Here is a 57,671-nt window from a genome sequence, read left to right on the forward strand (position 1 = left end):
CTATATCGGAAAAGGGTACGCCGGCATAGGGAATATAGGATACTTCCCCCGATTCCAGCGCGCCGCTGCGAGCGGCCGCGTCCGGGATAAACCGGTAAATGACCCGATCCAGATAAGGTTTGCCCTTATCCCAATAATCGGGATTTTTCTCCAATACCACATATTGCCCCCGTTTCCATTCTTTAAAGCGAAAAGGACCGGTGCCGATGGGCCGCGCATTTTCAGGGTTCTTGCGAATATCGCTGCCGTCGAAAATATGTTTCGGCACCACTTGCGATTCCGCGCCGTCCAGCGCGCTTAATATTACCTGCGAGGGTGAGCTGAGGCGGAATATGGCCGTATAGTTGTCCGGGGTCTCCACATCTTTTAATGCCGAGAAGGTCGATCGCCCGCGCGAATGCACTTTTTTCCAGACTTCCAGCGCCGAGTATTTTACATCCGCCGCGGTAAAGGGCTGCCCGTCGTGCCATTTAACGCCCTGGCGCAGGTGAAAAGTGATGCTCAATCCGTCCGGCGCCACTTCCCAGGAAGTCGCCAGGCGGGGCTGGGGCTGAAACCTGTCGTCGTAATACACCAGGCCGTCAAATATATTGGCTGAAATCACGCGATTGGCATATTGGTTGTTATAGGTCGCCGTCAGCGTGACCGGCTCGGGATAAATAGCGGCAATCAGGGTTCCTCCCCTGACGGGCGCCGGTTCCACCGCCCCGGCCGCGCCCAGAAAACTGGATGCCAGCAGGAGCGCTCCCACGGATAAGGCGGACAGGCATGATCTTAACATCTGTTTAAACCTTTTATTATAAATAATGGTTCCGGATCTGTGCAGGCGATGTTTTTCAACAGCGGAGAAAGTCTATCCCGGCGAAGATAACTTAATTAAATATCAATAATTGCTGTTTATAGACAACTTTGTGCTATCGAATTTATTACTGAGCTGGTTCTAAGTTAATTCAAAAAAAGCATTGGCTAAAAGCAGCCTTAATTTATATTTTAGGGTGTTTCCAAATTGTTAATGAAAGAAAGTTTTTTTATTACCACATGCCGGACCAGATAATTACCGAGGATGTAAGGTCATCATTTATGCCTATTTTTCAGCTGCCTTTGCCAAAAATCATTTTTGCCGCTATCGGCATCAGTTTTACCCTGACCGTCTGGCCCGCCCTGGCCGCCGGCGGTAATCTGGTCGCCCTGGTGCAACCCGAGCCCGTTGCGCTGAACACCGCCTTTAATACTAATTTTCCTAACGGCGTGGTTTCCAATAATATCTATGAAGGCCTGGTGTCCTATAACCAGGAGATGCAGCCGCAGCCCAGCCTGGCGACCTCCTGGGAAGTGGCGCCGGACGGATTGAGCATCACTTTTCACCTGCGCCAGGGCGTTAAATGGCACGACGGGCAGCCCTTTACCGCGGCGGATGTAAAATACTCGGCGCTGGAATTATGGAAAAAAGTCCATCCGCGCGGACGCACCACGTTTGCCGCGCTCAAGGACGTGGAAACGCCGGATGACCATACCGCGGTGTTTCGCCTCGAACATCCCTCTCTGGTGATCTTAAGTTCGCTGAACGCCAACGAGGCGCAGATTTTACCGGCGCATCTGTTTGCCGGCACCGACGTGCGCACCAGCCCTTATAATGCCAAACCGGTGGGCACCGGCCCCTTCAGGTTTGTGCAATGGCAGCGGGGACAATATATTGCGCTGGAACGCAACCCCGACTATTGGGACAGCGGCAAGCCCAAGGTCGATAAGGTTATCTTTAGCATTATCCCCGACGCGGGATCGCGCGCCGCCGCGTTGGAAACCGGCGACGTGCTGTATGCTCCCTATGATTCGGTGCCCCTTTCCGATGTAAAGCGCCTTAGCCAGAACCCGCAGTTGGTGGTGACCAAGCAGGGCTACGATTCGTCGGCGGCCTATACGTTTTTGGAATTCAACCTGCGCAACCCCATTTTGGCCAACCTGAAGGTGCGCCAGGCCATCGACCGGGCAATCGATAAACAGGCGCTGGTGGACGTGGTCTGGTACGGACTGGGTAAACCCGCCACCGGTCCCGTTCCCTCGTCGCTGAAGCGTTTTTATACCACCGACGGCGTGCCGCAGTATGCCTTCGATCCCGCCGCCGCCGAGAAGCTGCTGGACGAAGCGGGCTACCCGCGCAAGGCCGGCGGCGTACGTTTCCGCCTCGCCATCGACTATTTCCCGGTCAACGACGGTTTCAAGAATCAGGCGGAATTTATCCGCCAGAGCCTGAGCAAGATAGGCATTGAGCTGACGGTACGTAACCAGGACCTGGCGACGTTTATCAAGCGCATCTACAGCGATTACGATTTTGATATCGAGACCGGCCGCTGGGTGCCCATGATGGACCCGCAGATCGGCGGCCTGCGCCACTACTGGAGCAAAAATATCGCCCAAGGCACGCCCTGGTCCAATGCCTCGAATTACACCAATCCCAACATGGACCGGATTATCGAGCGGCTGCAGGTGGAAATAGACCCCGGCAAGCGCGCGGGCGAATTCCATGAATTCCAGCGTCTGGCCCAGACCGACCTGCCGGTTATTCCCCTGGTGGAACAGCAGAATTTCACCGTCTACAGCACCCGGCTTCACGGCGTGAGCACCGCGTCGGACGGCGCCTTATCGTCGCTGAAAGATGTCTCTTTGCAACCTGAAGGAAAATAATATGAGTTTGTTCTCCGCCAACGATCCCGGCGCGACGGCCCGGCACGAGGCGCGGTTGGATCTCGCCGCCGCGCACCGTCTCGCGGTCTGGCACGATTTCAGTGAAGGCATTTATAATCATTTCACCCTGGCGGTGCCGGGCAGCGACGATCGCTTCCTGCTGCCGCCTTTCGGCCTGCATTGGTCGGAAGTGCGGGCCAGCGAGCTGATGACCATCGGTTTTGACGGCACGCAGCTGGACGGGGAAGGCATCATCCAGCGTTCCGCTTACTGTATACATGCGCCGATCCATGCCGCCCATGCCAAACACCAGGCGGTGTTCCATACCCATATGCCCTATGCCGGCGCGCTGACCCGGCTGGAAAGCCAGCATCTGCTGGCGCTCGGCCAGACCGAGGCGCTGCTGCTCGACCAAATCGCCTACGACGAGGGTTACGACGGCCTGGCCCGCGATCCGCGGGAAGGCGAACGGCTGGCGGCGATCCTGGGCGAAAAGACCATTCTGTTTATGGGCAATCACGGCGTACTGGTGACCGGGCGCTCCACCGCCGAAGCCTACGATCGGCTGTATACCCTGGAGCGCGCGGCGCGGGTGCAGCTGTTTGCCCTGTGGACCGGCCAGCGACTGCGGGGATTGAGCGCGGAGCAGGTGGATAAGGTACAGGACCAGATTCATAACACCCCACTGCACGATGCGCCGGGCGCGCAGTACAAACCCGGCTATCAGCTGCATTTCGACGCGCTGCGGCGTCTGCTTGACCGGCGCGAGCCCGACTATCGTGACTGACCTGGCCTCAGGGGATGATGCCCCGCTAACTTTTTCCCGGCTACTGGCGGCGGCCGGGCAATTCAGCGCCCAGTTCAGCGCCGGCGCCGCCCGCCGCGACCAGGAGCGGCTGTTGCCCAAGGCGGAAATCGCCGCGCTGGCCTCCTCGGGCCTGCTGGCGGCACGGGTCGCGCGCGCATACGGCGGCGGCGAGGTCAGCCTGACCCAATGGGTGCGCCTGATGCTGCCCCTGGCCAAAGGCGATCCGAATATCGCCCAGGCCATCCAGCCCCACGCCTGCGGCATCGAAAAGCTGCGCATTTACGGCACCCCGGCGCAGCAGCGGCGCTACCTCGGCGCCATCGGCGACGGCGCCCTGATCACCAATGCCTCCGCCGAACGCCATACCGGCGCGGTCGGACAAATCGCCACGCGCCTGGTCCGGGAAGGCGCCGGCTGGCGTTTGGACGGCACCAAGCACTATGCCACCGGCAGCCTGTTCGCCCACTATTTTTATGTCCTGGCCAATGATGACCAGGGCGGCCGGGCGCTGGCGCTGCTGCCGGCGGACAGGGCCGGCGTCCATATCCAGGATGACTGGAACGGCATGGGGCAGCGGACCACCGCCAGCGGCAGCGTGACTTTTACGCATGTCGTGCTGGCCGACGACGAAATCCTGCCGCTGCCGGAATGGAAAACCCGCCGCACGTATGAAGGCGCCTTTGCCCAACTGCTGCACGCGGTAATCGATACCGGCATCGCGCTGGCCGCGCTGGAGGATGCCGCCGATTACGGCCGCAACCGCGCCCGGCCCGTCAGCGACGCCGGGGTTGACCGGGCCGGCGATGACCCGTATGTCCAGCAGGCGGTGGGAGAAATGTCGGTGCTGGCTCATGGCGCCGAAGCCATGGTTGGGCGCGCCGCCGGCGTGCTTGAGCAGGCCATGGCGTTATTCTGGCGCGGCGCGGACGCCGAACGCGCCCTGGGCGAGGCCTCGGTCGCCGTCGCCGAAGCCAAGGTGGCGGCCGAACAGGCAGCCCTGCGCGTGAGCGAAATGCTCTACCGCGTCGGCGGCGCCGGCGCGACGATACAGCCGCTGAACCTGGACCGGCACTGGCGCAATGCGCGCACGCATACCACCCATGATCCCATCGCCTACAAAACCAAGTTCATCGGCGATTTCGTGCTAAACGACCGTTTGCCCCCGATCGGCACTAAAATTTGAGGTTACCTATGCATTATCCCGTTTTGCCGCCGCTCCCGCCGGACAGCCCCCTGGGCATAGCCATGAAACAGCCGCTGATGCTCGGGCTGTTTTTACCCATCCATAACGGCGGCTGGACCATGTCGTCCTATCCCCGGGGCACCGACTGGACCTTCGATTACAATGCCGCGCTAACGCGCCAGGCCGAGGCGCTGGGATTTGAACTGGTGTTCGGACCGGCGCACTGGTTGCCAAAGGGCGGGTTCGGCGGAGAAATCCGCTATCGCGAAACGGCGCTCGACACCCTGATGACCGCGGCGGGCCTGGCGGCCATTACCGAACGCATCCTGCTGATTTCCACGGTGCATATTTTTTATGGCCCCTGGCATCCCCTGCATTTGGCCAAGTTCGGCGCGACGCTTGATCATATGTCGGGGGGCCGCTGGGGCCTGAACGTCGTCACCGGTTTCCGTAAAGACGAATGGGCCATGTTCGGCCAGGAGCAGCCTGGCCACGACCAGCGCTATACCCTTGCCGACGAATATGTTTCGCTGCTGCAGCAGCTTTGGGCCGGCACGGAAAACCTGGATTACCACAGCGACCGGTGGCGGTTGAACCAGGCGTTTGTCACGCCCAAACCCCGTTATGGCCGGCCCGTGATAGTCAGCGCCACCAGTTCGGCCGCCGGCATCGCCCATGCGGTACGTCAGGCTGACCTGATTTTCGTGACCAGCCCCGCCGGCGCGTCGTTCGAGGCGGCCATCGATGCGCTGCCGGATATTACCCGCCAGGTCAGGACGGCGGCACAGGCAATCAACCGCGACGTGCGGATCCTGGTCAATCCGATGATTATCGCGCGCGATACCGAAGCCGAAGCGCAGGCGGTATATCAGGCGATCATCGCCCAGGCCGACCATGGCGCGGTGGACGGATTTTTCCATACCCACGCTACCGGCGATAGCCGGTCCTGGCGCGGCCACCAGCGGGATGAGCGTATTGTCGGCGGCAATATCCAACTGGTGGGCACGCCGGAGCAGATCACCGAACAAATCCTCCGGCTCAAGGCTATCGGCTGCGACGGACTGCAACTGTGTTTTGTCGACTATCAACCCGAGCTGGCTTATTTCGGCCAACGGATCCTGCCGCTGCTAAAACAGGCGGGCCTGCGTTATTAACGCATTATTTCTTCATACAGGCATTTTATGACACGACAACATGACGCCGGGCGGCCCGTTACGCTGGCCGCCCTGCTGGACTGGCTCGACGACGGCGAAGAGCTGGCGTTTATCGATATCCGCGAAGAAGGCCCCTATGGCGAGGGCCATCCGCTGCTGGCGGTTAACGTTCCCTACAGTCTGCTCGAAACCGCCCTGCCCCCGCTGGTGCCCCGCGCCGGCACGCGTTTGGTGCTGCTGGGCGACGACGAGGATGTGACGGCGCGGGCCATAACGCGCTTATCCGCCCTGGGATATGACCGGCTTTATTTTCTGGCCGGTGGGGTACAGGCCTGGGAGCGCGGCGGTTACCCGTTATTCAAGGGCGTCAACGTGCCCTATAAAGCCTTTGCCGAGTTTGTCGAACACCTGCTGCATACGCCGGATATCGCCCCGGACGAACTGGCGCGCCTGATCGAACGCCAGGAGGATTACGTCCTGCTGGACAGCCGCACGGTAGAGGAATACGACCGCTTCCATGTGCCCAGCGCCATCGCCGTACCCAGCGCCGAACTGCTCTATCGCTTCGAGGACCTGGTGCCTTCGCCCGAGACGCTGGTGGTGATCTCCTGCGCGGGCCGCACGCGCGGCATCATCGGCGCGCAGACCCTGATTAATGCCGGCGTGCCTAATAAAGTGGTGGCGTTGTCCGGCGGCACCCAGGGCTGGCGGCTGGCCGATCTGGCGACGGTACGGGACGATGCCCGCTACTTCCCGCCGCTGAGCAAACGGGCGCAGCAATCATCCCGCGCACGGGCGGACGCGCTGGCACAACGCTACGGTGTAAACGTTATCGACGCGGCCACGCTCGGGCAATGGCAATCGGACCCGGAGCGCACCACCTATCTGTTCGATGTCCGTAATCATGACGAATATCAGCGCGGCCACCGGGCCGGCGCCCGCTGGGCGCCGGGCGGACAGCTGGTACAGTCGCTGGACAAATGGGCGGGCACGCGCAATGCGCGCATCGTGCTTAATGATAATGATGGGGTGCGCGCCACTACCACCGCCCATTGGCTGCTGCAGCTCGGCTGGGACGCGGTGGTGCTGCCCGGGTTCGATGGGGCGAACACCGCATCTCACCCCACGGCGCCCTTGCCCTTGGCGTTGCCGCCCGTCCCGGTTATCGACGCGGCGGCGGCCAGGCAACGGCTGGACGCCGGCGCCCTGGGCCTGAGCGCCGATCGCAGTTGGGAATACCGCCGGGCGCATCCCGCCGGTACGCGCTGGGTAAACCGATCGCGGATCGCGGCCGACTTGCCGCCGGCCGGCGAGATCCTGGTGTTTGCCGGGCAAGGACCGCTGGCCGAGGGCGTGGTGCGCGATTTAATCGATGCCGGATTCGATGCCAAACGCGTGTCCGGAAAGCCGCAGGATTGGCAGGCCGCCGGCTTAACGGTGCAAAGCAGCCCGCAGGATCCCCCTGCCGGCCAACAGATTGATTATTTGTTCTGGCTGCACGATCGCCATGAGGGCAATGCCGCCGCCAGCGCCGCCTACCTGGCCTGGGAGGCCGATCTGCCGCGTCAGGTGGCCGACCCCTTAGCGGCGCATTTTGCCATCCGCCGCTGAGGGACCGGCCTGTCGCGCCGCACGCCGGCGCGACAGGCATTTTACCCGCACAGCTGCCGATTAACGGCGCCGGACCCCACGGCTTATTTCCGCCGTCGCGCAGGCCTTTCAGCGCGTGGCCACGCGGTTCCTCCCCCCAAGCGCTTCTCTCCCTGCAATAGCGTTCAAGACGGCGGCGACGGGCCGCCGCATTATAGAGCGGTATTTTTATTTCATGGAGTCCCAGGCATGTCCGAAGCAACCAAAATACCCGAACGCTGCGTTATCGTGGTCGATAGCGAACTGCCCGTGGGCAGGGCGGCAAACGCCGCCGCCGTCATCGCCCTTACCGTTGGCCAGCGCCATCCGGCGCTGGTCGGCTTGCCCCTGGTCGACGCCAGCGGGTGCGAACATCCCGGCCTTATCCCCATCGGCATTACCGTTCTGGCGGCCGATCGCGCCACGCTGTCCGCCCTGAGAGCCAAAGGCGCCGGGTCGGGTTGCGACATTATTGATTTTCCCGTCCAGGGCCAGCAGACCACCGACTACGCCGCTTTTCGCGAGGCGGTAGCCCGCGTGGCCACCGAAGAACTACAGTATGTTGGCCTTGCCCTGGTCGGCGAGCGTAAGCCCATAAGCAAAATCGTGGCCAAACTCGGGCTGCTAAAATAGCCGCAGGCATAAACGCCGGGGCGGCGCGGACCCTGCGTGCCGGCGTTGCCTGGGTTCTTCAAAGTGATGTACCCTAACAGAGGAGTGTTTGCGCCCCTTGCCCCAGAGGATGTCCCCATGCCGTTCAACCCTTCCGACGTCAATGTCTGGCGGTCGCCCGACCTGAAGGCCGAGCTGCTGCGCGGCACATTTGTTGATTTTTCCTATGATGTGCATACCCATGATACGGCCTGTTTCGCCCTGCTCACTGAAGGTAATATCCGCATCCGCACGCGGGGCAATGAATTTATCGCCCGGCGCGGCGATCTGTATGCCATTGACGCGGACGAACCCCATGCGGGCTGGCCCATCACCGCGCAGGGGTGGAGCCTGCGTACCCTGTATGTGGATATCGCTTATCTGCATCAGCTGGTTGACGAGCGCGGCGCCAGGCATGCCTTGACGATTTCCGGCCCCATTATCAGGGATCCCCAGATTAACGCTATTTTGTATGCGCTACACCGCAGCTCGGAGACCCAGGGATCGCTGTTATTTCGCGATCAGGCTTATCTGGCGTTTTCCGACACGCTGATGAAGCGTTACGTTAAAGACGCCGCCAAATCGCCGGGCGGCGGGCCGGAGCTTGGCGCGGTGCGGCGGGCGCGGGCGTTTTTGGATGAACATTTGGGGGATCGCGTCAGCCTGATGGATATCGCCGCCCAAACCGGCATACCGCCGTTTCGCCTGCTGCGCGCGTTTGAGCGCGAATACGGCATGACGCCCCACGCCTACCAGCGCCAGGCCCGGGTGCGCTATGCCATGCATCTTATCCGCGACAGATGCCCCCTCAGCCAGGCGGGTATTTTATCCGGTTTTGCCGACCAGGCCCATTTTACCCGCTGGTTTCGGCGCTTTATGGGGGTAACGCCCGGTCAATATCAAAAGGCCCTGCACGGCGTTTAGCGGTGAGAATGGCCTGGCTGTCAAAAGGACCGCGCGCTTGCCGATGACATCTTTCGCCGGCCGGGCATGAAATACCGCTTTCACCATCGGATCGTTCGCTTAAATAAGTCTGGGCGAGTGATCTTTAATACCAAAGCGATCGGGTAAATGATCGTGAAAATTGATGGTTGCTTTATTTAATGGTATTTCTGGAATTAACTCATTACCGGCCCTTATGGCTGGATTTGCCAGGCTGATTTCCTGGCGGATTAAAACGGCGTTAGCGCCAGCAGGATAACATTCTGCTATTGCGGCCATAAAAAAACCCCAGCAGGGTGGGGTTTCGTCTTAGCGCGATGTTATGCGTCAGTGTTGGATTTCCATCATTTCCTTAACGTCACTGCGATTGATCTGCTGCTTGGTTCCATTAGCATCTTTGTAGCTTATCATACCGGTCTGGTCATCTACCTTCGGTTTGCCTTCACTGACAATGGTGCGTCCGTCGTTGGTATGCATGGCATAATTATTATCGGCGCAACCCGCCAGCAGGATGCTGAACATACATGCGGATAAAACATATAAGCTTTTTTTCATAACGAACTCCTTTTGTTAGGCCTACTAAAGGTTTAGCACAGACAAACCAAGCCGCAAGTCGGAACGCATCTTTCGTCCTGTTTATACCCTGCCCCGGCGCGGCCGGCACCACGGTCGAATCCGTGCCTACGCGCCGCGGGGCGCGGCCTGCGCGTCTTTTATGATGTCGCTCACGTTATGTTATCTGGAACATTGTCCTTTTTTACAGCGCTACTATGCTTTCTGATTTCTGAGGGCGCCAATGCCTTTTTATCTACCGGCGGATCCGGCCTATGTCGAAAAAAAAGCTTTTTTTCTCTTCCACCGCTGAAATGACCTGTCTGTTTCGGGCCAAATCTTTCGGCGAAACACGTCAACACTTTAAAGGCGACGATTTTATTGCGGTAATGATCTGTTATGCATTGAACTCATTTTTATCGCTGATGCATAAATCTTTTTTACTTAACGACGAGATGTTCAATACCTCGGTACCGCCCGGCGCTTATGAATATATTTTAGGCCGGACAAACTTCCTGGATAACATTTTCATGACCCTGCCCGCGGACTGTAAACAGGTCTTTATTCTTGGCGCCGGTTTTGATTCCAGGTGCTGCCGCTTCCAGCAACAACTCAGGCACTGTCAGGTGTATGAAGTCGATCATCCTGATATGCAGCAACAGAAACGCGCTATTTTCAAAAAAATAGATATTGATTTTCCGGCCAACGTTCATTTTATCGCCATTGATTTTTCCCGGCAACGCATAAACGAAATATTGACACAGCGTGCAATTCCACGCGGCGAAAAATGTTTTTTTGTGCTGGAAGGGCTGACCTATTATCTGGAAGCGGAACAGGTCGAGGCTATTTTTACCGCCATTAGCCGGCACGGCGGTCCGGGGAGCCAGGTATTTTTTGATTATGTGGATACCGCAGCGATTGCCGGAGAAAATAGCCAATATGGTTTGCAAGAATGCGTGACGGCAGTCAGGAAACTCGGTGAAGCCTGGACGTTCGGTATAGAGGCTGATAAAGCCGCCCAATTCCTGGCGCCGTTTCATTTTGACATCATCGAACAATTGACGTCGCGTGAAATGGAGGAACAATATTTTACCGATGAACACCATAACCGGCTGGCAAAGACCATGAGTTCGCTGACGCTGGTACGCGCCCAACGGGTGTGAACGCGTCTATCGCCCCGGCTCCTCCTCCCTCACCCGGCGGGGTGGTCAAAGACGCCGTCGGTTAAAAACGCCAGCGCAGCCAGGCAAAAACGACATTGCCGTTATTGCGCGTACCAGGAATATAGGTGCCCTGGAAGGTAATAGTGTGATAGCTGACCGACGCCAGCGGCAATAGGGCCGGGATGGGATAATAACGCCAATTATGCCGGGCCGTGACCCCAAGCGTGAAGCCCGCTCCCAGCCTGAAATCGTTATCGGCAAGGGGCCGCCATTGCGATTCCCAGGCATAACCGGCGAAAGGTTCCCAGCGGTTAAAGGAGTCCTTAAAAGCCATGGCATAGAGTGCGTGCCAATTATCCCGTTCGTCCAGTCGTGAAATGCCGTATCCCAAACCCCAGGGACGCTCATTATAACGCCGGATATGCTCGTCATCATAAAAATAGCGATTATGCCAGGTTATTACCGGCACATAAATATCCTGGTCGGGTGAGGCGTTCCATGTTTTAGCGATATTGGCGGTAAAATTCCGCCATAAACCCTTATTCTTATCCAGCGTAGGATCATGACAGACATTTACTGCCAGCGCCTCAGGTATTATACCCAAAGCCAGTAGGGGAATTGCCGCCCATTTAAATAACCACATCAGGTTACTGCTCCCTGAAAGCAATACACCACATCATCATTTATCATCATTACCGCACACTATTACACGTAGGACTTATACCGGTTGCCGGGAGGATCCGGTGTTATACATTTCGGAATCGCAGGTTATGCCACACTTTGTGTAAATCAAATATAAACAAAAATAAAAAATGCGGATGGCCATGCGGACGTTATTACCCGGCGTGGACTGCCGGTAGGGATGAACCCGATAACAACCTGCGCCTCTTGCGCAATGCCATTGCGGTAACATCTGAATGTTCGGCACGCGGCATGGTTTTGCCGGGGCGGTGATGCTGCTATTATTTAGCCAGCTCGCCTTTTGCCGCTAACCCCGGGGTTGCCGGGGCCGACACTACGCCGCAAGCCCGGGCGCAATCCCGGCATGCACATTCACACCTGAAGGAAACCAAGATGACCACCGTTAATGAAAGATTGGCATGGCGCTATGCCACCAAGAAGTACGATGCGACGAAAAGCGTGCCCGCCGAAAAGCTTGAACGTATCATTGAAGCTGTGCGGCTGGCGCCTACCTCAAGCGGGCTGCAACCCTTTGAGCTGTTCGTGGTCAGCAACGCGGATATCCGCGCAAAGATTCGCACCGTGGCTTGGGATCAGGCGCAGATTACCGACTGTTCGCACCTGCTGGTTTTCGCCGCCTGGGACGACATCACGCCCGATCGCGTTAATATGATGTTCGACCTTACCAACGACGTGCGGGGTTTTAAAAACGAAGGTTGGGAAAATTATCGCCAGATGTTGCTGGGTATCGTCGCCGGTCGGGGCACGGAGGCTAACTATCAGGCGGCCGCGCGGCAAGCTTATATCGGCCTGGGCGCGGCCTTGATTGCCGCGGCGTTCGAAGAGGTTGACGCCACGCCGATGGAAGGATTCGATCCGGCGGCGGTCGATGACATCCTCGGTTTGCCGGCGAAGAACCTGCGTAGCGTGGTTATGCTGCCCCTCGGTTACCGGGCGGCCGAAGGTGACTGGCTGGTGAACCTGAAAAAAGTCCGGCGCAGCCGCGATAGCTTCGTCACTGAAATAAAATGAACCGGACATTATTGGTTTCAGCGGCGAGGTGATCGCCACTGCTGCTCATGGCCGGCGGCGATAAGCGACGGTCAGGCAGAATCCTGGCATTAGTCAGGCACGGCCGCCCTTAGAGCCTATGGGCGGCGGTATAGGCGGCGATGGCATTTTGCACCGGCTGTGCGCGGCGGCTGTTTACCGGACTGACCACGGCGTAGCTGTATTTATTGTCGCTCCAGTACTGCGCCAGCAGGTTGCCGGCCTCGCGTTTGCCGCTCTTCAGGCCGTTGCTCCCCGATGGCCGGATATAATAGGTCACCCGCACCCCCTGGCTATCCTGATAAACGATTAACGCCGACGGACCGGTATCCGTCGCCATCAGGCGCCCCCCGACCAGGGTGAAGCCATATTCCTCCAGGTTGGGCGGCATGGCGCCATTGATAAAATAGCGGCTGACCCAATTGTCCATGTCACCGCGGTTATCGGCCACCACGTCCAGCACCGGCAGTTTATCCTGGCTGAACAGCTGGTAGGCATGTACCGCGTCCTCCATCGGCAAGGCATGGCGCTGCATCTCCAGGTCCCGGAACTGCCAGCCGGCAATACCGCCCACACCCAGGGAAAAAAGCAGCGTAAAGGCCAGCGCCAAGCGCGTCTGTCGCCGGGACTGGATGCGGCGGCGGATTGCCTGCGCCTGCACAAGACGGGTCTGGAGGTCCGGCGCCTGCGTCAGGGATTCGTCATGGGTCAAGGCGACCCGCAGCCGCTGGGTTTCAGTTTGCCAGCCGGCGACCATTTTCGCCGCCTCGGGATGCCGGGAGAGGTAGTGCTGGACCCACCGGCGCTGCGGCTCATCGAGCTGGTTGTCCACATAGGCGTGTAAATCGTTTTCAGTGGGCGTCCGGGTCATCATTTTAATCTCCTTAACGACGGATTAACGGGCGCGGCGGTGCCTTCCGCCAAATCGTGCAATTGCCTGCGCGCGCGCGACAGCCGCGACATCACGGTACCCAGGGGGATGTCCAGGGCCTCGGCCACTTCCTTATAACGCAAACCCTCGACGGCGACGAGCAGCAGGATGGCCCGCTGATCGGAGGGAAGCGAGGCGAACCCCGCCAGCACGCCATCCGTCAGCGCCAGATCCTCCGGCGAGGCGGCGTATTCCTCCTCGCTCTTGAACAGCGATAACAGCCGTAAATAGCGTTTTTTGCGGCGCTCCCCGTCGATAAACTGCCGGTACAGAATGGAGAACAACCATACCCGCAGGTTGTCCTCATGTTGCAGGGCCGCGTAGGCGGTTAACGCTTTTTCCAGGCCGGACTGGACCAAATCGTCAGCCCCGGCGGGATTGCGCGTCAGCCACAGGGCAAAGCGCCGCAGCTGCGGCAGCACTTCCTTTATCTGGCGATCGGTAAGCCCGGACATGGTCATCAGCTTCCTTTTATGACATGGCGCGTTACAACGCCTGGATTTGCACCGGCGCGCCATAGTTTTCGGCGGTCCCTTTCACCACCACCAGATAGCGGCGTTCCGCCTTGCGGTCCTGGCGGACGACCTGGCGAATCGGTCCGATGGCGTTAACAATCGCCGCGCCCGCGGGATTGGTCATAAACGCGCTTAACGGCTGTACCCCGCCGCTGCCGTCGGGGCGCGTGGCCAATGCCAGCAGATAAGCCTGTTTGGGCTCCAAACCGGTCACCGCCGCCTGCAACACCTGCGTCAGGCCCTGGTCAAACAGCGATACCGTGGTCGGGGCCGGCCCCCCCGCCGCGCCGACGCGCCGCAGCGCCAGGTGCGTGGCCTTCCCGGCCACGCCCAGGGTTTGTAAACCGGCCTTGCCGTCCCCCTCCGGCACCGCGTTGGGCACATAAGCCAATGCCTGCGGCGCCTGGCCGATGGGAATGGTGGCGGTGACTTTATTGCTTAACGTATCAATAACCGCCAGCGCATCGTCATTTTCCAGGCCGACATAAACCCGGCTGCCGTCGGCGGACGGCCAGACGCCATGGGGTAAATTGCCTACGGCGATGGTGGCCGCCTGGGTGAAATCATCGGTGCGGAACACTTTTACCTGGTTAAGTCCGCCAACGCTAATATACGCGAAGGTGCCTTTGGCATTATGCGCGATATTGACATGATTGGTAATAGGTCCGGTATCCAGCGTTTTCAGCAGCTGAAAAGGCGGCTGCGCGGCAAACACCTGGGTTTTCCCCGAGTCCTTAAGGGTAAACCATACCTGTTTGCCGTCGGGCGTGGCCGCAATATTCGGGCAGAACGGGCTGGCCTGTTTCACCCGCCCGACAATGGCGTGATCGGCTACGGAAACCACCACTGTTTCAGGATTAAAGGATGAACAGATATAGCCGTATTTGCCGTCCGGCGAAAAAATCTGCATGCCCGGCCCGGCCGGCACCTTGATACGCAGCTTTTCCTCATAACTGGCGGCATCCAGTACGGCAATATAATCTTCGCCGCGCACCGTAACCCACACCTCCCGGCCGTCGGGGGTAAAAAACGCCTCATGGGGCGCCCGCCCCAGATAGGTGGTGTGTTTCACCTGGTTGGTGGCGGTAGCGATAAAGGTCACGGAATTGGTGCCGATGGCGACCACCGCCAGGGTTTTACCGTCCGGAGAGAAGCCCAGCCCGTGCACCAGCACCTGGCCGCGATACAGCGGGCTGAGGTTGCCCGGCTGCGGATCGCCCAGGCGAATGACCCCCAGCAGGGTATTGTCCGCCGGGTCGGTGACCGAAAGGGTATTGGAAAACTGTTCGGCGGCGTAGACCCGGTCGTGATGGCTGACGGGGATATCGGCGCTTGCGGCGGCGCGCGGCGCCTGCCCTGCCCAGCCGGACAGCGGTGCGGTAAGCAGGGTCAGCGATAGGGCCATAAAGGATGATTTCATGATGGTTGTCCTTTCAGTGGGAACTATAACGTTAATGTCCGGCGCGCGCGCTGCCTGCCGGGATGAGATCGGGCGCCGGCGCGCTTGCCGGCAACGGGTCCCCCAGCGCCTGGCGCATGGCGGTGATTTCCTCCTGTTGGGTTATGATAATTTCCTGCGCCATGCGGCGCAGCCGCTCGTTACGGCCATAACGCAGCTCCGCCTGCGCCATGGCGATAGCGCCCTGGTGATGGGGCGTCATCATGGCGACAAAATCGCGATCGACATCGCCGCTGGGCGTCAGCGTCATGGCGGTCATCATTTGCGTCATCGCGGCATCATTCTCGCGCAGGAAAGGCGCTTCAGTGGCCGCCCCAGCCGTATCGGCGTCCGCCGCCGCGGCATGACTATCACCATGGGCATGGGCGGCGGTCATTAGCAGGGCCGCAAGTATGCCGGCGGCGGACCACCGGCAGCGTGGGGTGAAAGGCATCTTATCTCCGTCAAAGCGGTGCATAGGTACGGATAAGACGCGCGCGGATACGGATTATTCCCGGATGCGATTTTTTTTTTGCCGCCCGGCGGAATGACGGCGGCTACGCGCAAGCTTGCCCGCGGGCCGGCCATTAACCCCATTTTGCTTATTACATAAGCAAAGTGGTTGTTCAGTCACACTCGTTTCCTCCTGTTAAGGCCACAATGATGACAGGTGAAAGGGAGGTGACTTATGCAAACCAACGACATTACTTTTCTCGCAGCGCTCGCCGTGATTATTATTGGTTTTGTTTCGTTTATGTATGCATGATCGGAGAGGATGACTGGACGATAGAGACAGAGAAGCGCACCGACAACCTTTGCTGTACTCCCTCTTGCGAGGAGGTAAGTGGCCGATGCGCTTTTCTGAGGAAAAAAGCCCCGTCACCGGGGCCGTCAAAAAATGACGTTATCCTTTCCGGCGCTTATCTCCGGCGCTCATGACCCGGGGCCAAGGCGTTAGCTCTGTAAAGGATGATGTGTATATTAAGATTATTCTTAAGACCCTGCAGTGATAAACATCACAGTTCCATAGCATTGCTGGTTATTATGGTTTTTTCCTCAGCCCAGCGCCGACAGCACGGTCATGACACTGACCGACAGCACGGTCAGCATGGTCAGCGCCATCATCCAGCGGCCTTGCCAGGCCGAACGCGTCAGACGGCCATATCCCCACAGCCACATCATGCCCGCCAGGATTAACAATAGCGTTCCGCCGGCCAGCAATAGCCGGTTGCCGCCCGTCGCCGCCGCGCGCAGCAGCAGCAAGGCGTTAACGGCGGCGACGAAAGCGGTGCGCGACCAGGCCAGGCAGGTACGCTCAGGCTGCAGGCCGGGGTCCGGCGGCGGTGCGCCGCCGGCGCCGGGCAAGAGAGGTCCGCTCATGGCATCAGGATTAGCACGGTCAACGCCAGGGCCACGGCCGCCACAAACAGCGCCATCATCAGCAGCAGAGGGGTCTGCGGCAGGGAAGCGCCGGTGCGCATGGCCAGCTCGCTGGCCGCCCAGCGACGGTACGCCATGATGCCAAGGCTTGCCGCCATGACGGACAGCAGCACCGCCAGGGCCGCGCGCACCTCATGCGTTCCCAGGCCCAGCGCGAACTGATCGATGCCCACCGCGCCCGCCAGAAAAGCCAGCGCCGTGCGAATCCATGCCAGGAAGGTGCGCTCGTTGGCCAGCGAAAAACGGTAGTCAGGCGGTTTACCCTGCTGCCACCAGCGGCCGCCGCCCTGGGAAGGGAGGGTTTGCGAAGGCGCTTGCTTATCGGTTTGATTGTCCATAACGGCCTGTTAACGGCGCGCGGCGCCGACGGTAAAAAAGTGGTGGAATCTCCCGGGAACAAGATAGCCCAAACCGGCCGGAACCTGAAGCGACACTTTATCCGCGCATGGGTTTTTCCCCGGCGTTTTGCCGGTCAATAAGACATTCACCGCCGCCGTCCTTGCGCAAACGGCGTCATTAGGCCGTTATTTAAGTCATGTGTTCCATTATCATCATTTTCATCTTTCCCTTTTTCCGCGGGATTTCCACAGTGTTCCCCCATGACAGGAGTACCATCGGTAATGAATAATGCTTATTTAAACACACGCTATACCCGTTACGATCATTCGCCGGCGTTTTATCAGGGGAATATCGACCGCTCGTCAATCAACGCACGCTACAACTTCGCCCCCCCCTCCATTCCTTATGGTCCTTATGGACGCACGTCCATCAACTCCACCACGTTTCCCCTTCCTGAAACGGTGAGCAACACGCCGCTGGCCCTCTCTTCCCCCGCGCCCGTGAAGAACGGCATCGCCGGGGCCACGCAGACCGGCACCGGCGTGAGCGCGGGCAAAGCGTCCGCCGCCCGGATCGTGCCGGCCGGCAATCCGACGAAAACCTATCCGCGCTATAAAGCGCCGGTCAATACCAGAAATGCGTCCATGTCCGGCCCGGCGTCATTCACTGAGTATGGCCGCGGCCCCGTACGCGGGGCGGTTGCTCCCCTCTCCCCGCATGACGAACCGCCGCCGCCCTACGCAAAAAAACCGCCGCGGGATAATGCCCTGTCAGGCTGCCTGCCCTGGAGACGAAGTGATAAAAAATAGCAACGTCCCGGCCGGACTGCGGCGCGGGACGTCATCTTTCGCTACAGGGACGTAGGTCCGTCCCGGCATAGTGATTGTCGTTATACCGCTAGACCACAGGCGTTGGCTGCAGCGCCGTTTTATCGGGACGCCCTTTTACCACGGTCCAGACGATAATCATCGCCGTAATTTCGAATATCGACAGCATCAGGAACAGCGGCGAGAAGCCGATAATGCCCACCAGCGCGCCGACCACCAGGGTAAACAAGGTCGAACCGCCCCAGCCTATCATGCCGGTCAGGCCGTTGGCGGTGGCGACTTCATTGCGGCCGAAGAGATCCGAGGACAGCGTAATCAGCGCGCCGGAAAGCGTCTGATGGGCAAAACCGCCGAAGCACAGCATGGCGATGGCGAAATACGGGCTGTGATATAAACCGATAAGCCCGGGGCCAATCATGCACAGCGCGCCGACGGTCACCACCAGCTTGCGCGACACGATAAGCGTAACGCCGAAATGTTTCTGGAAAAAGCCCGGCATATAGCCGCCGAGGATACAGCCCACATCGGCAAACAGCAGCGGCATCCAGGCAAACATGGCGATATGCTTTAAATCAAAGCCATAGACTTTCCATAAAAATAACGGTACCCAGGCATTAATCGTACCCCAGGCCGGCTCGGCTAAAAAGCGCGGAATAGCGATACCCCAGAATTGGCTATCCTTGAGTAATTGGCTTACCGGTACTTTTTGTGTATTGCTGCTGTGATGGCGGGATTCCTGTCCAGCATAAATATATTCCCGTTCTTCAGAGGAGATATTTTTATGTTTATCCGGGGTATTATATAATTTGTACCAACCCACCGCCCAGATTAAACTCACCCCGCCGGTTAACAAAAACGCGAAGTTCCAGCTGTGCACCATAATCGCCCAGGCCACCAGCGGCGGCGCCAGTACGCCGCCGACGGCGGCGCCGGCGTTGAACCAGCCCACGGCGACAGGACGTTCCCTGGCCGGAAACCATTCGGACGAGGCTTTAAGGCCCGCCGGGATCACCGCGGCTTCCGCCATGCCCAGCGCGCCGCGCAGGATACCCAGCGCCACCCAGCTGCCGGCGAAGGCGTGGGCCATATTCAGCACCGCCCAGGCAATGGCGAACAGCAGATAGCCCAACTTGGTGCCCAGCAGGTCCAGGATGTAGCCCGCCACGGGTTGCGTCAGGGTGTAGCAACCTTTGAATATGGCGTCGATATAGGAATATTGCTGCACGGTAAAATGCATCTCTTGCATGATGGTCGGCGCCGCCACTGCCAGCGAATTGCGCGCCAGATAGTTAAGCACGGTGGCCAGCATCACCATTCCGATCATATACCAACGTAAGTTTTTTATTATCCTCATCTTTTACCATCCCAGAGAAATGAAGTGAATATTGAGAGCGCAACTTTGATGATCACAAAAAGAAACAAAAATTCATTTAAATTGAAATACCGTTTCTATTTGACGCGGAGTATATTATCGCCTTTTAGCATTTGGCGTGATTAACCTCACAGAAACTTGAGATTAGGTTTTTTTTCAGCACTTTTTTTTAGTTTTAAAAAAATATTTTACCGGGATATGGATAAATTTTATTAGCGAATTTCCGGTGGGAAAACAAGGCTAAATAATGAAAGGGCCGATAAATGATAGCTGCATTACATTATTCCGCCATGATTTAGCGGATGTTGCTTTATTGATTAACAGCACCATTACAAATCCGTCATTATCCGGTAATGACATGGACTGAACGGTTATTTATGGCGCCGACGCGGCATGGCGGGGCGCCGTTTCCCCCCGGTCAGCATCATCCGTCGGTTGCAACCCGGGCCGGGGTATTACACTATGCTAACCAGCCGCTTTGCCGCCTGCGTGTAACGAGGCTCTTATCCTGAACAATCTGGAGAATAATGATGACGCAACACGAAAAACCAGTATGGTTTATTACCGGCTGCTCCACGGGTTTCGGCCGGGAACTGGCCGGCCATACCCTGTCTTTGGGTTATCCGACGGTCGTTACCGCGCGTAATCCGGACCAGGTCAACGATCTGATCGCCGGCCATGAGGATCATGCGCTGGTCTTAACCCTGGACGTCACGCGCCAGGAACAGGTGGACGCCGCCGTGAGCGCCGCGCTGGAAAAGTTCGGCCGTATCGATGTGCTGGTGAACAACGCCGGCATCGGTTATTTCGGTTCGTTCGAAGAGAGTGATATGGACGATGTGCGCCGCATGTTCGATATCAACGTCTGGGGCCTGACCGCCATGACCCGGGCCGTGCTGCCGGCCATGCGCAAGCAGCGCAGCGGCACCGTGGTCAATATCTCCTCCATCGGCGGCATTACCACCTTCCCCTCGCTGAGTTTTTACCACGCCACGAAATTCGCGGTGGAAGCCTTGTCCGAGTCGCTGGCGCAGGAAGTGGAACCCTTGGGCATTAAGGTGCTGATCGTCGAGCCGGGGCCGTTTCGCACCGACTGGGCCGGCCGTTCGGCCAATGAGGCGCCGCAGACCATCGCCGACTATGCCGAAACCGCGCATGCGCGCGCCCGCGTCAGTCGCGATAACAGCGGCAAGCAGCCGGGCGATCCGGTGCGCGCCGTCAAGGCCATCGTCAAGGCGGTGGAAGCCAAGCAGCCGCCGTTGCGTTTACTGCTGGGCAACCCCGCGCTCGAAAACGCCCATAAAAAAATCAAACTCCTGCAGCGGGATTTTGATGGCTGGGCAGACGTCACCCGCGGCGCGGATTTCCCTAAAGACGAGTAACGCCCGGCTCAGCATGCAGAATAAAGGCGGCGGCGGCGGCCCCCTTCCTGCCATCAGACCCGATGGCTATGTAATATAACCGAACAGTATTTACTGCAATTTAACATTAACCGCTAAGATAATTTTTTATCCGATATTCATTATCTCACAAAAGGGTCATACCCTATGTCTGGCAATATTGCTGAAAAATTGATTAGCTGTCGACGCGAACTGCACGCCTATCCCGAATTGTCCAACCAGGAATTCGCCACAACGGAAAGGATCACCCGTTGGCTGACGGAGGCCGGCATCCGGATTTTACCGTTAGCGCTGAAGACCGGCGTGGTGGCCGAAATCGGCAAACAACCCTTTCCCCTGATCGCCCTGCGCGCGGACATCGACGCGCTGCCTATCGATGAAGTTTCCGGCGTACCGTTCAGTTCGCGCCACGAAGGCGTTATGCACGCCTGCGGCCATGACGTCCATACTTCGGTGATGCTGGGGGCGGCGTTGTTATTAAAAGCGCGCGAAGCCACCCTGCCGGGCACGGTGCGGATATTGTTCCAGCCCGCGGAAGAAAATTTCAACGGCGCCTGCCATTTGATTGACGCCGGCGCGCTGGAGAACGTGTCGGCGGTATTCGGCATGCATAACGCGCCCGAGCTGCCGGTGGGCACCTTTGCCACCCGGCGCGGCGCGTTTTATGCCCATATCGACCGTTTCCAGATTACGGTGACCGGCAAGGGCGCCCATGCGGCCAAACCCGAGCAGGGTATTGATACCATCGTGACCGCCAGCCAGATTGTGAACGCGCTGCAAACCCTGCCGAGCCGGAATTTCAGCTCGCTGGAATCGCTGGTGGTGAGCGTGACGCGTATTCAGGGCGGCAATACCTGGAACGTGCTGCCGCAAACGGTGGAGCTGGAAGGCACAGTGCGTACGCATAATGTGAAGGTGCGTGAGAAAGTGCCGGATATTCTGACCCGGGTGATTGACGGGGTGGCCAGCGCCATGGGCGCGGAGGCGTCGCTGTCGTGGTATCCGGGGCCGCCGGCGGTGGTGAATACGCCTTTCTGGGCGGATTTCAGCCAGCGGGTGGCTGCCGACGCCGGTTATCAGGTCCAGGAAGCGGAGCTGCAAATGGGCGGCGAGGATTTTTCCCTGTATCTGCAGCAGGTGCCGGGGACCTTTGTCAGCATCGGTTCGGCCAGCGAATTCGGTCTGCACCATCCGCGGTTTAATCCCGACGAGCAGGTGATTTATCCGGCGGCGGCCTATTTCGCGCGTTTGGCCGATGAGGCGCTGTCCGCCCTGCTGTTGACGCAAACCAGCGCGCAAGCGGCTTCGGTGGATTAACGCCGGGCTGGCGGCACGTTCCCTCTTTAACACGTCTGCTTTGAACCCGGCGAGGGAGGGCATGCCATGGGCCCCCGGCCGGGTGGGAAAGCCGCGACTGATTTAACCTTATAGATAGACGTGCATTCCCTATAACTTGTCGTGGGTAGATGCGGCGATCGCAGTTCTGGCGCGCTTATGCGGCCGTGGATGGGTTAGGTCGCGGCGGTGAGGTTTATGTTGCCGCGGCGGTGAGGTTTATGTTGCCGCGGCGGTGAGGTTTATGTTGTTGCGGCGGTGAGGTTTATGTTGCCGCGGTGGTGAGGTTTATGTTGCCGCGGTGGTGAGGTTTATGTTGCCGCGGCGGTAAGGTTTATGTTGTTGCGGCGGTGAGATTTATGTTGTTGCGGCGGTGAGGTTTATGTTACCTCGGCGGGGGTTTCGCTTGCCGTGCGTTCGGCGGTTATATGGAATGCCGAGCCTGTTTAGGAATCTGTGTAAACGCCTTTTTATAAATGACCACTTAAACGATCTCCAAATTCTATACTAAAACGATTCAATGCCATCTTCCACTCCCTCACCGGCATCGACCATTTTTTTGACGCCGCCTGGATGGCCAGCCACACCACTTTTTTTACCGATTCGTCTGACGGGAATACCTTGCGTTTTTTAATAGCGTGTCGGATCACGCTGTTTAGCGACTCGATGGCGTTTGTGGTGTAGATCGCTTTGCGAATGTCTTCCGGATAGGCGAAGAATGTCGCAAGGTTAGTCCAGTTAGCCTGCCAGCTCCGGCTTACTTGCGGATAACGGGAGTTCCATACGCTGGCGAACGTCTCCAGCGCCCGCTGTCCCGCTTCCTCCGTCGGTGCCTGGTACACTGCCTTCAAGTCTCGCATGACGGCCCTGGCGTCTTTCCAGGAGACAAAGCGCAGGCTGTTACGCACCATGTGTACGATACAAAGCTGAATGCAGGTCCTCGGGTAGACCGTATTAATAGCGTCAGGAAAGCCTTTCAGGCCATCGACGCAGGCGATAAAAATATCCTGTAATCCCCGGTTTTTAAGCTCGGTCAACACGTTTAGCCAGAACTTCGCGCCTTCGTTCTCTGCCATCCACATGCCCAGCAGTTCCTTTTGGCCTTCAATGTTAATTCCCAACGCCAGATACACGGATTTATTGATGACGCGACCGTCGTGGCGAACTTTTACCACGATGCAGTCCAGGTAAATGATGGGATAGAGCGTATCGAGTGGGCGATTCTGCCATTCAGTGACCTGCTCCAGAACCGCCTCAGTGACTTTCGATATCAGTGCTGGTGAGACATCCGCATCGTACATTTCCTTAAACATCGCCGATATCTCACGGGTGGTCATGCCTTTGGCATAAAGCGCCAGGATCTGGTCATCCATTCCGGTAATACGGGTCTGATTTTTCTTCACTAGTTGGGGCTCGAAGGTCCCTTCGCGATCACGAGGTGTCCTCAGCTCTAGCGGGCCATCACCTGTGGTAACCGTTTTAGAGGAATAACCGTTACGGGCGTTGGAACCCGATTTGAGCTGATTTTTCTCATAACCCAAATGGTGAGTCAGTTCAGCTTTAAGGGCAGCCTCAACACTTAATTTTTTTAAAAACCGATCAAATTGGCTCAGATCCTCAGGGGTTTTGAGACTTTTAGCCAGCTCAGTTGCGAGAGCCTGTAGCAATTTTTCGTCCATAAATTCACCTAATTCTAATGATGGATTGAACATATCAAAATCAGGCGATTACACAATCTTATGTACAGGCTCGGAATGCCGGGCGCCGGCAAGCGACAAAGAGGCCGTACCGCGACGGCCTCCTTGACCTCCGCGCGCCCGGCAGGTCGCGCGTCGCTGCGCGATGCCTTCCGTCGCCCATGCCCCCGTGATGCACCGGCCCGGTATGCGCTCCCGGCGCAACCGGGCCTTTCGCCGCTCCCGGCGGCTCATGCCGGGGGCACTGGCGCCGTCAGCGCGCTTTATGCCGGTCCACATGTCGCTTTCGCACTGCATATTATGAAGCAACAGCGGCGCTGTTGCTTGGGACAGGGTCTGGCATCGGCATATGAGTGACCGTTAGGGAATACAACGGGTATGGAGTGCGGCTGGCACAGCGAAAAGCAAGTCATACAGGCATACAGGTATGCAGTCACGCAGTAAGGCATACATCATTTAGCGTTAAGTTTTAACAGTAAGCATGACGCTTTTAGCTTTTGGCTTTTGGCTTTTGGCTTTTGGCTTTTAGCCATCAGACTGCAGACGTTAGCCCAAAATGGATGCTGATATTTTTCCCGGTAAGTACATGCCGCAAGAAACCCAAAAACGCTATTTTACTCACAGGCGATGGTGTTGACCTGGTGCCGGCATAGAGTGCGCCGGCGGCGCGCATCGCGGCTGGATGAGCCGCCGGGAGCGGCGAAAGCCCGGATTGCGCCGGGAGCGCATATCGGGCGGTCCAAAAGCCGGGATGGGTGATGTCGGGCACCGCGCAGCGGCGCACGATCTGCCGGACGCGCGGAGGTCAAGGAGGCCGTCGCGGTACGGCCTCTTTGTCGCTTGCCGGCGCCCGGCATTCCGAGCCTGTACATAAGATTGTGTAATCGCCTGATTTTGATATGTTCAATCCATCATTAGAATTAGGTGAATTTATGGACGAAAAATTGCTACAGGCTCTCGCAACTGAGCTGGCTAAAAGTCTCAAAACCCCTGAGGATCTGAGCCAATTTGATCGGTTTTTAAAAAAATTAAGTGTTGAGGCTGCCCTTAAAGCTGAACTGACTCACCATTTGGGTTATGAGAAAAATCAGCTCAAATCGGGTTCCAACGCCCGTAACGGTTATTCCTCTAAAACGGTTACCACAGGTGATGGCCCGCTAGAGCTGAGGACACCTCGTGATCGCGAAGGGACCTTCGAGCCCCAACTAGTGAAGAAAAATCAGACCCGTATTACCGGAATGGATGACCAGATCCTGGCGCTTTATGCCAAAGGCATGACCACCCGTGAGATATCGGCGATGTTTAAGGAAATGTACGATGCGGATGTCTCACCAGCACTGATATCGAAAGTCACTGAGGCGGTTCTGGAGCAGGTCACTGAATGGCAGAATCGCCCACTCGATACGCTCTATCCCATCATTTACCTGGACTGCATCGTGGTAAAAGTTCGCCACGACGGTCGCGTCATCAATAAATCCGTGTATCTGGCGTTGGGAATTAACATTGAAGGCCAAAAGGAACTGCTGGGCATGTGGATGGCAGAGAACGAAGGCGCGAAGTTCTGGCTAAACGTGTTGACCGAGCTTAAAAACCGGGGATTACAGGATATTTTTATCGCCTGCGTCGATGGCCTGAAAGGCTTTCCTGACGCTATTAATACGGTCTACCCGAGGACCTGCATTCAGCTTTGTATCGTACACATGGTGCGTAACAGCCTGCGCTTTGTCTCCTGGAAAGACGCCAGGGCCGTCATGCGAGACTTGAAGGCAGTGTACCAGGCACCGACGGAGGAAGCGGGACAGCGGGCGCTGGAGACGTTCGCCAGCGTATGGAACTCCCGTTATCCGCAAGTAAGCCGGAGCTGGCAGGCTAACTGGACTAACCTTGCGACATTCTTCGCCTATCCGGAAGACATTCGCAAAGCGATCTACACCACAAACGCCATCGAGTCGCTAAACAGCGTGATCCGACACGCTATTAAAAAACGCAAGGTATTCCCGTCAGACGAATCGGTAAAAAAAGTGGTGTGGCTGGCCATCCAGGCGGCGTCAAAAAAATGGTCGATGCCGGTGAGGGAGTGGAAGATGGCATTGAATCGTTTTAGTATAGAATTTGGAGATCGTTTAAGTGGTCATTTATAAAAAGGCGTTTACACAGATTCCTAAACAGGCTCGGCATTCCATATAACCGCCGAACGCACGGCAAGCGAAACCCTCACCGCGGCAACATAAACCTCGCCACACGCCCCTTCGCCGCAGCAGCATAAACACGCAAGCGCAACTCGCAAGCGCCCCCCCGGCCAAGGCTGGCCGCTGCAGATTTACATTCAGAAAAAAGGTTTATCTCTCTATGTCATTGCGTGCTACACACAGCAGCCAGGTGACAAGATCACCAGATCATTACCGGCCGAAACACTGAACTTGCGCGACGGTGACTCGGGCGGGCGGGAAAACCATGCCCCATAGGCACGCACTTCCCTCAACACCTTTGCGCGACGTTGACGGGCCGGGCGGTGCGCCCGGGGTTAGATTTGATAATCCAGCGCGGTCTCGAGAGCGTGAGGCGAAAGCACCTGTTCCTCGATTTCGGTCAGGGACAGCTGGGGGTTGCAAAGCTGGATAAAGCGCCAGGCATATTTGCGCTGCAGTTGGCCGCGTTTTACCCCCAACCATACGGTGCTGGCTTCGAACAGATGCTCGGCGTTGAGGCTGACCAGTCCGGTATCGCGCTCGCGATTGTAGGACATGTCCGCCAGCAGGCCGACGCCGAGTCCCAGCTCGACATAAGTTTTGATAACATCGGAATCCTGGGCGCTGAGCACCACCTCCGGCTTCAGCCCCGCGGCCTGAAAAGCCACGTCCAGCCTGGAGCGGCCGGTGATGCCGCGCCGGTAGGTAACCAGCGGATATTCGCTGAGGGTTTCCAGCGTTATGTCACCCGCCTGCGTCAGCGGGTGGCCTTCCGGTACCAGTACCGTATGGTGCCAGCTGTAATAAGGAAACGCCGCCAGTTGATCTTCGCCCATCAGCTTTTCACTGGCGATGCCCACGTCCGCTTCGCCGGATTGCAGCATGGAAACAATCTCCTCCGGGCTGCCCTGGTTCAGCACCAGGCGCACGCGCGGATACAGCGCGCGAAACTCCTTGATCACCGCCGGCAGGCTGTAGCGCGCCTGGGTATGGGTGGTAACAATGGAAAGTTCGCCTGAATCATTATTGGCAAAAACATCGGCGATGCGCCGAATATTATTGGCGTCGCTTAATATACGTTCCGCCACTACCAGCAGGGCTTTACCCGGTTCCGTCATGCCGATTAAACGTTTACCGCGGCGGATAAAAATTTCCACGCCCAGCTCTTCTTCCAGTTCACGAATATGGCGGCTGACGCCGGACTGGGAGGTAAATAACATACTGGCCACGTCAGTCAGGTTATAATTGCAACGGGCGGATTCCCGAATAATACGTAGTTGCTGAAAGTTCACGCGACGCCCCTCCTTTATCTTTAATATGGCTATATTCATACCGAGTAATAGCTAAAGGGACAAATAAGAAAAAACGGTAACTTATAGTTTTTTATACTAAGGAAAAACGCGGTAACAGATTAACGCGGGAAAATAATAAAAAGACAGGATTAACAGTAGGTTAAATTTTATCTTTTTTGGCCGGACATTATCAGCCGGCGACGGCGCTGCGCATGCGGCGGCTAAAGCAAAAATTTTTCTAAGCTTTTGCCTTTAGCCGCTAAGTCAATCAGGCGCCGTCGCGGTACGCCAGCCAATGCCGGACGGCGGCCCGGGCCAGCGCCCGGGTCGGGTCAACGCTTACCGACCGCCAGGGTGAGTCGATGGCCGCAAAGGCCGGCGGCACCTCGGTGCAGGCCAGGATCAGGCGTGCGGCGCCACGCGCCGCCAGCGCCTGCGCAAGACGAGACAATAGCTCGCCGCCGCCGCGCAGATCGCCGCGTTTTACCGCATAGCAGCCGGGCACAAACCATTCCCGCATCTCCTGCGGCAGCGGCGTCAGCGTTTCGCCGCCCAGCGCGGCGATGCGCTGCTGGAACCAGCCGGCGTCCAGCGTGCCCTGCGTGGCGATGAGCCCTATCCGTTCGCCCCGCTCCGGACGCAGGCTGTCCAGCGTGGCGTCGGCAATATGCAGCAGCGGCGCACGGCTGGCCGCCGCCAGCTCGCCATACCAGTGGTGGGCGGTATTGCAGGCGATAAGGATATGGCTGGCGCCGGCGCCGTTGAGCCGGCGCACGCCGTGCAGTAGCTGCGGCAGCGGCGACGGACCGGTGCCGGCCAGCGCCTGCTGCCGGTCGGCGACTTGCGGTACGTTCCAGGCCACCACCGGCGCATGCTGCTGATCGCTGTGCGCGGGGGTTTCCTCGATGATTTTCTGCATCAGGTCGACGGTGGCCAGCGGCCCCATCCCCCCCAGGATCCCCAGCAGGAAACGGCTCATTGCTGCGACTGCTCCAGCAATTGGCGATAGCCGAACAGTCCCGCCGAGCCGCCGGTATGGATAAAGACCACATTCTCACCCGGCTTGAACTGCCCCTGGCGAATCAGGTCGATCAACCCCGCCATACCCTTGCCGGTATAGACCGGGTCGAGCAAGATGCCCTCGAGCTGCGCCAGCAGGCGCAGGGCTTCCAGGGTACCGTCGGTGGGCAGGCCGTACCCTTCCCCCACATAATCGCTGTTGACCTTGATGCGATCGCGGGGCAGTTCGCCGCGCGCGCCAAGCAATTGCCAGGTGCGGGAGGCCAGCGCATAGACATTTTCTTCCTGTTTGGCCTTGGGGGCGCGCACGCTGATGCCCAGCACCGGAATGCCGCTGTTGCTGGCTTCCAGCCCGCTGACCAGGCCCGCCTGGGTGCCGGTGCTGCCGGTGGCGTGGACGATATGATCAATGCGCAGCCGCTGTTGGCTTGACTGGTAAAGCAGTTCCTCGGCGCAGGCCGCATAGCCCAGCGCGCCGATGGGATTGGAGCCGCCGCCCGGGATGACGTACGGCCGGTGGCCCTGGGCGCGCAGGGTGTCGGCTAGCCGTTCCATGGCCGCCTGCATATCGCTGCCGGCCGGCAGATGTTCTACGATGGCGCCGCCAAGCAGGTTATCCAGCAGGATATTGCCGGAGCGTTGGTAATCTTCGCCGAACCGGTCCACCCGCGTTTCCAGCAGAACCTGCGTTTTCAGGCCAAGTTTGGCGGCGCCGGCAATGGTCTGGCGGACATGATTGGATTGGGTCGCCCCCTGGGTTATCACCACGTCGGCCTCCTGGCGTACCGCGTCGGCCAGCAGGAATTCCAGTTTACGCGTTTTGTTGCCGCCGCTCGCCAGGCCGGTGTTATCGTCGCGCTTGATATACAGGGTCGGACCGCCGAGGTAGCGGCTTAAATTGGGCAAGGCTTCCAAGGGAGTGGGGAACTGTCCAAGGGTCAGACGGGGAAAACGGGCCAGATGCATAATGTTTTTCCTGGATTGAGAGCGAGAATGAACAATCAGAGTGTCGCGACGCCGGGGGTTGCCAGCGCCGCCAGTTGCCGCCAGCTGGTCTCATCGATAAATAGGCCCTGGCTGAGGCGTTGTTGATATTTTTCCTGCTCGGCGTCGCCGGGCAATAATAAGGCGTTGTCGTCGCGGGAGCTGCGCACCCAATCGAGCAAGCCGGCGATTTCCCGGCGATAGCTGTCGGCGCCGCCCAGTTTTTCCGGGTCGATAACGATCGACAGCATGCTGTTGAGGATGCGCTGCTTATCCCGGTTGTCATGGCGCTCGGTCATGCCGCCGGTCAGCGCCGCGCCGAGGAGCGAGCAAACCACCGACAGGCCCGACCCTTTATGCTGGCCGAACGGCAGCAGCGCGCCGAAGGGTTCGGTCATCAGCCAGCGCGGGTCGACGGCGGGCTGCCCTTTATCATCGACGATGCATCCCGGCGCCAATGGCTGGCCGGCGTTCCAGGCCAGCCGCACCTTATTGCCGGCGATAATGCTGGTGGCGAAATCCAGGATCAGCGGATGCCCCCCCGCCACCGGAATGCCGACGCAAAACGGGTTGGTGCCCAGGCGCGGCTGCACCCCCTGCCAGGGCATCACCGGCGAACGGCTGTTGACATTGGCAAAGTGGATGGAGACCAGCCCGGCCTGCGCCGCCTGTTCCGCCCAGGCGCCGATGCGTCCCAGATGGTGGGCGTCGGCCAGGCCGATAACCGCGACACCGTATTCCCCGGCGCGCCGTATGCCGGCATCCATGGCCTGGCGCCCCACCACCTGGCCGAACCCCTGGCCGCCGTTGAAAGACAGCACGGCGCCCGCGTCAAGGGTGACGGTGGCGCGGGCATCGGGATGCAGTCCGCCTTCGGCGATGGCGGCGATATAGCGCGGCAACATGGTCACGCCGTGGGAGTCATGCCCTTTCAGGCAGGCGTCCACCAGATTATCCGCCACCATGGCGGCCACGTCAGGCGCGACCTTGATATCCGTCAGCCGGGCGGCGACATAGTCGCGCAAAAAGGAATGCTGGAAAAGCGGCACGTTATATTCTCCTGGCGTTGCACGGCGCCCTGTTTATTGCCATGAACATCATGCTTAATCGTTGCCGCCACTATATCGCCGAAGAACTTTCCACCCAAAGACAACAATTAACTATCGATAGACGTAAAATGACTTTAGGTTATTATCGTTTATTGCCATTAATGCACTAAGCAAAGTTAAATAATGCATAAACATCTGCTTCTAATTTATTCCAAAAAACGATTTAACAATTATCACCGCATCACTTTATGATGGCGGGAATCATTTTCTTCTCTATTCTGGGATAACATTAATGAATGTTTTGTTCAAAGGTATCGGCATCATTGCCGCCTGCGGTATTTTCCTGGGCAGCGTCCCGGCGCGGGCGGAAGGCACCATCAGCATCGCGCAGCAGTTCGGCATCGGCTATCTGATCCTTGATGTGGTGCGCGACCAGCAGTTGATTGAAAAGCACGGCAAAGAGCAGGGCCTGGATATCAAAGTGGACTGGCACAGCATTTCCGGCGCCACGGCGATGAACGAAGCGTTGCTGACCGGCGCGCTGGACGTGGCCTCCGCCGGGGTGCCGCCGGCGCTGACCGTTTGGGACCGCACCCGCGGCAAACAGAATGTCAAGGCGGTGGCCGCTCTCGGCTCCATGCCCAATTACCTGCTGAGCAATAATCCAGCGGTGAAAAGCGTCAGCGACCTGAGCGATAAAGACCGGATCGCCGTCCCCGCCGCCGGGGTAGGGTTTCAATCCCGCACCCTGCAAATTGAAACCGCGCGCCTGTTCGGCAACGCGGAATATAAAAAATACGACAGCATTACCCTGAGCCTGCCGCATCCCGACGCGACCAGCGCGCTTATCTCGGGCGGCGCGGAAATTACCGCGCATTTTTCCAGCCCGCCGTTTCAGTACCAGGCGCTGGAACATGCCAATATCCACAAGATACTGAGCTCCTACGATGTGCTGGGCGGCAAAGGCACGTTTAACCTGCTGTACGCCACCGAGAAATTCCATGACGAAAACCCGAAAACCTATAAGGCGTTTTTTGACGCCCTGGCCGAGGCGGAGCAGATCATCAAAGCCGATAAAAACGCGGCGGCCAAGACCTATATTCGCGTAGAGCAATCCCATCTGCCGCTGGAGCTTATCGAGAAAATTGTCAACGATCCGGAAAATGACTTTACCATCGCGCCGCAGAAAACCTTTGTCTACGCTGAAAAACTGCATGAACTCGGCATCCTGAAAAACAGCGCCGGCTCGTGGAAGGATTACTTCTTCCCCGAAGCCTACGCCCTGCCCGGCAGTTGAATCCGGGCTTCCGGTTAAAAGGAAAACGCACCATGACATTACATATCCAGCAGGCTCCGGATAACGCGCCGCTGTTGCGGGTAGGCGCTTTGAACCTGGAATACCGCACGCGCCAGCGCGTGGTGCGGGCCACCCATGATGTCAGTTTTGATGTCTTCCCGGCCGATCGTTTTGTGTTGCTGGGGCCGTCGGGCTGCGGCAAATCGAGCCTGCTGAAAGCCGTGGGGGGGTTTTTGCCCGCGGTCGGCGGCAGCATTCTGCTGGACGGCGAACGCGTCACGCAGCCCGGGCCGGACCGGCTAATGGTGTTTCAGGAGTTCGATCAGCTGCCGCCCTGGAAAACCGTGCTGGAAAACGTCATGTTCCCGCTGCTGGCGAGCGGCAAGGCCCGGCGGCCCGAAGCCCGTGAACGCGCCGGGTATTTTCTCGACAAGGTGGGGCTGACGGCGTTTGCCGATGCTTATCCCCATACCCTGTCGGGCGGCATGAAACAACGGGTCGCCATCGCCCGGGCGCTGGCGATGGAGCCGAAGGTACTGCTGATGGACGAACCTTTCGCCGCCCTCGACGCCCTGACCAGGCGCAAAATGCAGGAGGAATTGCTGGCGCTATGGGAAGAGGTGCGCTTTACCCTGCTGTTTGTTACCCATTCCATTGAGGAAGCGCTGGTGGTCGGCAGCCGCATCCTGCTGCTGTCGCCCCATCCAGGACGGGTGCGCGCGGAGATGAACAGCCATCAGTTCGGCATCAACGACTTCGGCGGCAGCGATTTCCAGCAGGCCGCGCGCCGCATCCACGACCTGTTATTCAGCGATCCGGCGGCGTCCCAGACCGATCGCGCGGTCGCGGACAAACCACGGTTTAAAGTGGTCGGCGGCGCGCGATGATCATTTTTAGCCCTAAGCCATACCGTCAGGAAGCGTTGCCATGACCAAAAATCCTCCGATACGCCCCGAATATCAGCGGGATCTGCCGCCGATAGCCGAACTGAGCCTGGCTACGCCGCTGCCCTGGTCGACACGGCTGTGGAATCTTACCTGGCTGCGCAAAACGGCCATCCTGCTGGTGCTGATAGCGCTGTGGGAAATCGCCGCCCGGTGGCAAAACAACGATCTGCTGCTGCCCGGCTTTATCCAGACCTTTACCGCCTTTACCCAGGATATGGCCAGCGGCGAACTGCCGGCCAAGATCGGCCTGTCGCTGGGCACCCTGATCAAGGGCTACGCCATCGGCACCCTGCTTGCGCTGGCGTTAAGCTCCCTGGCGGTATCAACCCGTCTCGGCCGGGATATATTAAGCACCCTGACCTCGATGTTTAATCCTTTGCCCGCCATCGCGCTGCTGCCGCTGGCGCTGCTGTGGTTCGGCCTGGGGGAAAACAGCCTGATTTTCGTGCTGGTGCATTCAGTGATGTGGCCGATGGCGGTGAATACCTATACCGGTTTCCTCGGGGTCTCCGATACGCTGCGCATGACCGGCCGCAATTACGGACTGCGCGGTCTGCGCTACGTCTGGCATATCCTGATTCCCGCCGCCCTGCCCTCGATTCTGTCCGGCCTGAAAATCGGCTGGGCTTTTGCCTGGCGCACCCTGATTGCCGCCGAGCTGGTGTTCGGCGCGTCGAGCGGCAAGGGCGGGCTGGGCTGGTATATTTTCCAGAACCGCAACGAACTCTTTACCGATCGGGTTTTTGCCGGGCTGATTTCGGTGATCATTATCGGCTTACTGGTGGAAGGCCTGATTTTCACCACCCTCGAGCGCGTCACCGTCAAGCGCTGGGGCATGCAGAAATAGCGCGGGGCATCCGCCCTATAAACCCAGGCCGGCCGGGCCGGCTGGCAAGGAGAGACATATCGTGATTGTGGTTAAAGCACCCCAGAATTACCTTAACGAAGCCGGACTGATTAACCGCATCGGCGACTACGTCGCGCCAATAACGCGCGAACGGGTGATGATCATTACCAGCCCGCGCGCCTGGCAGGCAACGCAGCCGGCGCTGGAAGCCAGCTTCAGCGCCCACGGCATCGGTTTCCAGCGCTATTTTTTACAGGGCGAATGTACCCGCGCCACTATCGCCGCCTTCAGCGCCCAGGCGCAGGCGCAGGACATCAGGCTGGTTATCGGCGTCGGCGGCGGTAAAGTGCTGGACACAGCCAAGGGTATCGCCGAATCCTGCGGACAACTGCCGCTTATCACCGTGCCCACCATTGCCGCCACATGCGCCGCCTGGTCGCCGATTTCGGTGCTATACACCGAGGCCGGCGGCCATCTGAACTCCATGCCGTTGCAGCGCACCCCGGAATGGGTGCTGGTGGACAGCGCGATTATCGCCGCCACGCCGGTGCGCTACCTGAAGGCCGGTATTGTGGACGCGCTGGCCAAATGGTATGAGTTCGAGCCTTACCTGCGTCGGGACGACAGCAGCCTGTCGCTGGTGCTCAAGGCGCAGGCGGCAAAACTGGCGCTGGATATATTTGAGCAGTCGGGCGCGCAGGCGCTGGCCGATAATGAGGCCGGCCTGGCCACGCCGGTGCTGGCCAGGGTATTGGACGGGGTGATTGCCCTGGCCGGCATGGCCAACAGCATGCGCGATGAAATTCCCCGTATCGGCGTCGCCCACGCCGTGCACAACAGCATGACCTACCATCCCGATCTGCACGGATTTTTGCATGGCGAACTGGTGGGATTCGGGCTGGTGGTACAGTCCTATCTGGACGACGACCGGCCGGACAGCCTGGCGGCGCAGGCCCATTTATTGCAGTTGCTGACGCTGTTTTCCACGCCGATCACCCTGCGGCAGCTGGGCATCACCGACGCGATTGACCAGCGCATTAAACAGATTGCGCTGGGGGTGAAAATTTCGGCGGACAACGCCGCGCGGCTGCCCTTTGCGCTGGGGACGGAGCGCATCGAGCGGGCGCTGGCCAAAACCGCCGGCGGGGACGCGCCGCGCGACGGGGTTGCCTCGCCGAAGCCGGCTTATTCCTGCGGCAGGTAGTCGTTGGTATAGTACTGAGCGGCGGGCAGCGTCTGCTTGACAATGCCAAGGCTGGTAACGGCGCTCAGCAGCGCGCTCCAGGCGCTATCGTCCAGCCTGAGCTGGTCCTTGCCCGGTTTGCCCAGTATCGCCATGGTGTCCTGCCACTGCTGTTTCACGAAGGCGGGATCATAGGCTTTACTGTACTGGGCGGCAAAAGCCGCCGTGCCTTCGTCGGGGTGCTCGATGGCATAACGGATGCTTTTGGCGGTGGCACGCATAAAGGCCTTGGCCAGCTGCGGATTCTTATTAAGCCACTGCTGGTTGCCGGCGAACATAAAGATCGGCGTATCGGGCACGCCGTGCGCCGTAGCCGCCAGGTACTCCGGCTTTTTGCCGGTGGTGACGGCTATTTCCGTCCCTTCGGCGTTGGTGATGCCGGTGGTGGCGTCCACCCGGTTTTGCAGCAGCAGCGGCACGGTATCATCCGCGGCGGCAACCATCTGCACGTCGTCAAGCGTCATGCCGGCGCTTTTCAACATCAGCGACAGCTGCGCCTTGGTCCAGGCGTCATTATAGATGCCGATTTTTTTACCCTTCAGTTCAGCGACGGTTACCGGCTTACCCTGCGGCGTAAAAATCCCCCAGTTATTGCCGCTGCCGTAACGGCCGATGGCGATGACCGGGGCGCCTTGCTCCTTGGCGAAAATGATGTCCATCACCGTGGTAAACGCCACGTCGGCACGGCCGGTGCCGAGAAATTTCATGGTATCGGCCACCGTGGGCGGCGCGACGATATTCAGGTCAATCCCCTCTTCCAGATAAAAACCCTTGGCTTTACCCAGCGTCCAGGGGATCCAAAAGCCGTCCGCCACCGGCCATTCCTGGACAAAGGTCACTTTGGCCGGCGCCTGGGCGGCCTGGACGGAAAAAGCGGTGACCGACAGCGCCAGCACGGCGGCCGCGCCTAACGCCGCATGACGAAATAATGCAGATAATGTCATAAATCATTTCCCTTAAGCCATGATGGGCAAGTGATAACCGATCCCCGGGGGGGGGCAGGCAGGCACGGGCAGGTAATCCGGAATCAGCCGCGCCATCTATGTAGAATAGTGGAAGCGAAACAGTATTGTTGTTGTTTTTTCAACTGTTATACAGAATGCTCCGATGGCGGCCCAGGGTAAATTCCCGCAAAATCACTTTTTGTAAGTGTAATAGAGGGCAAAGACAATGCAGAATTTGATTCTCATCGCCGTATTGCTCGGCATCGCGATATTTTCATTGGTTATGGCAGTTAAAGATACGCGGAAGAAATCGCTGATTCGCCAGCGGCACCGTTAGCGCCTGGCCATGGCGGGCCTCAGCGCCCACAGGCGGAACGCGGGCAGGACAGGCAGCCTGCCGTCCTGCCGCCGCTCCGGCGGGCGTTGCCAACCCAGCCTTGCTCAGAACTGATACGTCAGCCCCGCCGCAACGATATTCCCCCGATGAATTTCAGCTTCCTGAGTAAAGGTATTGCCGCCCAGCAGGTTGATTTTATAATCAATATGGGTCGCCAAATTCTTGTTGAAATTATAGGTGGCGCCGATATCGATAAACTTTTGCAGATCCTGGCGCCCGTATTTTTCAATATTGCGCCCCGTGGTCCAGAGATAGGCCAGCGACGGCGTAAGACCGAAATCAAACATATACTGCGCCACCATTTCCAGAGTTTGCGCCTTATGCGCAAAGCCGCTGACTTTTTTATCATCCTTGAATTCGCCGAACCGCACCAGATTATAGCTTTGGGTATACATCACCGCCAGGTACAGGTTTTTGTCGTCATATTTGAGCGCACCCGAATAGGCGTTAACCCTGCCGTCGCCGCCGCCATATGCCAGTTTCCTCTGGCCTTCGGTGCGGCTGGCGCTGCTGAACGCGCCGGCGGCGCTTAAACCCCGGCCCAAATCATAACCCAGGGACATGCCATAACCATTGCCGTTGGCCGCGCCGCGGCCGCGGCCCTCGCCTTTCTTTTTGCCGGCGGCGTTGGCGCCCTGGTATTGCAGCGCGACGTCAAGCCCGTCCACCAGGCCGAAGAAGCCCGTATTACGGTAGGTGGCCAGGTTGCTCGCCCTCTGGGCGAGATAACCGTCGGCCTGGAAAAAGCCGCCAAACTCCGGCAGCTTATCGGTGTAGGAAAGTACATCGTACAGGACGCCCCAGTTGCGACCGTAATCGAACGAGCCATAATCGCCGTACTTCAGCCCCACGAAACCCAAACGGGTGGTGCTGTCCCGTGATTCGTCCTTTTCACCCCGGGCCAGTTGCGCCTGGTATTGCCATTCGGCATAACCGGTAAGCAGATCGTTGACCTGGGTTTCACCGCGAAAACCGAAGCGCATATATGATTCATCACTATCGGAACTATTATTTTTAAAATAATGCACTCCAGCCAAAGTACCGTTTAAATGCAGCTTCTGACCGTCCCGATTGTAGATCTCGGCTGCGCCCGCCGCGCCGGTAAAAACTAATGCCGGCATCAGGGCATAATTAAGACGTAGTTTCATTATAATATCCTCGGTGTATAAAATTATTGCAGCACTGCCAGATAAATAATCCTGTTTTCGGCAGGAAAAAATGATCCGCTAAAAAAATGGATTTTGACATGAGCCGCGATAATACCTAATCGAATTTTGCTATTCAACCACAGGAAATGGATATTAAAGCAGCAATATAAATAGAGGATAAATGAGAGTGGGTTTTTATTTATTGGCCAATACGGGATAAATATTTTTAAAATTAATTTTTAATTCGTTAAATATCAAATAGTTAAAATAATATCATATTTTTCGTGTTCGAATCAAAGAGCGCGCAAAAAGAAATTAAATTATTTTATTATCGAGCTAATATATTTCTATATCTCTGTTTTTCACATCGCGGCCAATGCGTGTTGTTTATGATTTATTTAATTCAACTGTCGGAATAATGCCCCATAACGGGAAAGGGCGCGCCCGCCCCCTTTCCCGCACGCTGCTTAGAATTGATACACCAGGCCCACCGCCACCACATCGTCGGTATTAATGCCGGCGGCATCGGTAAAGTTATTGTCGTCCATCAAATTGATCTTGTAATCAACATAGGTGGACATATTTTTATTAAAGTAATAACTGGCGCCCAGGTCGACAAACTTCACCAAATCTTCATTTTGATAGGTATTGTTGTCGCCGGCGCGGCCAAGATCCTTGCCCCGGGTCTGGTTATAACCCACGAACGGCACCAGTCCGAAATCAAACTTATAATCCGCATAGGCTTCGAAGCTTTGCGCTTTGTTGGCGTAGCCGTACACGCTTGAGTCGCTGGAACCGAAAGGCGCCGCGTTATACGACTGGGTAAACATGACCGCCACGTAAACCTGGTTGGCATCGTATTTCAACCCGCCCGAGTAGCCTTCCGCGCGGTCCCCGCGTCCCATAATGGTATTGTAATTGCGCGCGCCGTTCTGGTCGTCGGTACGTTTCGAGTTAAAAAAGGCCCCCGCGGCGCTGACGCCCATGCCGAGATCGTAGCTTAGGGACATGCCGTAGCCTTCGCCGTTTTGTCCCAATACATCGCGCCCGTTTGCCGATTCTTCCGGGTCGGCGTTCTTGCCCTGATACTGCAGGGCGAATTTCAGGCCATCCACCAGGCCAAAGAAGTTGTTATTGCGATAGGTCGCCACGCCGCTGGTGCGCTGGAACATAAATTGATCGGCGCCATAGGTGGAACCGTCAAACTCAGGCTGCAAATCGGTAAAGGCGGCGACATCGTACAGCACGCCGTCATTACGGCCATAGTCAAACGAGCCGTAGTCGCCGAATTTCACCCCGGCGAAACCATAGCGGGTGTGGTCGCCGTCGGTAGAATCGCTGCCTTCGGTATTGTTGGCCTTGATTTCATATTCCCACTGGCCGTAGCCGGTGAGCTGGTCATTGATCTGCGTTTCGCCTTTGAAGCCGATACGGGTGTAGGTTTTGTCGCCGTCGTTGCCGTCATTATCGGAAAAGTAGTGTAAACCATGCAGTGAGCCGTACAGATCCAGTTTATTGCCGTCTTTATTGTAGATTTCTGCCGCGCCGGCCGAACCGGCGGCCAGCAATGCGGGTATGAGCAGGGAGAGAACGTGAAGTTTCATTCTTTTATCCTCAAATATTTATTATCTTTGGCCACCATTGTTTTGGGTGCTTACAGGATTTATTACGCCTCGATAAGCCATTTCATTTTGCGTTAAATGCATTTTTATACTAGCGATAAAATGATACCAAGTGGCTTACAATGTTTCAAAATGCAAGGTTTATATTTAGTCATGTTTCCCCAAGGGAACTTATCCCATTTCCACCCGTCATCCGGCGGCGTTCCCCAGATGAAAATGTCGACAAAATATTTATTTTATCGATTAACATCAACAAGATAAAACCATTAGTCATTAATAGCACTTTCTGGCAAAAAATGAATTTATTTTTAACTAATATTATCTACGCTATCATCATTAATTTTCATTGTTACTCTCATCACTGATGTTTTTTCCCTCGCCGGTTAGAAGACCGGCTTTTTTTTTTGGCGTATCGTGAAAATATTAACATTTATTAATAAATGTTAGAAAATAAATCGTTATTGCCGCCCGACATCATTTTTACCTAAAGTTCTTTTTATAAACATCAATTTAATTATCGGGTAATTTATTATTCATCCGCTATAACATGAAAAGGAATATAAAAAAATACGATATTGATCACATTAAAAATCATTTATTTTTACCGCGACCCCCACAGGCATACCCTGCCCGGGCACGCGTCCCCGCCGCCTCAGCCGGCCCCGCCTTGCAAGGCGTACTTCGTTATCCGGCGCTGGGCATGCTACACTTTATGCCGTCATTTTCCCGGATACCGGGGATTTACGGCCACACCGCAGGACAGCAAGGGGCACCATGGGACAAGATCAGAATTTCGACATCCTTTGGGAGCGCTTACAGCGCTCCGCTTTCCGGTCAACATTCCGGCTTAATGAAAAAGACCTTACCTACCTGCATAATAAAGGTATGGCGGTGGTGCTTGCCCATGCGCGTGATTTTATCGCCGCCCGGCTGGCGCCGGCGCTCCCGGCCAAAGACGGCAAACAAACGCCCTGGCGTGGCCATCCGGTATTCGTCGCCCAGCACGGCACCGCCACCTGCTGCCGGGGATGCCTGGAAAAATGGCACGGCATCGCGAAAGGACAGGCGCTGAGCGCCGCGCAACAAGACTATATCGTACAGGTGATCGCGCTGTGGCTTGAGCGCCGGGGCGGCGACAGCGGCGGCGGCCGTGCATAACGGCGCCGCTTTACTCTTTGATTCCAGGCAGGATATGCGGAAAGCTTCATGACCACGACTTATAATACGCAGCAGCACATCGGCCTGCCGGTACGTATCGCCACGCGGATCGTTTTTTTTATCGCCGGCTTCGGCATGTCGGCCTGGGCGCCGCTGGTTCCCTTCGCCAAGCTGCGCCTGGATATTGATGACGCCGCCCTCGGCATGCTGCTGCTGTGCCTGGGCATCGGTTCGCTGCTGGCCATGCCCCTGGCGGCGCCGCTGGCCGCCAGACTCGGCTGCCGGCGGATGATTACCGGCGCCGGGGTATTGCTTTGCCTGACGCTGCCGGCCCTGGCGCTGGCGCCCGCCCCGGTATCCCTTGGCGTCGCCCTGTTGCTGTTCGGCGCGGCGCTCGGCGCCATGGACATCAGCATGAATATCCAGGCGGTGACGGTGGAAAAAGCCAGCGGCCGGGCCATGATGTCGGGATTTCACGGTTTTTTCAGCATCGGCGGCATTGCCGGCGCCGGTCTGGTCAGTATTCTGCTGTGGCTTGGATGTACGCCGTTCTGGTCGATTGCCGTCGCCGACCTGGCGATCGTGGCCTTGCTGCTGTACGCCGCGGGAGACCTGCTGGCGCAACCGCAGGAAAACGATCCCGGCCCGCTGTTCGTGCGCCCGCGCGGTAAAGTGCTGTTTATCGGACTGCTCTGTTTTATCCTGTTCCTGGCCGAAGGCGCGATGCTGGACTGGAGCGCCTTGTTCCTGACCGTCGAGCGCGGGCTTGACAGCGCCATGGGCGGCCTGGGCTATGTTTTGTTCTCCATCGCCATGACCGTTGGGCGCCTGAACGGCGATCGGCTTATCAACGCCATCGGCCGGTTCCGCACCCTGGCGGCCGGCAGTCTGTGCGCTTCCGCCGGGCTGTGGCTGGCCATTTTCATCGATCAACCGCTGGTGACGCTGCTGGGTTTTATGCTGGTGGGACTGGGCGCCGCCAACCTGGTGCCGCTACTGTTCAGCGTCGTGGGCACCCAAACGGATATGCCGCCTAATCTTGCCCTGGCGGCCATTTCCGGCGTCGGTTACGCCGGTATCCTGGCCGGCCCGGCGCTGATCGGCTTTATTGCCCATTTGACCAGCCTGTTCACCGCGTTCGGCTGCGTCGCATTGTTACTTCTGGTGGTTACCCTGAGCGCGCGCCGGGTGACCCGATAAAGAAAGCCGGTGATAAAAAAAATATGCAAATCAAGAACCTGACCCTGACACCGGCCGCGCTCACCCGCGGCCTGGTGGTGTTTATTTTATTATTGCTGCTGTCGTTATGGCTGTTTGGCCTGCATGCCGTTAATGCCTATATCATTGAAAAAAAGCACAGCATGACCACCATCACCGTGGCGCTGCAAAAACGCATCGATACCTACCGTTTCGTGGCGGATCGCCTCTATGAGCAATCCACCGGTACCGGCCCGGTCGACATGACGCTTGGGAATATTCACGAAACCCGCCTGCGTCCCGATGTGTTCTACATTGAAAAACCCCATCGAAAAACCGACGGACTGATCTTTGGCGCCCATGAAAGCGCCACCCTGGCCACGGCGGTGAAGATGTCGGATTACCTGGACGTGCTGTGGGGCGGCGAGAGCAATAACTACTCTTTATTTTATCTCAATGGCGTCGACAACAGCCTGACGCTGATTTCCACGCAGCCGCTGCGGGATATCGCGCCGCGTTTCGAAGACAGCTTTATCAGCGCCCTGGTAAAATCCCGTCGGGCCGAAATGCTGCAGCAGGCTAATATCCTTGATGAACGCGAAAGTTTTTCGCCGCTGCGCAAATACCGTTTCCAGAACGACTACTACTTTACTCACCGGATCATCATCAACCAGCCGGGGCATCTGGCCACCATCGTCGCCTTCGATCTGCCGGTCAGCGATGTGATCCCGCTGAACATGGCGCGGGCCAATTTCTCCCTGGTCGGCGCCGGCGCGGCCAATGGCGACGAGGAAGACGAGCAGGACAACGCGCAGCCGGCAACCAGCGTGATAACCGGGTCGGCGCTCGCCATCACCGCCCGGTTTAGCAATGCGCCGCTGAATCTGGTGTACCGCGTGCCGCTGGGCGGCCTGATCCTGGATCTGCTGCGCAATAATATCTGGCCGGTTGCCATTGAGCTGCTGATGATCGCCCTCTCGTTGCTGGGCGTTTACCTGGTGCGCCAGCATTTCCTGCGCCCGCGCGCGAATATGGCGCACGATTTGAAATCCCACCGTATCCTGAGCGAGGAAGTGATAGCCAATCTGCCCCTGGGGCTGCTGGTGTACAATTTCAGCGATAACACCCTGGTCGCCAGCAATAAGATCGGCGATCATCTGCTGCCCCATCTCAGCCTGCAAAAAATCGCCAACCTGGCCGAAAGCCACCAGGGCATCATCCAGGCGACGGTCAATAACGAAGTGTATGAAATCCGCATGTTCAAAAGCCAGCTTTCCCCGGAGACCTATCTGTTCCAGCTGCTGGATCACGATAAAGAAGTGCTGGTGAATAAAAGGCTGCAGCAGGCGCAGCAGGAGCTGGCGAAAAACCACCAGGCGCGGCGCGCCATTCTCACCAACTTCCAGGATGAGTTAAGCCGCCCGCTGATGGTGATAAATGAATTAACCGATGCCCTGGCGCACGCCGCGACCGACGAGGATCGCAAGCGCTGCCTGGCGAGCCTGAAATGCGAGTCCTCGCGCCTGGCCGCGCTGTTTGATAACCTGCGCCTGCTGACGGCGCTGGAAATTAAGGACTGGCAGCCGAATCCGGCGGACTTTTCGCTGGCGGAACTTATCGACGCCCTGTTGGTGGAGCGTTTGCCCGCCGTGGCGCAAAAAGGGCTGACCCTGTATCACCACTACCATTTGCCTTTAAACCAGCGGCACTGGGGCGACGCGCTGGCGGTGAAAAAAATCATTTCGCTGCTGCTGGATTACAGCATTATCAGCACCCAGTACGGCAAAATCGTCTTATCCGTGGATCAGGACCCGTCCCGCCCCGATATCTTGCTGTGCACCATCAGCGATACCGGCAGCGGCATCAGCGCCGAAGAGCTGGCGAACCTGCACCAGCCCTTTGTCAGCCGGGCGCGCGAAGATCATTACCAGCGCGGGTCGGCCCTGACCTGGTTCCTGTGCTCGAAGCTGTGTAAACAGCTGGGCGGCGGCCTGGATATCCATAGCAAGGCCGATATCGGCACCCGCTACCGGGTCAGGCTGCAGCTGCCGCCGGCGGCCGGCGGCGAGGACGCGGATGAACAGGAAAAGATCCTGGAGGATACGCAGGTACTGCTGGATATCGCCAATGAGGAAGTCCGCGCCATCGTCAACGCCATGGTGACCCAGTGGGGGGGGAAATGTCTGTATCCCGATGAGCACCATCTGGTCCAGGAGCATGACCTGCTGCTGACCGACGATAGCAATCGCCTGGAGGATTTCGCCATTTTGCTGCACGGCGGCGAACCGGCGATTACCTCGCTTTCGCCGTACCGTCTGCGGGTTAATTATAATCTGAGCAGTCCGCTGCTGGACGCAATGCTACAATTGATGGAGCTGAGGCTGGCCCAGGCGGATAGCGGCAGGGACATGGATACGACGCCTGGGAACCAGGAGAACGCGGCCCTGGAACAGCTCTTTTCGAGCGGCTATTTTCCGCTATTCGTCGATACAGTACCCGATGACGTCAAGAGGCTGTATACTGAAGCCGAGAGCGGCGACCTGAGCGCTCTGGCCCAGACCGCGCACCGCCTCAAAGGCGTCTTTGCCATGCTGAACCTGGTTCCGGGCAAGGTGTTATGTGAAACCCTGGAACAACATATAAAACAAGCTACTATGCAAAATGATAATACAAAAATCGGCAACGATATCCACCAAATTGATGCTTTTGTTATTAAACTGCTACAGCATGCAAGGTAGTCAACATTATGAATAATCTGAACGTCATCATTGCCGATGACCATCCCATCGTCCTGTTTGGCATTCGCAAATCCCTGGAATCCATCGAGTGGGTTAAAGTTGTCGGTGAATTCGAAGACTCCACCTCGTTAATCAACAGCCTGAGCAAGCTGGACGCCAACGTCCTGGTGACCGATCTCTCGATGCCCGGCGAGAAATACGGCGACGGCATCACCCTTATCAAATATATCAAACGCCACTACCCGCACCTGGCGATTATCGTGCTGACCATGAATAACAACCCGGCCATTTTAAGCGCGGTGCTGGAACTGGATATCGACGGTATCGTCCTTAAGCAGGGGGCGCCCACCGACCTGCCCAAGGCGTTGGCCTCGCTGCAAAAGGGTAAAAAATATACTCCCGACAGCGTGGCGAAACTGCTTGAGCGCATCAGCGCCGGCGGCTATGGCGATAAGCGCCTTTCCCCAAAAGAGAGTGAAGTGCTGCGGCTGTTCGCCGAGGGATTCCTGGTCACGGAAATCGCCAAAAAGCTCAATCGCAGCATCAAGACCATCAGCAGCCAGAAAAAATCAGCCATGCTGAAGTTGGGCGTGGAAAATGATATCGCCCTGCTTAATTACCTGTCGTCAGTCAGTATGGCGCCGGTGGACAAAGAGTAACGCCCCTCTTGCCGCAACGGGCGGCGTACTACGCCGCCCGTCCGATATGCCGACGTCCCCCGCGACCTTGTGCTTTTCTATACCCTCACCGTCCCTCGTGCCATGGCGCCGCCATACGCAGCGCATTCCATTGCCTTTAACCGGCATCGGCGGGAGATTGCTGGCGTTGCCGCCGGGTCTGCTGGCTGAAATGCGCCAGCGCCGGCTGCAATACGCTCAGGGTGACCGGCTTGGACAGGCAGTTGTCCATGCCCGCATCCAGGCAGCGCTGTTTTTCCTCCGCCAGGGCGTTGGCGGTCACGCCAATCACCGGCAGTTGGACGCCCTGCCCGCGTAAGCGCCGGGTCAGCTGGTAGCCGTCCATATTCGGCATATTGACATCGGTAAGGATGATATCCACCGACTGTTTTTGCAGCGTCCCCAGCGCATCCACCCCATCGTTGGCGGTAATCACCTGATAGCCCAGCGATTCAAGCTGATCCGCCAGCAGCCGGCGATTAATGGGGTGATCGTCCACCACCAGAATGCGGATATCGTTATTAAGGTCGCAGGCGTTCTGCATTATGGCCGCCGGCGAGGGCAACGCCGGCACCGTCTTCTGGTCATCCCGGCAGATTTTCAGCAACAGCAGCGGCAGCGCGTCCGCGAAGGCCGAGCTTAGCCACCATTCCCCCGCGGACATTTCCTGCGCGGGGCCGATATGGTTGACCATAAAACGGATCCAGACGCGCGGGCGTTGCGCCGGCGCATCATCGTCATCGGTAATGAACACGGATTCGTTGTCAATGTCCTGCCAGGTATGGCGTTTAACCACCATGCCTTCGGCGCCCAGCAAACGGATCAGGTAAGCCTCCAGCGCCGCATTGCGCACATGCAGCCAGCAGACGCGCCCGTACAGGTCGCTGCTCAGCACCGGCGGCGCGTAGCTTGCCTGGTAGAGCGGCAGCCGGATGGTAAACTGGCTTCCCAGCCCGGTCTCGGACTCAACGGCGATATCGCCGTCCATCAGATTGACCAGCTTTTCACAGATGGCCAGCCCCAGCCCGGTGCCATGGGACTGCTGCTGCCCGCCGCTGCCCAATTGCACAAAGGGGTCGAACAGCCGCAGCAGCTCGCGCTGCTGGATGCCCACGCCGGTGTCGCGTATCTGGAACAGCAGGTAATCCGCGTCGCGATAAACGCGGATCACCAGGCAACCGCTGTGGGTAAATTTAATGGCGTTATTCAGCAGATTGGACAACACCTGCTGCAGGCGCACCGGATCGCCGCGCAGGTTCTGCGGCACGTCGGGATCGATAAAACAGTACAACCCTAAGCGTTTTTTCACCACCAGCGACAGGTAATTGCCGGCGATATGGCTGACCACTTCCCGCGGGGAAAAACACCGCGGCTCGATTTTCAGCTGTTCGGATTCAATTTTCGAAAAGTCGAGGATATCACTGATGATATTGAGCAATAACGCGGAAGAGTTGTCCATCGCCATCACCAGGCGATCGACGCCGTCCGGCAGCGCCTTGGTCTTGATCAAATCGAGATTGCCGATGATACCGTACAAGGGGGTGCGCAACTCATGGCTGACCGTGGCCAGGAACATCGACTTCGCCTGGCTGGTCTGTTCCGCCGCCGCCGCCATTTCCTGCAAGGATTCCTCCATTTTTACCCGGGCGCTGATATCCACCAGCACGCAGATGGCGACGTTTTCATTACGATAGCGCGAATGCACGAAGCTGATTTGCAGGTTATTATTATTGCTGGTCATGACATCGACAAAATTCACCTGCTGGCCGCAGATGATATGGATGATGCGCTGCCGATCCTCAAACGTCAGCAGGCTGAGATAATTATGCGCCAGCTCATTGCTGATAAGGTTAGCGCCGTCGCTGATGCGCAGGATGCAGATACCCACCGGCGCGGAGGCGACGATTTTGCGATTAAACTGCTCGTTCTCCTCCAGCTGCAGGGCGTTTTTTTCCGCCGGGGAGAACATCCTGCGCTCAAACAGCCAGGCCAGCATAAACAGCAGGGTGGCCGACAGGACATTCAACAACAAAGCATTAAAAATCAGCGGCTTGAAATTTTCCACCATCGTGGTCAGCGCCAGTGAATACAGGATGCTCAACGACGACGGCGCCAGGTTTCTTTTCATCACCAGGTTTTTATAGCTATCCGTATAACCGTAATAGCTGGCCTGCGCCGGATACTCCGTCAGCGCCGACGCTTTGCGCTCCCCGTCGGCTAGCGACAGCACCGGCATATTGCCCTGATCCAGCAGGGTGATGCCGATAGGCAGGGTACTGGCGGTGGAAAAATCCTCCAGCCGGATGCTCAGTTCTATACCCAGCAACGCCTGCAGTTTGCTGGCGACATAGATGGGCGTCAATACGTACAGCGAGCCGCTGCCGGAGCGCGCGCCGGGCACCACCCAATACAAGTCGTCCTCGCGTCCGTTTTGGCGCGCGTTGCGGTATTTGATTATCTCCTGCTGCAGACTTTTCGGCAGGGAGGCCGCCGTGCCCGCGGTGCCGCGGAAGTTGAAATCCGCCATGCAGAGGCTTTCGCCGCTGATATAAAACACCCGGTTAAGGTCGTAGGCATCGGAAAAACTGTCTTTCCAGTAGCTGAGGAAATAACTCAGGGAATCGACGGCGTTATGGTATTCGGTACCGGTGCCGCTACAGTCGGCAGTGGGATAGAGCGGCGAAATATCGGGGCGGCTGGCCTTGCCGGCAAATACGCCGTTAAGCATATCCAGTCCCGGCAGGCCGGCGTTAAGCCGGTTTTCCGCCACATATTTAATTTCCCGCATAATGGTGGTGGAACGGGTGATATAGGCCTGGGCCTGGCCGTAGCTGGTGTAATACTCCTGGCGCAGATCGGACTCGCGCTGGTGTAATTGGCTGATAATGTAAAAAGCCGACAGCAGCGCGCCCAGCGCCCACAGCAATAGCGCCAGGGTGCGGAACAGATAGCGGGATATTTTTACCGTTGTGCGAAATGATGTGAAGTATTTCAAGAAAGTCACGTTCCGGTAATAGTCTTTAATCGGAGGCCAGCGTATGCGTTACACTACCGGCCCCCTATAAAAAAAGCCAGCGCGGCGGCTGGCTTTCGGGGCGGCCGTGCCGCCCGGCGCTATGCTGACACCGGGCGGCGGCGGCAATCAGGCGTTCGGCTCGTCGTCTCCGTCCGCCGAGTCATCGTCGTCCGCGCCGATATCGTCGCCGGCGTCCTCGCCATCGATATCCTCATCGGCGGCGTCTTCGATTTCGTCGCCATCGGCCAGGCCTTCGACGCTGTCAAGCTCTTCGTCGTCAACCGGCTCGGCCACGCGCTGCAGGCCGACCACATGCTCGTTTTCAGCGGTGCGGATCAGGGTCACGCCCTGGGTATTGCGCCCGACGATGCTGACCTCGGAAACCCGGGTACGCACCAGGGTGCCGGCGTCGGTGATCATCATGATCTGATCGGTATCGGCCACCTGCACCGCGCCGACCACCTCGCCGTTGCGTTCGCTCACCTTAATCGAGATCACGCCGAGGGTGGCGCGGGATTTGGTGGGGTATTCCTCCTGGGCGGTACGTTTACCGTAACCATGCTGGGTAACGGTCAGGATCGGCCCGTCTCCGCGCGGTATGATAAGCGACACCACGCGATCCTTCTCGGCCAGGTTGATGCCGCGCACGCCGGTGGCGGTACGGCCCATGGAGCGCACCTGCCCTTCCGGGAAGCGCACGACCTTACCGTAGGCCGAGAACAGCATGACTTCGTTCTTGCCGTCGGTCAGATCGACGCCGATCAGTTCGTCGCCCTCGTTGAGGTTGACGGCGATGATGCCGGCGCTGCGCGGCCGGCTGAACTCGGTCAGCGCGGTTTTCTTCACGGTGCCGCTGGCGGTCGCCATAAACACATGGCGGCCTTCCTCATATTCCCGCACCGGCAGGATGGCGGTGATGCGTTCATTCGGCTCAAGGGGCAGCAGATTGACGATCGGCCGGCCACGGGCGCCGCGACTGGCTTCCGGCAGTTGATATACTTTCATCCAGTACATACGGCCGCGGCTGGAAAACAGCAGGATGGTGTCATGGGTATTGGCCACCAGCAGCCTGTCGATAAAGTCTTCTTCCTTGATGCGCGCCGCCGATTTGCCCTTGCCGCCGCGCCGTTGGGCTTCGTAATCGGTCAGAGGCTGGTATTTGACATAGCCCTGGTGGGACAAGGTCACTACCACGTCTTCCTCGTTGATCAGATCTTCGATATTGATATCCGAGGTATTGGCGGTGATTTCAGTGCGGCGGGGGTCGTTGTACTGCTCTTTCATCGCGTTCAGTTCTTCGCGAATCACTTCCATCAGCCGATCGGGATTTTCCAGGATAATAATCAGTTCAGCGATTTGATCCAGCAGCTCTTTGTACTCGTCGAGCAGCTTTTCATGCTCCAGTCCGGTCAGTTTCTGCAGGCGCAAATCCAGGATGGCCTGGGCCTGCTGTTCGGTCAGGTAATATTTGCCGTCACGGATGCCGAACTCCGGCTCCAGCCATTCCGGGCGGGCGGCGTCGTCGCCGGCGCGCTCAAGCATGGCCGCCACGGTGCCCAGCTCCCAGGGACGGGCCACCAGCCCGGCCTTGGCTTCCGTCGGATTCTGCGCGTTGCGGATAAGCTCGATGATCGGATCGATATTCGCCAGCGCCACGGCCAGGGCTTCAAGGATATGGGCGCGGTCGCGCGCCTTGCGCAGTTCAAAAATGGTACGGCGGGTGACCACTTCGCGGCGGTGGCGGACAAAGGCGGACAAAATATCCTTCAGCGCCATGATCCTTGGCTGGCCCTGGTGCAGCGCCACCATATTGATGCCGAACGACACCTGCAGCTGCGTCTGGGAGTAGAGGTTGTTCAATACCACCTCGCCCACCGCGTCGCGCTTGATTTCGATCACGATGCGCATGCCGTCTTTATCGGATTCGTCGCGCAGGGCGCTGATGCCCTCGATACGCTTGTCCTTGACCAGTTCGGCAATCTTCTCGATCAGCCGGGCTTTGTTCACCTGGTACGGAATTTCATGCACGATAATGGTTTCGCGGCCGCTTTTGGCATCCGCTTCCACTTCCGCGCGGGCGCGAATGAGGATTTTGCCGCGTCCGGTGCGATAGGCTTCTTCAATGCCGCGCCGGCCGTTGATAATGGCGGCGGTGGGGAAGTCCGGCCCCGGGATATGTTCCATCAGCCCTTCGACGCTGATATTTTCATCATCGATATAGGCCAGGCAGCCGTTGATCACCTCGGTGAGGTTGTGCGGCGGAATATTGGTGGCCATGCCGACCGCGATACCGGAGGAACCGTTGATCAGCAGGTTGGGAACCTTGGTGGGCATGACCTCGGGGATCTGCTCGGTGCCGTCGTAGTTCGGCACGTAGTCCACGGTGTCTTTTTCGAGGTCCGCCAATAACTCATGGGCGATTTTCGACATGCGGATTTCGGTATAACGCATCGCCGCGGCGGAGTCGCCGTCGACGGAACCGAAGTTACCCTGGCCATCCACCAGCATATAACGCAGCGAGAACGGCTGGGCCATACGCACGATGGTGTCGTAGACCGCGGAATCACCATGGGGGTGATATTTACCGATAACGTCCCCGACCACACGGGCCGATTTTTTGTAAGGTTTATTCCAGTCGTTACCTAGCACACTCATCGCGAATAAAACGCGGCGGTGTACCGGCTTCAGTCCATCACGTACATCCGGCAGCGCACGTCCGATAATCACGGACATGGCATAATCCAGATAAGAGCGTTTCATCTCTTCTTCGATGTTGACCGGTGTTATTTCTCTGGCAAGGTCGCTCATGCAGCCGCTATCCCTCTACTAATTGATGCATCTACCCGGATTTGAAGGTGCCAAAGTATACCATACATCGGTGATTCAGGGAAAATAGTCGGCGGCCGGAAGCATCCGCGCCGGTGATTTCCGCCGTTATGCCGCTGGTCAGTTGCGCGGTTAACGGTATACTTGCCGCAGGCGGGAAGATTCTCCCCGGGAAACACCTGTATGAATGCAAACACCAACGCGATAAGGGAGCGTGCGTGATGAATCCGGAAGTCAGCAGCAATAAACAGGACGTCGTGCGCCACGACAATGTCGATCAGCAGGAAATTGCCAAATTTGACGCCGTCGCCTCGCGCTGGTGGGATCTGGAGGGCGAATTCAAGCCGCTGCACCGGATCAATCCGCTGCGCCTGGACTATATCCTGGGCCGCTCCGGGGGCTTGTTCGGTAAAGACGTGCTGGACGTGGGCTGCGGCGGCGGCATCCTGACGGAGAGCATGGCGCGCGAAGGGGCGCGGGCGACCGGCCTTGACATGGGCACCGAGCCGCTGGCGGTGGCGCGCCTGCACGCGCTGGAGACCGGGATAAACATCGACTATATCCAGCAAACGGTGGAAGACCATGCCGCGGCCAATCCCGGACGTTACGACGTGGTCACCTGTATGGAAATGCTGGAGCACGTGCCCGACCCGGCCTCGATCGTGCGCGCCTGCGCCCGGCTGGTGAAACCCGGCGGCGACGTGTTTTTCTCCACCCTGAACCGCAACCCCAAGTCGTGGCTGATGGCCATCGTCGGCGCCGAGTACCTGCTGCGCATCGTGCCGCGCGGCACCCATGACATCAGGAAATTCATCAAGCCGTCCGAGCTGCTGAACTGGCTGGAAAGCACCCCCCTGCGCGAGCGCCATATCATCGGGCTGCATTATAATCCGCTGCGCGATCGTTTTACCCTCGGCGGCAATGTCGACGTTAACTATATGCTGCATACGCGCCACGCGTCTTGACCGACAGGGGTAGCGAAAATCGTTACCCCTAGTTTAATAAAACACCAAATAATCCCTTTTCGAATTTTTTTCGCCGGCCATTGACATGCGCTAAGCGCCGGTGAAATAGCGCTTTAAAGAATCCGTTAACATTTCACCCCCAAGTTATCCACAAAATCGGGCGTTTTAGTCCCTTGCATTGGCTGCGGTTTGTCACTATCTTGTTATCAAATTAACGAAAAAACCCTATATATAGTGTTTTACCGCAACGGGAGACACTATTTTTCTTATGCGCGAGCATAAAGCCCGGGGTCACTCAGACAGGTATTGCGGCTTATGAACCAGAGTCTGCTTGTTACAAAACGCGACGGCAGTAAAGAAAAAATCAACCTCGACAAGATCCACCGCGTGATCGACTGGGCGGCGGAAGGCCTGGAAAACGTCTCGGTTTCCCAGGTCGAGCTCCGCTCCCATATCCAGTTTTACGACGGCATCAAAACCGCCGATATCCATGAAACCATTATCAAGGCGGCGGCGGATCTCATTTCCCGCGATGCCCCGGATTATCAGTACCTGGCCGCCCGCCTGGCGGTATTCCACCTGCGTAAAAAAGCCTACGGCCAGTTTGAGCCGCCGAAGCTGTACGATCACGTCACCCGGCTGGTGGAAATGGGCAAATACGACCGCCATCTGCTGGAAGACTACAGCGCCGAAGAGTTTGCCCTGATGGACGGCTTTATCGACCACTGGCGCGATATGAATTTTTCCTATGCGGCGGTGAAACAGCTGGAAGGCAAATACCTGGTACAAAACCGGGTCAGCGGCCAGATCTACGAAAGCGCGCAGTTCCTGTATATCCTGGTGGCGGCCTGCCTGTTCTCGGGTTATGACCGCGCCACCCGCCTGGACTATGTGAAACGTTTTTACGACGCCATTTCCACCTTTAAGATCTCGCTGCCGACGCCCATCATGTCCGGCGTGCGCACCCCGACCCGCCAGTTCAGCTCCTGCGTGCTGATTGAGTGCGGCGACAGCCTGGATTCCATCAACGCCACCTCCAGCGCCATCGTCAAATATGTCTCGCAGCGCGCCGGCATCGGCATCAACGCGGGCCGCATCCGGGCGCTGGGCAGCCCGATCCGCGGCGGCGAAGCCTTCCATACCGGCTGCGTGCCGTTTTATAAACACTTCCAGACCGCGGTGAAGTCCTGTTCCCAGGGCGGCGTGCGCGGCGGCGCGGCCACCTTGTTTTACCCGATGTGGCATCTTGAGGTGGAAAGCCTGCTGGTATTGAAAAACAACCGCGGGGTGGAAGGCAACCGCGTGCGCCATATGGACTACGGCGTACAGATTAACAAGCTGATGTACCAGCGCCTGGTCAAGGGCGAGGACATCACGTTGTTCAGCCCGTCCGACGTGCCGGGGCTGTATGACGCTTTTTTTGCCGACCAGGAAGAGTTTGAACGGCTGTATACCCGGTATGAGCAGGACGACAGTATCCGCAAGCAGCGCGTCAAGGCGGTGGATCTGTTCTCGTTGATGATGCAGGAACGCGCCTCCACCGGCCGCATCTATATCCAGCACGTGGACCATTGTAATACCCACAGCCCGTTCGACGCGTCCGTGGCGCCGATCCGCCAGTCCAACCTGTGCCTGGAAATCGCCCTGCCGACCAAACCGCTGGAAGACGTTAACGACGAAAGCGGGGAAATCGCGCTGTGCACCCTGTCGGCGTTTAACCTGGGCGCCCTGGACAGCCTGGATGACCTGCAAGAGCTGGCGACGCTTGCGGTGCGCGCGCTCGACGCCCTGCTCGATTACCAGGACTATCCGATCCCGGCCGCGCAGCGCGGCGCCATGGGCCGGCGCACGCTGGGCGTGGGCGTGATCAACTACGCCTATTACCTGGCGAAAAACGGCGTGCGCTATTCCGACGGCAGCGCCAATAACCTGACGCACCGTACGTTCGAAGCCATCCAGTATTACCTGCTGAAGGCATCCAACGAACTGGCGCAGGAGCGCGGCGCCTGTCCGTGGTTTAACGAAACCACCTACGCCCAAGGCATCCTGCCCATCGATACCTATAAAAAGGATCTCGACGCCATTTGCAGCGAGCCGCTGCATTATGACTGGGAAACCCTGCGCGCCGATATTCAGCGGCACGGCCTGCGCAACTCCACCCTCTCGGCGCTGATGCCCTCCGAGACGTCGTCGCAGATTTCCAACGCCACCAACGGCATTGAGCCGCCGCGCGGTTATGTCAGCATCAAGGCCTCCAAGGACGGCATCCTGCGCCAGGTGGTGCCGGAGTCCAACCGGCTGAAGGACGCCTATGAACTGTTATGGGAAATGCCTAACAACGACGGTTACCTGCATCTGGTGGGCGTCATGCAGAAGTTTGTCGACCAGGCGATTTCGGCCAATACCAACTACGATCCGTCCCGTTTCCCGGCGGGTAAAGTGCCGATGAAGCAGTTGCTGAAAGATTTGCTGACCGCGTATAAGTTCGGCGTCAAGACGCTGTATTATCAAAATACCCGCGATGGCGCCGAAGATGCGCAGGAAGATATGCAGGCCGCCGCCGAGACCGACGATTGCGAAAGCGGCGCCTGTAAGATTTAACACCGGCCGCGGGCGGCGCTGGCGCCGTCCGTGGGTAACAGGAGTGACCATGGCCTATACCACCTTTTCACAGCATAAAAACAACCAGCTGCTCGAGCCGATGTTCTTCGGCCAGAACGTTAACGTGGCGCGTTACGACCAGCAAAAATACGATATTTTCGAAAAGCTGATTGAAAAACAGCTCTCCTTCTTCTGGCGGCCGGAAGAAGTGGACGTATCGCGCGATCGTATCGATTTCCAGGCGCTGCCGGAGCATGAAAAGCATATTTTCCTCAGCAACCTGAAATACCAGACCCTGCTCGACTCCATCCAGGGACGCAGCCCCAACGTGGCGCTGCTGCCGCTGATCTCCATTCCCGAGCTGGAGACCTGGGTGGAAACCTGGGCCTTTTCGGAAACCATCCATTCCCGGTCCTATACCCATATCATCCGCAATATCGTCAACGATCCGTCGCTGGTGTTCGACGATATCGTCACCAACGAGGAGATCCTCAAGCGGGCCAAGGATATTTCGGGGTACTACGACGATCTGATCGAGCTGACCGGCTATTACCATCTGTTGGGCGTCGGCACCCATCAGGTGAACGGCCGGGAAGTGACGGTGAACCTGCGCGAGCTAAAGAAAAAGCTGTATCTGTGCCTGATGAGCGTCAATGCCCTGGAGGCGGTGCGTTTTTACGTCAGCTTCGCCTGCTCCTTTGCGTTCGCCGAGCGCGAGCTGATGGAAGGCAACGCCAAGATTATCCGCCTGATCGCCCGCGACGAGGCCCTGCACCTGACCGGCACCCAGCATATGCTGAACCTGCTGCGTTCCGGCGAGGATGACCCGGAAATGGCCGAGATCGCCAAAGAATGCCAGCAGGCATGCTACGACCTGTTTGTGCTGGCGGCGGAGCAGGAGAAGGAGTGGGCCAGCTATCTGTTCCGCGACGGCTCGATGATCGGGCTGAACAAGGATATCCTGTGCCAGTATGTGGATTATATTACCAATATCCGCATGCAGGCGGTGGGCCTGGAACTGCCGTTCGCCACCCGCTCCAATCCCATCCCCTGGATCAATACCTGGCTGGTGTCCGATAACGTACAGGTGGCGCCGCAGGAGGTGGAGGTGAGCTCCTATCTTGTCGGCCAGATTGACTCCGAGGTCAACGCCGACGACCTTAGCGACTTTCAGCTGTAAGCCGCCGTGTCCCTGCCCCTGCCTATGATCACGCTGCGCCGCGATGGGACGCGCCTGGCCTGCGAGAGCCGCCACGGTTCGCTGCTGGACGCGCTGGAAGCGCACCAGGTGCCGGTGGAATCCCAGTGCCGCTCGGGTTATTGCGGCGCCTGTCGCCTGCGCCTGGCGCAGGGGCAGGTACAATATCAGCATGCTCCGCTGGCGTTTATCCGGCCCGGCGAGATCCTGCCCTGCTGCTGCCTGCCCGTGGCGGATATCGAACTGGAGCTGTAATGCCGCCGCGGGTTGCACCAGCAGCGTGCAACCTATTATTTTGTATTAAGTTATAACTTTTCGGCCTTTCCCTGGGGCCGGCCGCTGGGTATGCTGCGCCTTACCTTTTCGATTTAATCAATAAGCACGCTATGTCTCTACTCCTGAGTACCGCCCACACCGCGACGCTGGACGCCGATATGGCGCCCGAGGGCGATCCGGTATTTATCAAGAGCGCCGCTGATATCTCCCAGCTGGTCAACGCCGGTACGCAAAAACGCAATCATGCCGGCATCATCATCGGCATTGCGCTGGGCGGCGTGTTCCTCGACGCCTACGATCTGGGGGCGCTGGCCTTTGGGGTCAAGGATATTACCCGCGAGTTTAACCTGACGCCGGCCGGCACCGGCATGGTGGCCTCGGCAATCACCTTCGGCGCTATCGTCGGCGCGTTTTTCGGCGGTTACCTGACCGATAAAATCGGCCGCTACCGGGTGTTTATGGCGGATATGTTCTTTTTTGTCATCGCCGCGCTGGCCTGCGCCTTTGCGCCCAACGAGTGGGTGCTGGCCGGGGCGCGGTTTGTGATGGGGCTGGGGGTCGGCATTGATTTGCCGGTGGCCATGGCCTTCCTGGCGGAGTTTTCCCGTTTGCAGGGACGGGGCAACAAGGCGGCCAGCATCGCCATGTGGTGCCCCACCTGGTATGCCGCCATCAGCGTGTCGTACCTGCTGGTGCTGCTGCTTTACGGCGTACTGCCCGCGGGGTATACCGATTGGCTATGGCGCCTGATATTGGGTTTCGGCGCCGTGCCGGCGCTGTTTATCATCGCCATTCGCAGCAAATATATGAGCGAGTCGCCGGTATGGGCGGCCAATCAGGGCGATCTGGCCGGCGCGGCGCGCATCCTCAGGCGCTCCTACGGCATTAACGCCCGGGTGGCGGCGGACGCCGGCAAGGGCCCGGCCGCCGTACCCGCGCGCCGCGCGCGTTTTCGCAATTACGGCGAACTGCTCAAAGGCATTTACCTTAAGCGCACCGTGCTGGCGACCATTATCGCCGTGGCCTCGTCTTTTGCCTATAACGCCGTGGCGTTCGGCCTGCCGGTGATCATCAGCAGTTTCCTGGCGCAGTCCATGCTGATCACGATTCTGGCGTCGCTGGCGCTGAACCTGCTGTTTGCGTTTGTCGGCGGGCTGATAGCGGTGCGCTGGGTGCCGCGTTTCGGCGCCTGGAACATGACGGTGCTGGGGTATGCCTTCCAGCTGGCGGCGCTTATCGGCCTGGCGCTGATCGGCCGGCCGGCCGACGGGCTGCACGCGGGACTGGCTATCGCCATGCTGGCGCTGTTTTTATTCGGTCAGGGCATCGGCCCCGGTTCGCACAGCATGACCTTCGCGTCGTTAAGTTATCCGACCTCGCTGCGCGGCGTTGGGGTAGGATTTAACCAGACGCTGATGCGCGCCAGCTCCACCGTTTCACTGTTCCTGTTTCCGGTCTTGGCAGCATTGCTGAATACCGGCGTGTTCTGGGTGATTGCCATCGCGCCGCTGGCCGGACTGGCGGCGCTGTTGACGATTCGCTGGGAACCGTCGGGTTATGATGTGGATGCGGAGGATTTTGCCGCCCCGCTCCGCCCCGCCGGGGATACTCAGTCGCGTTAAAACAGGGCCGTTGCCGGCGCCGGCATTGAAGCCCTGGGACGTAAAGGCGCTGCGGCACCCCGGAGACGAAGCCGCCGCGCCTTATCAGCGCGCGGCCAACACCGTGGCGATGAACGCGCGCAGGTCCGCCAACATCAGATCCGGCTGTTCCAGCGCGGCGAAATGGCCACCCCTCTCCATGTCCGTCCAATGCACGATATTGTAGGTCTTTTCGGCAAACGAGCGTGGCGTCGGCAGAAAGACGGGATCGGGAAACGCCGCGACGCCCATCGGCGCCTGGACGCGGGTTCCGGCCGGGAACCGATCCGCGCCTTCCAGGCGCTTGCCATGGTAAATCCACATTGCCGTGACCGCCGCCGGCGTCGCGATATACAGCATGATATTGGTGAGCAACTCCTCTTCCGAGTATGTGCTCCAGATGTCCGGACCGCCGTCGGCCGTCGTCGGCAGATCCGACCATTTACCGAATTTTTCGAGTATCCAGCCGGCCGCGCCGACCGGGCTGTCGGCCAGCGCGACGCCCAGTGTCTGCGGGCGCGTCTCCTGCTCGTGATTATAGCCCGTCTCCCAATCGAGGATCGCGGCGCGGCGGGAGAACAGATCCTTTTCCTCCGGCGTGGTGGGAACGC

Annotated in this window: 48 protein-coding genes (2 of these 48 running past the window's edge); 26 read left to right on the top strand and 22 right to left on the bottom strand. The window is 58.1% G+C overall.

What is annotated here, in order from left to right; genetic code table 11:
• Nucleotides 1-781 carry the start of an ABC transporter substrate-binding protein gene (locus ACL2XQ_RS17780; protein ID WP_413727969.1) on the bottom strand. Its footprint begins 824 nt before the window's first position, so only the first 781 of its 1,605 coding nucleotides appear in the window; it begins with the start codon at nt 779-781; its stop codon lies off the left edge, out of view.
• A gap of 299 nt (nt 782-1,080) precedes the next feature.
• Between ACL2XQ_RS17780 and ACL2XQ_RS17785 the strand changes: the two genes are divergently transcribed.
• From ACL2XQ_RS17785 to ACL2XQ_RS17815, 7 genes are all read left to right on the top strand, one after another.
• The gene (locus tag ACL2XQ_RS17785; protein WP_413739510.1) at nt 1,081-2,682 is read left to right on the top strand and encodes an ABC transporter substrate-binding protein; all 1,602 of its coding nucleotides are present in this window, start codon (nt 1,081-1,083) and stop codon (nt 2,680-2,682) included.
• Nucleotide 2,683: 1 nt separating this feature from the next.
• Complete coding sequence (locus ACL2XQ_RS17790) at nt 2,684-3,469, top strand: class II aldolase/adducin family protein (RefSeq protein ID WP_410014270.1); 786 nt, start codon at nt 2,684-2,686, stop codon at nt 3,467-3,469.
• Complete coding sequence (locus ACL2XQ_RS17795) at nt 3,462-4,673, top strand: acyl-CoA dehydrogenase family protein (RefSeq protein ID WP_413739511.1); 1,212 nt, start codon at nt 3,462-3,464, stop codon at nt 4,671-4,673. Before ACL2XQ_RS17790 ends, ACL2XQ_RS17795 begins: the two co-directional genes overlap by 8 nt.
• An 8-nt stretch (nt 4,674-4,681) precedes the next feature.
• Nucleotides 4,682-5,827 (top strand): LLM class flavin-dependent oxidoreductase, encoded by a 1,146-nt coding sequence (locus ACL2XQ_RS17800; protein WP_413723299.1) that lies wholly within the window; start codon nt 4,682-4,684, stop codon nt 5,825-5,827.
• Nucleotides 5,828-5,854: 27 nt separating this feature from the next.
• Complete coding sequence (locus ACL2XQ_RS17805) at nt 5,855-7,438, top strand: rhodanese-like domain-containing protein (protein ID WP_413739512.1); 1,584 nt, start codon at nt 5,855-5,857, stop codon at nt 7,436-7,438.
• Between the two features lie 228 nt (nt 7,439-7,666).
• Complete coding sequence (locus ACL2XQ_RS17810; RefSeq protein ID WP_413727965.1) at nt 7,667-8,089, top strand: DUF2000 domain-containing protein; 423 nt, start codon at nt 7,667-7,669, stop codon at nt 8,087-8,089.
• A 117-nt stretch (nt 8,090-8,206) separates the two neighbouring features.
• Entirely contained in the window at nt 8,207-9,031 is an 825-nt protein-coding gene (locus tag ACL2XQ_RS17815) for a helix-turn-helix domain-containing protein (protein WP_413739513.1), read from the top strand.
• Nucleotides 9,032-9,130: 99 nt separating this feature from the next.
• Here ACL2XQ_RS17815 and ACL2XQ_RS17820 read toward each other — a convergent pair whose 3' ends face one another.
• A complete protein-coding gene (locus ACL2XQ_RS17820; protein ID WP_410014264.1) occupies nt 9,131-9,328 on the bottom strand; it encodes a hypothetical protein in 198 nt (65 codons plus the stop codon).
• Nucleotides 9,329-9,376: 48 nt separating this feature from the next.
• Entirely contained in the window at nt 9,377-9,604 is a 228-nt protein-coding gene (locus tag ACL2XQ_RS17825; RefSeq protein ID WP_413723304.1) for a YgdI/YgdR family lipoprotein, read from the bottom strand.
• A gap of 272 nt (nt 9,605-9,876) precedes the next feature.
• On the opposite strand from ACL2XQ_RS17825, the gene ACL2XQ_RS17830 reads away from it, so the two are divergent.
• Entirely contained in the window at nt 9,877-10,764 is an 888-nt protein-coding gene (locus ACL2XQ_RS17830) for a class I SAM-dependent methyltransferase (RefSeq protein WP_413739514.1), read from the top strand.
• A gap of 61 nt (nt 10,765-10,825) precedes the next feature.
• On the opposite strand, the gene pagP is transcribed toward ACL2XQ_RS17830, so the two are convergent.
• Entirely contained in the window at nt 10,826-11,407 is a 582-nt protein-coding gene (pagP, locus tag ACL2XQ_RS17835; RefSeq protein ID WP_413739515.1) for a lipid IV(A) palmitoyltransferase PagP, read from the bottom strand.
• Between the two features lie 431 nt (nt 11,408-11,838).
• On the opposite strand from pagP, the gene ACL2XQ_RS17840 reads away from it, so the two are divergent.
• On the top strand, nt 11,839-12,477 hold the full coding sequence (locus ACL2XQ_RS17840; protein WP_410014261.1) for a nitroreductase family protein: 639 nt from the start codon (nt 11,839-11,841) through the stop codon (nt 12,475-12,477).
• Between the two features lie 109 nt (nt 12,478-12,586).
• Here the strand turns inward: ACL2XQ_RS17840 and ACL2XQ_RS17845 are convergent, their stop codons facing one another.
• The 6 genes from ACL2XQ_RS17845 to ACL2XQ_RS17870 all read right to left on the bottom strand — a co-directional run bounded on the left by ACL2XQ_RS17845 (nt 12,587) and on the right by ACL2XQ_RS17870 (nt 17,157).
• Nucleotides 12,587-13,369 carry an anti-sigma factor family protein gene (locus ACL2XQ_RS17845; protein ID WP_413732288.1) on the bottom strand — a complete coding sequence of 261 codons (783 nt, stop codon included), beginning with the start codon at nt 13,367-13,369 and terminating at the stop codon, nt 12,587-12,589.
• The gene (locus ACL2XQ_RS17850; RefSeq protein WP_413739516.1) at nt 13,366-13,887 is read right to left on the bottom strand and encodes a sigma-70 family RNA polymerase sigma factor; all 522 of its coding nucleotides are present in this window, start codon (nt 13,885-13,887) and stop codon (nt 13,366-13,368) included. The genes ACL2XQ_RS17845 and ACL2XQ_RS17850 overlap by 4 nt, the downstream gene beginning before the upstream one ends.
• Before the next feature lie 25 nt (nt 13,888-13,912).
• On the bottom strand, nt 13,913-15,361 hold the full coding sequence (locus ACL2XQ_RS17855; protein WP_413723308.1) for a YncE family protein: 1,449 nt from the start codon (nt 15,359-15,361) through the stop codon (nt 13,913-13,915).
• Nucleotides 15,362-15,392: 31 nt separating this feature from the next.
• Nucleotides 15,393-15,833: a DUF305 domain-containing protein gene (locus ACL2XQ_RS17860; RefSeq protein WP_413723309.1), complete on the bottom strand. Its 441-nt coding sequence runs from the start codon at nt 15,831-15,833 to the stop codon at nt 15,393-15,395.
• A gap of 602 nt (nt 15,834-16,435) precedes the next feature.
• Entirely contained in the window at nt 16,436-16,759 is a 324-nt protein-coding gene (locus ACL2XQ_RS17865) for a DUF202 domain-containing protein (protein WP_413729751.1), read from the bottom strand.
• Nucleotides 16,756-17,157 (bottom strand): YidH family protein, encoded by a 402-nt coding sequence (locus tag ACL2XQ_RS17870; protein WP_410014255.1) that lies wholly within the window; start codon nt 17,155-17,157, stop codon nt 16,756-16,758. The genes ACL2XQ_RS17865 and ACL2XQ_RS17870 overlap by 4 nt, the downstream gene beginning before the upstream one ends.
• Before the next feature lie 282 nt (nt 17,158-17,439).
• On the opposite strand from ACL2XQ_RS17870, the gene ACL2XQ_RS17875 reads away from it, so the two are divergent.
• Nucleotides 17,440-17,967, top strand: a complete 528-nt coding sequence (locus tag ACL2XQ_RS17875) for a hypothetical protein (protein ID WP_410014254.1) — start codon at nt 17,440-17,442, stop codon at nt 17,965-17,967.
• 88 nt (nt 17,968-18,055) lie between these two features.
• Here the strand turns inward: ACL2XQ_RS17875 and ACL2XQ_RS17880 are convergent, their stop codons facing one another.
• The gene (locus ACL2XQ_RS17880) at nt 18,056-19,339 is read right to left on the bottom strand and encodes an MFS transporter (protein ID WP_410014253.1); all 1,284 of its coding nucleotides are present in this window, start codon (nt 19,337-19,339) and stop codon (nt 18,056-18,058) included.
• A gap of 545 nt (nt 19,340-19,884) precedes the next feature.
• Between ACL2XQ_RS17880 and ACL2XQ_RS17885 the strand changes: the two genes are divergently transcribed.
• Nucleotides 19,885-20,739: an oxidoreductase gene (locus tag ACL2XQ_RS17885; RefSeq protein ID WP_410014252.1), complete on the top strand. Its 855-nt coding sequence runs from the start codon at nt 19,885-19,887 to the stop codon at nt 20,737-20,739.
• Nucleotides 20,740-20,904: 165 nt separating this feature from the next.
• Nucleotides 20,905-22,074 carry an amidohydrolase gene (locus ACL2XQ_RS17890; protein ID WP_413739517.1) on the top strand — a complete coding sequence of 390 codons (1,170 nt, stop codon included), beginning with the start codon at nt 20,905-20,907 and terminating at the stop codon, nt 22,072-22,074.
• 488 nt (nt 22,075-22,562) lie between these two features.
• Here the strand turns inward: ACL2XQ_RS17890 and ACL2XQ_RS17895 are convergent, their stop codons facing one another.
• Nucleotides 22,563-23,771, bottom strand: a complete 1,209-nt coding sequence (locus tag ACL2XQ_RS17895; protein WP_413740493.1) for an IS256 family transposase — start codon at nt 23,769-23,771, stop codon at nt 22,563-22,565.
• Nucleotides 23,772-24,721: 950 nt separating this feature from the next.
• Between ACL2XQ_RS17895 and ACL2XQ_RS17900 the strand changes: the two genes are divergently transcribed.
• On the top strand, nt 24,722-25,930 hold the full coding sequence (locus tag ACL2XQ_RS17900) for an IS256 family transposase (RefSeq protein ID WP_413740493.1): 1,209 nt from the start codon (nt 24,722-24,724) through the stop codon (nt 25,928-25,930).
• A gap of 383 nt (nt 25,931-26,313) precedes the next feature.
• On the opposite strand, the gene cbl is transcribed toward ACL2XQ_RS17900, so the two are convergent.
• From cbl to ACL2XQ_RS17920, 4 genes are all read right to left on the bottom strand, one after another.
• Nucleotides 26,314-27,270: an HTH-type transcriptional regulator Cbl gene (gene cbl, locus ACL2XQ_RS17905; RefSeq protein ID WP_410014250.1), complete on the bottom strand. Its 957-nt coding sequence runs from the start codon at nt 27,268-27,270 to the stop codon at nt 26,314-26,316.
• 268 nt (nt 27,271-27,538) lie between these two features.
• On the bottom strand, nt 27,539-28,249 hold the full coding sequence (locus ACL2XQ_RS17910) for an aspartate/glutamate racemase family protein (RefSeq protein ID WP_410014249.1): 711 nt from the start codon (nt 28,247-28,249) through the stop codon (nt 27,539-27,541).
• Entirely contained in the window at nt 28,246-29,256 is a 1,011-nt protein-coding gene (locus ACL2XQ_RS17915; RefSeq protein ID WP_413723313.1) for a D-cysteine desulfhydrase, read from the bottom strand. The genes ACL2XQ_RS17910 and ACL2XQ_RS17915 overlap by 4 nt, the downstream gene beginning before the upstream one ends.
• A gap of 35 nt (nt 29,257-29,291) precedes the next feature.
• The gene (locus ACL2XQ_RS17920) at nt 29,292-30,323 is read right to left on the bottom strand and encodes a malate/lactate/ureidoglycolate dehydrogenase (RefSeq protein ID WP_413727956.1); all 1,032 of its coding nucleotides are present in this window, start codon (nt 30,321-30,323) and stop codon (nt 29,292-29,294) included.
• Between the two features lie 292 nt (nt 30,324-30,615).
• On the opposite strand from ACL2XQ_RS17920, the gene ACL2XQ_RS17925 reads away from it, so the two are divergent.
• From ACL2XQ_RS17925 to ACL2XQ_RS17940, 4 genes are all read left to right on the top strand, one after another.
• A complete protein-coding gene (locus ACL2XQ_RS17925; RefSeq protein WP_410014246.1) occupies nt 30,616-31,620 on the top strand; it encodes an ABC transporter substrate-binding protein in 1,005 nt (334 codons plus the stop codon).
• A 32-nt stretch (nt 31,621-31,652) separates the two neighbouring features.
• Nucleotides 31,653-32,507, top strand: coding sequence for an ABC transporter ATP-binding protein (locus ACL2XQ_RS17930; protein WP_413723315.1), 855 nt, complete (start codon nt 31,653-31,655; stop codon nt 32,505-32,507).
• Nucleotides 32,508-32,547: 40 nt separating this feature from the next.
• Nucleotides 32,548-33,414, top strand: coding sequence for an ABC transporter permease (locus tag ACL2XQ_RS17935; protein ID WP_410014244.1), 867 nt, complete (start codon nt 32,548-32,550; stop codon nt 33,412-33,414).
• A 61-nt stretch (nt 33,415-33,475) separates the two neighbouring features.
• Nucleotides 33,476-34,618 carry an iron-containing alcohol dehydrogenase family protein gene (locus ACL2XQ_RS17940; protein ID WP_413723316.1) on the top strand — a complete coding sequence of 381 codons (1,143 nt, stop codon included), beginning with the start codon at nt 33,476-33,478 and terminating at the stop codon, nt 34,616-34,618.
• Here the strand turns inward: ACL2XQ_RS17940 and ACL2XQ_RS17945 are convergent.
• From ACL2XQ_RS17945 to ompC, 3 genes are all read right to left on the bottom strand, one after another.
• Nucleotides 34,600-35,601 carry an ABC transporter substrate-binding protein gene (locus ACL2XQ_RS17945; protein ID WP_413739519.1) on the bottom strand — a complete coding sequence of 334 codons (1,002 nt, stop codon included), beginning with the start codon at nt 35,599-35,601 and terminating at the stop codon, nt 34,600-34,602. The two genes, ACL2XQ_RS17940 and ACL2XQ_RS17945, sit on opposite strands and share 19 nt — an antisense overlap.
• Nucleotides 35,602-36,042: 441 nt before the next feature.
• Nucleotides 36,043-37,146 carry a porin gene (locus ACL2XQ_RS17950; RefSeq protein ID WP_413723317.1) on the bottom strand — a complete coding sequence of 368 codons (1,104 nt, stop codon included), beginning with the start codon at nt 37,144-37,146 and terminating at the stop codon, nt 36,043-36,045.
• 467 nt (nt 37,147-37,613) lie between these two features.
• Entirely contained in the window at nt 37,614-38,750 is a 1,137-nt protein-coding gene (gene ompC / locus ACL2XQ_RS17955) for a porin OmpC (RefSeq protein ID WP_413729747.1), read from the bottom strand.
• Nucleotides 38,751-39,542: 792 nt separating this feature from the next.
• Here ompC and ACL2XQ_RS17960 point away from each other — a divergent pair.
• Genes ACL2XQ_RS17960 through rcsB form a run of 4 tightly spaced genes read left to right on the top strand, consistent with a single transcriptional unit; the run spans nt 39,543 to nt 44,520 of the window.
• Nucleotides 39,543-39,926: a DUF4186 domain-containing protein gene (locus ACL2XQ_RS17960; protein WP_413739520.1), complete on the top strand. Its 384-nt coding sequence runs from the start codon at nt 39,543-39,545 to the stop codon at nt 39,924-39,926.
• A 48-nt stretch (nt 39,927-39,974) separates the two neighbouring features.
• Nucleotides 39,975-41,126 (top strand): MFS transporter, encoded by a 1,152-nt coding sequence (locus ACL2XQ_RS17965; RefSeq protein ID WP_410014239.1) that lies wholly within the window; start codon nt 39,975-39,977, stop codon nt 41,124-41,126.
• A gap of 23 nt (nt 41,127-41,149) precedes the next feature.
• Complete coding sequence (gene rcsD, locus ACL2XQ_RS17970; protein WP_413739521.1) at nt 41,150-43,861, top strand: phosphotransferase RcsD; 2,712 nt, start codon at nt 41,150-41,152, stop codon at nt 43,859-43,861.
• Between the two features lie 8 nt (nt 43,862-43,869).
• Entirely contained in the window at nt 43,870-44,520 is a 651-nt protein-coding gene (gene rcsB / locus ACL2XQ_RS17975; protein WP_331121075.1) for a response regulator transcription factor RcsB, read from the top strand.
• A gap of 136 nt (nt 44,521-44,656) precedes the next feature.
• Here rcsB and rcsC read toward each other — a convergent pair whose 3' ends face one another.
• The gene (rcsC, locus tag ACL2XQ_RS17980) at nt 44,657-47,533 is read right to left on the bottom strand and encodes a two-component system sensor histidine kinase RcsC (RefSeq protein ID WP_413739522.1); all 2,877 of its coding nucleotides are present in this window, start codon (nt 47,531-47,533) and stop codon (nt 44,657-44,659) included.
• A 147-nt stretch (nt 47,534-47,680) separates the two neighbouring features.
• Nucleotides 47,681-50,362 carry a DNA topoisomerase (ATP-hydrolyzing) subunit A gene (gene gyrA, locus ACL2XQ_RS17985; RefSeq protein ID WP_413727953.1) on the bottom strand — a complete coding sequence of 894 codons (2,682 nt, stop codon included), beginning with the start codon at nt 50,360-50,362 and terminating at the stop codon, nt 47,681-47,683.
• A 239-nt stretch (nt 50,363-50,601) separates the two neighbouring features.
• Between gyrA and ubiG the strand changes: the two genes are divergently transcribed.
• The 5 genes from ubiG (at nt 50,602) to ACL2XQ_RS18010 (ending at nt 57,042) form a co-directional block, all read left to right on the top strand.
• The gene (gene ubiG, locus ACL2XQ_RS17990; RefSeq protein WP_413740530.1) at nt 50,602-51,345 is read left to right on the top strand and encodes a bifunctional 2-polyprenyl-6-hydroxyphenol methylase/3-demethylubiquinol 3-O-methyltransferase UbiG; all 744 of its coding nucleotides are present in this window, start codon (nt 50,602-50,604) and stop codon (nt 51,343-51,345) included.
• A gap of 315 nt (nt 51,346-51,660) precedes the next feature.
• On the top strand, nt 51,661-53,946 hold the full coding sequence (gene nrdA / locus ACL2XQ_RS17995) for a class 1a ribonucleoside-diphosphate reductase subunit alpha (RefSeq protein WP_413739523.1): 2,286 nt from the start codon (nt 51,661-51,663) through the stop codon (nt 53,944-53,946).
• A 49-nt stretch (nt 53,947-53,995) separates the two neighbouring features.
• Nucleotides 53,996-55,126, top strand: a complete 1,131-nt coding sequence (nrdB, locus tag ACL2XQ_RS18000) for a class Ia ribonucleoside-diphosphate reductase subunit beta (protein ID WP_413723324.1) — start codon at nt 53,996-53,998, stop codon at nt 55,124-55,126.
• Between the two features lie 12 nt (nt 55,127-55,138).
• Nucleotides 55,139-55,399 (top strand): class I ribonucleotide reductase maintenance protein YfaE, encoded by a 261-nt coding sequence (gene yfaE, locus ACL2XQ_RS18005; RefSeq protein WP_410016766.1) that lies wholly within the window; start codon nt 55,139-55,141, stop codon nt 55,397-55,399.
• Nucleotides 55,400-55,530: 131 nt separating this feature from the next.
• A complete protein-coding gene (locus ACL2XQ_RS18010) occupies nt 55,531-57,042 on the top strand; it encodes an MFS transporter (RefSeq protein WP_413739524.1) in 1,512 nt (503 codons plus the stop codon).
• 84 nt (nt 57,043-57,126) lie between these two features.
• On the opposite strand, the gene ACL2XQ_RS18015 is transcribed toward ACL2XQ_RS18010, so the two are convergent.
• Nucleotides 57,127-57,671: the 3' end of an epoxide hydrolase family protein gene (locus ACL2XQ_RS18015; RefSeq protein WP_410014232.1), read on the bottom strand. It continues 592 nt past the right edge of the window; 545 of the gene's 1,137 nt are visible here — the last part of the coding sequence; its start codon lies off the right edge, out of view; it ends in the stop codon at nt 57,127-57,129.

The organism is Sodalis sp. RH14 (genome assembly GCF_047324285.1).
Taxonomy (GTDB): Bacteria; Pseudomonadota; Gammaproteobacteria; order Enterobacterales; family Enterobacteriaceae; genus Acerihabitans.

Coding starts and splice junctions, on each gene's coding strand:
- ACL2XQ_RS17900 (WP_413740493.1), top strand. CDS start 24,722: ATGGACGAAAAATTGCTACAGGCTCTCGCAACTGAGCTGGCTAAAAGT.
- ACL2XQ_RS17930 (WP_413723315.1), top strand. CDS start 31,653: ATGACATTACATATCCAGCAGGCTCCGGATAACGCGCCGCTGTTGCGG.
- ACL2XQ_RS17785 (WP_413739510.1), top strand. CDS start 1,081: ATGCCTATTTTTCAGCTGCCTTTGCCAAAAATCATTTTTGCCGCTATC.
- ompC (WP_413729747.1), bottom strand. CDS start 38,750: ATGAAACTTCACGTTCTCTCCCTGCTCATACCCGCATTGCTGGCCGCC.
- ACL2XQ_RS17845 (WP_413732288.1), bottom strand. CDS start 13,369: ATGATGACCCGGACGCCCACTGAAAACGATTTACACGCCTATGTGGAC.
- gyrA (WP_413727953.1), bottom strand. CDS start 50,362: ATGAGCGACCTTGCCAGAGAAATAACACCGGTCAACATCGAAGAAGAG.
- ACL2XQ_RS17855 (WP_413723308.1), bottom strand. CDS start 15,361: ATGAAATCATCCTTTATGGCCCTATCGCTGACCCTGCTTACCGCACCG.
- ACL2XQ_RS17965 (WP_410014239.1), top strand. CDS start 39,975: ATGACCACGACTTATAATACGCAGCAGCACATCGGCCTGCCGGTACGT.
- ACL2XQ_RS17870 (WP_410014255.1), bottom strand. CDS start 17,157: ATGGACAATCAAACCGATAAGCAAGCGCCTTCGCAAACCCTCCCTTCC.
- ACL2XQ_RS17895 (WP_413740493.1), bottom strand. CDS start 23,771: ATGGACGAAAAATTGCTACAGGCTCTCGCAACTGAGCTGGCTAAAAGT.
- rcsD (WP_413739521.1), top strand. CDS start 41,150: ATGCAAATCAAGAACCTGACCCTGACACCGGCCGCGCTCACCCGCGGC.
- ACL2XQ_RS17800 (WP_413723299.1), top strand. CDS start 4,682: ATGCATTATCCCGTTTTGCCGCCGCTCCCGCCGGACAGCCCCCTGGGC.
- nrdA (WP_413739523.1), top strand. CDS start 51,661: ATGAACCAGAGTCTGCTTGTTACAAAACGCGACGGCAGTAAAGAAAAA.
- ACL2XQ_RS17865 (WP_413729751.1), bottom strand. CDS start 16,759: ATGAGCGGACCTCTCTTGCCCGGCGCCGGCGGCGCACCGCCGCCGGAC.
- ACL2XQ_RS17945 (WP_413739519.1), bottom strand. CDS start 35,601: ATGACATTATCTGCATTATTTCGTCATGCGGCGTTAGGCGCGGCCGCC.
- ACL2XQ_RS17935 (WP_410014244.1), top strand. CDS start 32,548: ATGACCAAAAATCCTCCGATACGCCCCGAATATCAGCGGGATCTGCCG.
- ACL2XQ_RS18010 (WP_413739524.1), top strand. CDS start 55,531: ATGTCTCTACTCCTGAGTACCGCCCACACCGCGACGCTGGACGCCGAT.
- ACL2XQ_RS17880 (WP_410014253.1), bottom strand. CDS start 19,339: ATGAGGATAATAAAAAACTTACGTTGGTATATGATCGGAATGGTGATG.
- ACL2XQ_RS17915 (WP_413723313.1), bottom strand. CDS start 29,256: ATGCATCTGGCCCGTTTTCCCCGTCTGACCCTTGGACAGTTCCCCACT.
- ACL2XQ_RS17910 (WP_410014249.1), bottom strand. CDS start 28,249: ATGAGCCGTTTCCTGCTGGGGATCCTGGGGGGGATGGGGCCGCTGGCC.
- ACL2XQ_RS17875 (WP_410014254.1), top strand. CDS start 17,440: ATGAATAATGCTTATTTAAACACACGCTATACCCGTTACGATCATTCG.
- ACL2XQ_RS17815 (WP_413739513.1), top strand. CDS start 8,207: ATGCCGTTCAACCCTTCCGACGTCAATGTCTGGCGGTCGCCCGACCTG.
- ACL2XQ_RS17960 (WP_413739520.1), top strand. CDS start 39,543: ATGGGACAAGATCAGAATTTCGACATCCTTTGGGAGCGCTTACAGCGC.
- ACL2XQ_RS17790 (WP_410014270.1), top strand. CDS start 2,684: ATGAGTTTGTTCTCCGCCAACGATCCCGGCGCGACGGCCCGGCACGAG.
- ACL2XQ_RS17950 (WP_413723317.1), bottom strand. CDS start 37,146: ATGAAACTACGTCTTAATTATGCCCTGATGCCGGCATTAGTTTTTACC.
- ACL2XQ_RS17820 (WP_410014264.1), bottom strand. CDS start 9,328: ATGGCCGCAATAGCAGAATGTTATCCTGCTGGCGCTAACGCCGTTTTA.
- ACL2XQ_RS17850 (WP_413739516.1), bottom strand. CDS start 13,887: ATGACCATGTCCGGGCTTACCGATCGCCAGATAAAGGAAGTGCTGCCG.
- ubiG (WP_413740530.1), top strand. CDS start 50,602: ATGAATCCGGAAGTCAGCAGCAATAAACAGGACGTCGTGCGCCACGAC.
- ACL2XQ_RS17840 (WP_410014261.1), top strand. CDS start 11,839: ATGACCACCGTTAATGAAAGATTGGCATGGCGCTATGCCACCAAGAAG.
- pagP (WP_413739515.1), bottom strand. CDS start 11,407: ATGTGGTTATTTAAATGGGCGGCAATTCCCCTACTGGCTTTGGGTATA.
- ACL2XQ_RS17925 (WP_410014246.1), top strand. CDS start 30,616: ATGAATGTTTTGTTCAAAGGTATCGGCATCATTGCCGCCTGCGGTATT.
- ACL2XQ_RS17890 (WP_413739517.1), top strand. CDS start 20,905: ATGTCTGGCAATATTGCTGAAAAATTGATTAGCTGTCGACGCGAACTG.
- ACL2XQ_RS17830 (WP_413739514.1), top strand. CDS start 9,877: ATGTCGAAAAAAAAGCTTTTTTTCTCTTCCACCGCTGAAATGACCTGT.
- ACL2XQ_RS17860 (WP_413723309.1), bottom strand. CDS start 15,833: ATGCCTTTCACCCCACGCTGCCGGTGGTCCGCCGCCGGCATACTTGCG.
- nrdB (WP_413723324.1), top strand. CDS start 53,996: ATGGCCTATACCACCTTTTCACAGCATAAAAACAACCAGCTGCTCGAG.
- ACL2XQ_RS17885 (WP_410014252.1), top strand. CDS start 19,885: ATGATGACGCAACACGAAAAACCAGTATGGTTTATTACCGGCTGCTCC.
- ACL2XQ_RS17805 (WP_413739512.1), top strand. CDS start 5,855: ATGACACGACAACATGACGCCGGGCGGCCCGTTACGCTGGCCGCCCTG.
- rcsB (WP_331121075.1), top strand. CDS start 43,870: ATGAATAATCTGAACGTCATCATTGCCGATGACCATCCCATCGTCCTG.
- ACL2XQ_RS17810 (WP_413727965.1), top strand. CDS start 7,667: ATGTCCGAAGCAACCAAAATACCCGAACGCTGCGTTATCGTGGTCGAT.
- ACL2XQ_RS17825 (WP_413723304.1), bottom strand. CDS start 9,604: ATGAAAAAAAGCTTATATGTTTTATCCGCATGTATGTTCAGCATCCTG.